54 protein-coding genes and 2 pseudogenes (1 of these 56 only partly in view) are annotated in these 56499 nt (G+C 67.4%); 26 read left to right on the top strand and 30 right to left on the bottom strand.

The window, feature by feature from the left end; genetic code table 11:
• The 6 genes in view from E6J58_14205 to E6J58_14180 are tightly spaced (at most 60 nt apart) and all read right to left on the bottom strand, a layout consistent with a single transcriptional unit that may run on beyond the window.
• Positions 1 to 280, bottom strand: partial view of a branched-chain amino acid ABC transporter permease gene (locus tag E6J58_14205; GenBank protein ID TMB36357.1) — the 5' portion only. It extends 608 nt beyond the left edge of the window; only the first 280 of its 888 coding nucleotides appear in the window; its start codon is at positions 278 to 280; the stop codon falls past the left edge of the window.
• Positions 280 to 2178 (bottom strand): long-chain fatty acid--CoA ligase, encoded by a 1899-nt coding sequence (locus tag E6J58_14200; protein TMB36356.1) that lies wholly within the window; start codon positions 2176 to 2178, stop codon positions 280 to 282. The genes E6J58_14205 and E6J58_14200 overlap by 1 nt, the downstream gene beginning before the upstream one ends.
• On the bottom strand, positions 2175 to 2948 hold the full coding sequence (locus tag E6J58_14195; protein TMB36355.1) for an ABC transporter ATP-binding protein: 774 nt from the start codon (positions 2946 to 2948) through the stop codon (positions 2175 to 2177). Before E6J58_14195 ends, E6J58_14200 begins: the two co-directional genes overlap by 4 nt.
• Before the next feature lie 60 nt (positions 2949 to 3008).
• Complete coding sequence (locus E6J58_14190) at positions 3009 to 3554, bottom strand: biopolymer transporter ExbD (GenBank protein ID TMB36354.1); 546 nt, start codon at positions 3552 to 3554, stop codon at positions 3009 to 3011.
• Positions 3555 to 3556: 2 nt separating this feature from the next.
• On the bottom strand, positions 3557 to 3970 hold the full coding sequence (locus E6J58_14185) for a biopolymer transporter ExbD (protein TMB36353.1): 414 nt from the start codon (positions 3968 to 3970) through the stop codon (positions 3557 to 3559).
• A 3-nt stretch (positions 3971 to 3973) separates the two neighbouring features.
• Entirely contained in the window at positions 3974 to 4726 is a 753-nt protein-coding gene (locus tag E6J58_14180; protein ID TMB36352.1) for a flagellar motor protein MotA, read from the bottom strand.
• Between the two features lie 215 nt (positions 4727 to 4941).
• Here E6J58_14180 and E6J58_14175 point away from each other — a divergent pair, with 215 nt between their 5' ends.
• Positions 4942 to 6798, top strand: coding sequence for a TonB-dependent receptor (locus tag E6J58_14175; protein TMB36351.1), 1857 nt, complete (start codon positions 4942 to 4944; stop codon positions 6796 to 6798).
• Here the strand turns inward: E6J58_14175 and E6J58_14170 are convergent.
• Genes E6J58_14170 through E6J58_14160 form a run of 3 tightly spaced genes read right to left on the bottom strand, consistent with a single transcriptional unit; the run spans position 6787 to position 9790 of the window.
• Positions 6787 to 7716, bottom strand: a complete 930-nt coding sequence (locus E6J58_14170) for an RluA family pseudouridine synthase (protein TMB36350.1) — start codon at positions 7714 to 7716, stop codon at positions 6787 to 6789. The genes E6J58_14175 and E6J58_14170 overlap by 12 nt on opposite strands.
• Positions 7713 to 9233, bottom strand: a complete 1521-nt coding sequence (locus E6J58_14165) for a GMC family oxidoreductase (protein TMB36349.1) — start codon at positions 9231 to 9233, stop codon at positions 7713 to 7715. Before E6J58_14165 ends, E6J58_14170 begins: the two co-directional genes overlap by 4 nt.
• Complete coding sequence (locus E6J58_14160) at positions 9230 to 9790, bottom strand: gluconate 2-dehydrogenase subunit 3 family protein (protein ID TMB36348.1); 561 nt, start codon at positions 9788 to 9790, stop codon at positions 9230 to 9232. Before E6J58_14160 ends, E6J58_14165 begins: the two co-directional genes overlap by 4 nt.
• 343 nt (positions 9791 to 10133) lie before the next feature.
• Between E6J58_14160 and E6J58_14155 the strand changes: the two genes are divergently transcribed.
• The 3 genes from E6J58_14155 to E6J58_14145 are packed head-to-tail and all read left to right on the top strand — an operon-like array spanning position 10134 to position 12289.
• Positions 10134 to 10430 carry a hypothetical protein gene (locus tag E6J58_14155; protein ID TMB36347.1) on the top strand — a complete coding sequence of 99 codons (297 nt, stop codon included), beginning with the start codon at positions 10134 to 10136 and terminating at the stop codon, positions 10428 to 10430.
• Between the two features lie 33 nt (positions 10431 to 10463).
• A complete protein-coding gene (locus E6J58_14150) occupies positions 10464 to 11285 on the top strand; it encodes a MerR family transcriptional regulator (GenBank protein ID TMB36346.1) in 822 nt (273 codons plus the stop codon).
• Positions 11282 to 12289 (top strand): alpha/beta hydrolase, encoded by a 1008-nt coding sequence (locus E6J58_14145; protein ID TMB36345.1) that lies wholly within the window; start codon positions 11282 to 11284, stop codon positions 12287 to 12289. Before E6J58_14150 ends, E6J58_14145 begins: the two co-directional genes overlap by 4 nt.
• Before the next feature lie 6 nt (positions 12290 to 12295).
• On the opposite strand, the gene E6J58_14140 is transcribed toward E6J58_14145, so the two are convergent.
• Positions 12296 to 13324 (bottom strand): ATP-dependent 6-phosphofructokinase, encoded by a 1029-nt coding sequence (locus E6J58_14140; protein ID TMB36344.1) that lies wholly within the window; start codon positions 13322 to 13324, stop codon positions 12296 to 12298.
• Between the two features lie 41 nt (positions 13325 to 13365).
• The gene (locus E6J58_14135; GenBank protein ID TMB36343.1) at positions 13366 to 13929 is read right to left on the bottom strand and encodes a hypothetical protein; all 564 of its coding nucleotides are present in this window, start codon (positions 13927 to 13929) and stop codon (positions 13366 to 13368) included.
• Positions 13930 to 13983: 54 nt separating this feature from the next.
• Between E6J58_14135 and E6J58_14130 the strand changes: the two genes are divergently transcribed.
• On the top strand, positions 13984 to 16020 hold the full coding sequence (locus E6J58_14130; protein TMB36342.1) for a hypothetical protein: 2037 nt from the start codon (positions 13984 to 13986) through the stop codon (positions 16018 to 16020).
• 7 nt (positions 16021 to 16027) lie between these two features.
• Here E6J58_14130 and yhbY read toward each other — a convergent pair whose 3' ends face one another.
• From yhbY to E6J58_14115, 3 genes are read right to left on the bottom strand one after another with little or no spacing between them, the layout of a single operon-like run.
• Positions 16028 to 16330: a ribosome assembly RNA-binding protein YhbY gene (yhbY, locus tag E6J58_14125; protein ID TMB36341.1), complete on the bottom strand. Its 303-nt coding sequence runs from the start codon at positions 16328 to 16330 to the stop codon at positions 16028 to 16030.
• The gene (locus E6J58_14120) at positions 16323 to 17120 is read right to left on the bottom strand and encodes a hypothetical protein (GenBank protein TMB36340.1); all 798 of its coding nucleotides are present in this window, start codon (positions 17118 to 17120) and stop codon (positions 16323 to 16325) included. Before E6J58_14120 ends, yhbY begins: the two co-directional genes overlap by 8 nt.
• Before the next feature lie 12 nt (positions 17121 to 17132).
• Complete coding sequence (locus E6J58_14115) at positions 17133 to 17978, bottom strand: ribonuclease HII (GenBank protein TMB36339.1); 846 nt, start codon at positions 17976 to 17978, stop codon at positions 17133 to 17135.
• A 59-nt stretch (positions 17979 to 18037) separates the two neighbouring features.
• Between E6J58_14115 and E6J58_14110 the strand changes: the two genes are divergently transcribed.
• A complete protein-coding gene (locus tag E6J58_14110) occupies positions 18038 to 18628 on the top strand; it encodes a glutathione S-transferase family protein (GenBank protein ID TMB36338.1) in 591 nt (196 codons plus the stop codon).
• A 140-nt stretch (positions 18629 to 18768) separates the two neighbouring features.
• Here E6J58_14110 and E6J58_14105 read toward each other — a convergent pair whose 3' ends face one another.
• Genes E6J58_14105 through E6J58_14090 form a run of 4 tightly spaced genes read right to left on the bottom strand, consistent with a single transcriptional unit; the run spans position 18769 to position 24820 of the window.
• A complete protein-coding gene (locus E6J58_14105; protein TMB36337.1) occupies positions 18769 to 19215 on the bottom strand; it encodes an SRPBCC family protein in 447 nt (148 codons plus the stop codon).
• A 30-nt stretch (positions 19216 to 19245) separates the two neighbouring features.
• Complete coding sequence (locus tag E6J58_14100; GenBank protein ID TMB36336.1) at positions 19246 to 22395, bottom strand: efflux RND transporter permease subunit; 3150 nt, start codon at positions 22393 to 22395, stop codon at positions 19246 to 19248.
• Positions 22395 to 23507 (bottom strand): efflux RND transporter periplasmic adaptor subunit, encoded by a 1113-nt coding sequence (locus E6J58_14095; GenBank protein ID TMB36335.1) that lies wholly within the window; start codon positions 23505 to 23507, stop codon positions 22395 to 22397. The genes E6J58_14100 and E6J58_14095 overlap by 1 nt, the downstream gene beginning before the upstream one ends.
• Entirely contained in the window at positions 23504 to 24820 is a 1317-nt protein-coding gene (locus tag E6J58_14090; GenBank protein ID TMB36334.1) for a TolC family protein, read from the bottom strand. The genes E6J58_14095 and E6J58_14090 overlap by 4 nt, the downstream gene beginning before the upstream one ends.
• A 64-nt stretch (positions 24821 to 24884) precedes the next feature.
• On the opposite strand from E6J58_14090, the gene E6J58_14085 reads away from it, so the two are divergent.
• Positions 24885 to 25880 carry a hypothetical protein gene (locus E6J58_14085; GenBank protein TMB36392.1) on the top strand — a complete coding sequence of 332 codons (996 nt, stop codon included), beginning with the start codon at positions 24885 to 24887 and terminating at the stop codon, positions 25878 to 25880.
• Positions 25881 to 25883: 3 nt separating this feature from the next.
• Here the strand turns inward: E6J58_14085 and E6J58_14080 are convergent, their stop codons facing one another.
• Positions 25884 to 26837 carry a DMT family transporter gene (locus tag E6J58_14080; protein ID TMB36333.1) on the bottom strand — a complete coding sequence of 318 codons (954 nt, stop codon included), beginning with the start codon at positions 26835 to 26837 and terminating at the stop codon, positions 25884 to 25886.
• A 32-nt stretch (positions 26838 to 26869) separates the two neighbouring features.
• On the opposite strand from E6J58_14080, the gene E6J58_14075 reads away from it, so the two are divergent.
• Positions 26870 to 27493, top strand: coding sequence for an SDR family oxidoreductase (locus E6J58_14075; GenBank protein ID TMB36332.1), 624 nt, complete (start codon positions 26870 to 26872; stop codon positions 27491 to 27493).
• On the opposite strand, the gene queG is transcribed toward E6J58_14075, so the two are convergent.
• Entirely contained in the window at positions 27430 to 28467 is a 1038-nt protein-coding gene (gene queG / locus E6J58_14070) for a tRNA epoxyqueuosine(34) reductase QueG (protein ID TMB36331.1), read from the bottom strand. The two genes, E6J58_14075 and queG, sit on opposite strands and share 64 nt — an antisense overlap.
• 3 nt (positions 28468 to 28470) lie before the next feature.
• Positions 28471 to 29265, bottom strand: a complete 795-nt coding sequence (locus E6J58_14065; protein ID TMB36330.1) for an O-methyltransferase — start codon at positions 29263 to 29265, stop codon at positions 28471 to 28473.
• On the opposite strand from E6J58_14065, the gene E6J58_14060 reads away from it, so the two are divergent.
• The gene (locus E6J58_14060; GenBank protein TMB36329.1) at positions 29224 to 29580 is read left to right on the top strand and encodes a hypothetical protein; all 357 of its coding nucleotides are present in this window, start codon (positions 29224 to 29226) and stop codon (positions 29578 to 29580) included. The genes E6J58_14065 and E6J58_14060 overlap by 42 nt on opposite strands.
• Positions 29581 to 29622: 42 nt before the next feature.
• Positions 29623 to 30630, top strand: coding sequence for an NAD-dependent isocitrate dehydrogenase (locus tag E6J58_14055; protein ID TMB36328.1), 1008 nt, complete (start codon positions 29623 to 29625; stop codon positions 30628 to 30630).
• 9 nt (positions 30631 to 30639) lie between these two features.
• Here the strand turns inward: E6J58_14055 and E6J58_14050 are convergent, their stop codons facing one another.
• Genes E6J58_14050 through E6J58_14040 form a run of 3 tightly spaced genes read right to left on the bottom strand, consistent with a single transcriptional unit; the run spans position 30640 to position 32290 of the window.
• A complete protein-coding gene (locus E6J58_14050; GenBank protein TMB36327.1) occupies positions 30640 to 31437 on the bottom strand; it encodes a hypothetical protein in 798 nt (265 codons plus the stop codon).
• Positions 31410 to 31739: a Rieske 2Fe-2S domain-containing protein gene (locus E6J58_14045; GenBank protein ID TMB36326.1), complete on the bottom strand. Its 330-nt coding sequence runs from the start codon at positions 31737 to 31739 to the stop codon at positions 31410 to 31412. The genes E6J58_14050 and E6J58_14045 overlap by 28 nt, the downstream gene beginning before the upstream one ends.
• Positions 31736 to 32290, bottom strand: a complete 555-nt coding sequence (locus E6J58_14040) for a cob(I)yrinic acid a,c-diamide adenosyltransferase (protein TMB36325.1) — start codon at positions 32288 to 32290, stop codon at positions 31736 to 31738. The genes E6J58_14045 and E6J58_14040 overlap by 4 nt, the downstream gene beginning before the upstream one ends.
• 36 nt (positions 32291 to 32326) lie before the next feature.
• Here E6J58_14040 and E6J58_14035 point away from each other — a divergent pair, with 36 nt between their 5' ends.
• The 7 genes and pseudogenes from E6J58_14035 to E6J58_14005 all read left to right on the top strand — a co-directional run bounded on the left by E6J58_14035 (position 32327) and on the right by E6J58_14005 (position 41039).
• A complete protein-coding gene (locus tag E6J58_14035) occupies positions 32327 to 32746 on the top strand; it encodes a hypothetical protein (protein ID TMB36324.1) in 420 nt (139 codons plus the stop codon).
• A complete protein-coding gene (locus tag E6J58_14030; GenBank protein TMB36323.1) occupies positions 32743 to 33753 on the top strand; it encodes an RluA family pseudouridine synthase in 1011 nt (336 codons plus the stop codon). The genes E6J58_14035 and E6J58_14030 overlap by 4 nt, the downstream gene beginning before the upstream one ends.
• Before the next feature lie 38 nt (positions 33754 to 33791).
• A complete protein-coding gene (locus tag E6J58_14025; protein TMB36322.1) occupies positions 33792 to 36326 on the top strand; it encodes a PBP1A family penicillin-binding protein in 2535 nt (844 codons plus the stop codon).
• 85 nt (positions 36327 to 36411) lie between these two features.
• Positions 36412 to 36558: pseudogene (locus E6J58_14020) on the top strand (Sec-independent protein translocase TatA).
• 335 nt (positions 36559 to 36893) lie between these two features.
• A complete protein-coding gene (gene tatC, locus E6J58_14015) occupies positions 36894 to 37604 on the top strand; it encodes a twin-arginine translocase subunit TatC (protein TMB36391.1) in 711 nt (236 codons plus the stop codon).
• A gap of 35 nt (positions 37605 to 37639) precedes the next feature.
• A complete protein-coding gene (locus E6J58_14010; protein ID TMB36321.1) occupies positions 37640 to 40012 on the top strand; it encodes an ABC transporter permease in 2373 nt (790 codons plus the stop codon).
• 292 nt (positions 40013 to 40304) lie between these two features.
• A complete protein-coding gene (locus tag E6J58_14005; GenBank protein ID TMB36320.1) occupies positions 40305 to 41039 on the top strand; it encodes a hypothetical protein in 735 nt (244 codons plus the stop codon).
• 51 nt (positions 41040 to 41090) lie between these two features.
• Here E6J58_14005 and E6J58_14000 read toward each other — a convergent pair whose 3' ends face one another.
• Positions 41091 to 41765, bottom strand: coding sequence for a site-specific integrase (locus E6J58_14000; protein ID TMB36319.1), 675 nt, complete (start codon positions 41763 to 41765; stop codon positions 41091 to 41093).
• Between the two features lie 296 nt (positions 41766 to 42061).
• On the opposite strand from E6J58_14000, the gene E6J58_13995 reads away from it, so the two are divergent.
• Positions 42062 to 45637: a DUF4091 domain-containing protein gene (locus E6J58_13995; protein TMB36318.1), complete on the top strand. Its 3576-nt coding sequence runs from the start codon at positions 42062 to 42064 to the stop codon at positions 45635 to 45637.
• A 130-nt stretch (positions 45638 to 45767) separates the two neighbouring features.
• On the opposite strand, the gene E6J58_13990 is transcribed toward E6J58_13995, so the two are convergent.
• The 4 genes and pseudogenes from E6J58_13990 to E6J58_13975 all read right to left on the bottom strand — a co-directional run bounded on the left by E6J58_13990 (position 45768) and on the right by E6J58_13975 (position 48399).
• Entirely contained in the window at positions 45768 to 46130 is a 363-nt protein-coding gene (locus tag E6J58_13990) for a cytochrome c (GenBank protein TMB36390.1), read from the bottom strand.
• Positions 46024 to 46410 (bottom strand): annotated as a pseudogene (locus E6J58_13985) (thiamine pyrophosphate-binding protein). Before E6J58_13985 ends, E6J58_13990 begins: the two are co-directional and overlap by 107 nt.
• A gap of 496 nt (positions 46411 to 46906) precedes the next feature.
• Entirely contained in the window at positions 46907 to 47200 is a 294-nt protein-coding gene (locus E6J58_13980) for a S1 family peptidase (GenBank protein ID TMB36317.1), read from the bottom strand.
• A gap of 23 nt (positions 47201 to 47223) precedes the next feature.
• Positions 47224 to 48399, bottom strand: coding sequence for a hypothetical protein (locus tag E6J58_13975; protein TMB36316.1), 1176 nt, complete (start codon positions 48397 to 48399; stop codon positions 47224 to 47226).
• A gap of 192 nt (positions 48400 to 48591) precedes the next feature.
• Between E6J58_13975 and E6J58_13970 the strand changes: the two genes are divergently transcribed.
• On the top strand, positions 48592 to 48741 hold the full coding sequence (locus E6J58_13970; GenBank protein ID TMB36315.1) for a response regulator transcription factor: 150 nt from the start codon (positions 48592 to 48594) through the stop codon (positions 48739 to 48741).
• Positions 48742 to 48753: 12 nt separating this feature from the next.
• Here the strand turns inward: E6J58_13970 and E6J58_13965 are convergent, their stop codons facing one another.
• Positions 48754 to 49200: a nuclear transport factor 2 family protein gene (locus E6J58_13965; protein ID TMB36314.1), complete on the bottom strand. Its 447-nt coding sequence runs from the start codon at positions 49198 to 49200 to the stop codon at positions 48754 to 48756.
• Between the two features lie 171 nt (positions 49201 to 49371).
• On the opposite strand from E6J58_13965, the gene E6J58_13960 reads away from it, so the two are divergent.
• From E6J58_13960 to E6J58_13930, 7 genes are all read left to right on the top strand, one after another.
• Positions 49372 to 50292, top strand: coding sequence for a hypothetical protein (locus E6J58_13960; GenBank protein ID TMB36313.1), 921 nt, complete (start codon positions 49372 to 49374; stop codon positions 50290 to 50292).
• 291 nt (positions 50293 to 50583) lie between these two features.
• Entirely contained in the window at positions 50584 to 52590 is a 2007-nt protein-coding gene (locus E6J58_13955) for a S9 family peptidase (GenBank protein ID TMB36312.1), read from the top strand.
• A gap of 574 nt (positions 52591 to 53164) precedes the next feature.
• Positions 53165 to 53932 (top strand): hypothetical protein, encoded by a 768-nt coding sequence (locus E6J58_13950; protein TMB36311.1) that lies wholly within the window; start codon positions 53165 to 53167, stop codon positions 53930 to 53932.
• A 109-nt stretch (positions 53933 to 54041) separates the two neighbouring features.
• The gene (locus E6J58_13945; protein ID TMB36310.1) at positions 54042 to 55103 is read left to right on the top strand and encodes a transglutaminase domain-containing protein; all 1062 of its coding nucleotides are present in this window, start codon (positions 54042 to 54044) and stop codon (positions 55101 to 55103) included.
• A complete protein-coding gene (locus E6J58_13940; protein TMB36309.1) occupies positions 55103 to 55546 on the top strand; it encodes a TlpA family protein disulfide reductase in 444 nt (147 codons plus the stop codon). Before E6J58_13945 ends, E6J58_13940 begins: the two co-directional genes overlap by 1 nt.
• 20 nt (positions 55547 to 55566) lie before the next feature.
• Positions 55567 to 56172 carry a c-type cytochrome gene (locus tag E6J58_13935; protein ID TMB36308.1) on the top strand — a complete coding sequence of 202 codons (606 nt, stop codon included), beginning with the start codon at positions 55567 to 55569 and terminating at the stop codon, positions 56170 to 56172.
• A gap of 96 nt (positions 56173 to 56268) precedes the next feature.
• Positions 56269 to 56499 (top strand): hypothetical protein (locus E6J58_13930; protein ID TMB36307.1); only part of this gene is annotated, 231 nt, incomplete at its 3' end.

The following is a 56499-nucleotide window of genomic DNA, read 5'->3' as shown; positions in this document are numbered from 1 at the left end:
AGATGATCGGCTCGCCGATGAGCGGGCGCAGCACTACCCTCTCCAGGGCTAGCCCGAGCAGGGTGGCGAAGGCGAAGGTCAAGAGCAGCGCGGGGATCACGGGGACGTTCGCCTGTGCGACGATGGCCAGGAAGACGTAGGCGCCGAGCAGGAGAAACTCGCCCTGGGCGAAGTTCAGGATGCCGCTCGACTTGTAGATGATGACGAATCCGAGGGCGACCAGCGAATAGATGCAGCCCACCACCAGGCCGTTGATCACCAGCTGGAGGAGAAATTCCATCAGGCGGCTCCCATCTCGCGGACGGCGAGGTTCGCCTGGATGCGCGCGGTGCGCCCGTCCTGGTAGCGGATGGTGGTGTCGACGGCGATCTTGCGCTCGTCGCCGTAGAGCGCGGAGATGATCGACTTGTACCGCTCCTCGACGAAGGAGCGGCGCACCTTGCGGGTGCGGGTCAGCTCCTCGTCGTCCGCATCCAGCTCCTTGTAGAGCAGGACGAACTTGCGGATCTTCGCGGCGGCGGGAAGCGTCTGGTTGACCTTGTCGATCTCCTTCTGCAGCAGATCGTAGACGCGCGGCTTCGCGGAGAGATCGGTGTACGTCGTGTAGGAGATCTTTTCCTTCTCGGCCCACTTGCCGACGATCGCCTGATCGATGCAGACCAGCGCCGCGAGGTACGGGCGGTCCTGCCCGATCACCACGGCTTCCTTGACGTAGGGCGAGAACTTGAGCCGGTTCTCGATGAATTGCGGCGAGAACTGCGTTCCGTCGGCGAGTCGCAGCACGTCCTTGAGGCGGTCGATGACCACGAGCTGGCCGTCCTCGAGGTAGCCGGCGTCGCCGGAGTGGAGCCAGCCGTCCGTCAGCGCCGCGCGGGTGGCGTCGTCGTTCTTGTAGTAGCCGAGGAACACGGCCGGGCTCCGCGAGAGGATCTCTCCGCGCTCGCTGATCCGCACCTGCGTTCCGGGAATGGGTTCGCCCACGGTGTGGAAGCGGATGCGGTCGTCGCGGTGGATGCAGGAGATGCCGCTGATCTCCGTCTGCCCGTAGATTTGCTTCAGGCGCACGCCCATGGCGTGGAAGAAGCGGAACACGTCGGGACCGAGAGCGGCGCCGCCGGTAGTGCCGCTGCGCAGATTGGAGAGGCCGAGCCGATCCTTGAGCGGGCGGAAAAGCAGCCAGTCGGCGAAGAAATAGAGAATGCGCCACAAGGGCGGTACCCCGCCCTTCTCCAGGCGCAGGTCGGCGATCTTGTAACCGACGGGCATCAGCCGCTCGTAGAGGAAACGCTTGAGCGGCGTGGTGTCCATGATCTTCACCTGGACGGTGGAGTTGAGGCCTTCCCAGATGCGCGGCGGCGCGAACATGACGTTCGGACCGATCTCGCGGATGTCGTGCAGCGCCGTCTCCGGCTCCTCGGGAAAGTTGATGGTGAACCCGATGGCGAGCGCGGTGGCGACGGACATCATCTGCTCGCCGATCCAGGCCAGCGGCAGGAAGGAGACGAACTCGTCGCTCTGCCGGCGGGGATCCACCTCGTGCAGGCTCATCGCCATGTTGAGCAGGTTCGCGAAGGTGAGCATTGCGCCCTTCGGAGACCCTGTCGTGCCGGAGGTGTAGCAGATCATCGCCAGGTCGCCGCCCTGGCCTTTCCCGACGTTGCGGGTGAACAGCTCCGGATCTTTCGCGTGCAGCTCGCGGCCGCGGCGCTCCACGTCCTCGAACGAAAGCAGCTTCTCGTGCTTGTACCGGCGCAGCCCGCGCGGGTCGGCGTAGATCACTTGCGTGACCTTGGGGAGCTGGTCGATCATCCCCAGGATCTTGTCGACCTGCTCCTGGTCCTCGGCGACGACGAATTTCGCGTCGCAGTGATCGATGACGAACGCGACTTCCGTCAGCGTCGAGTCCTGGTAGATCCCGACGGAGGCGCCGCCCACCGCCTGCGCAGCGAGCTCGGCGATCACCCATTCCGGGCGGTTGTCCCCGACGATCGCCACTTTGCCGCCGCGCTCGAGCCCCAGCAAAAGCAGGCCCAGCGAAAAATCGCGCACGCGCTCGCCATAGCGGCGCCAGCTCGTCTCCCGCCAGATGCCGAGGTCCTTCTCCCGCAGTGCGGCGCGTTCGCCGAGCCGCTCCGCATTCTGCAAGAGAAGCTTGGGGAACGTATCGCCGGCGGTCATGCGGCCTGTCCGCCCAGGTAAGCAGCCTGTACTTCGGAGTTGTGCTGCACCTCGTCCGGCACGCCGTCGGCGATCTTCTGCCCGAAGTTGAGGACGACCACGCGGTGCGACAGATCCATGACCACGCCCATGTCGTGCTCGATCATCACGACCGTGGTGCCGCGCTCCTCGTTGATGTCGAGGATGTAGCGGGCCATGTCCTCTTTTTCCTCGGCATTCATCCCCGCCATGGGCTCGTCGAGCAGCAGCAGGCGGGGATCGAGGGCGAGGGCGCGGCCGAGCTCGACGCGCTTCTGGAGCCCATAGGCGAGCGTATGAACCACCTGCTTGCGGTACGGCTGGATCTCGAGGAAGTCGATGATCTCCTCGACCCGCTCGCGCTCGCGGATCTCCTCCTTCTGCCCCCGTCCCCAGTACACCCCGCCCGTCACCGTGCCGGTCTTCTGGTGCACGTGGCGGCCGATGAGGAGGTTGTCGAGCACGGTCATTCCGCGGAACAAGGCGATGTTCTGGAAGGTGCGCGCGATTCCCAGCCGCGTCCGCGTCGCCGGACCCATTCGGGTGACGTCGTTGCCGTCGAAGACGACGCGGCCCTGCTGCGGCCGGTACACGCCGCTGATGCAGTTGAGCAAGCTGGTCTTGCCGGCTCCGTTCGGTCCGATGATCGCGCTCAGCGCGCCGTCGGCGACCGAAAAGCTGACGTCGGAAAGAGCGGTGACGCCGCCGAAGCGCAGCACGAGACGAGAGATGTCCAGGAGGGGGGAAGACATCCGACCTAAGACTACCTTGTTGCCGTGCAGAGCGAAACCTACAGCCAAGCACCTCGGGCCCTACTTCGGCGGCTCCGGAGTCGGAGCGGGCGGAGTCGCCCCAGGCTGCTGCTCCGCGCCAGGCGTACCCGGCGTGCCCGGCGCCGCAGGCTGGGCCTCCTGCTTGATGCTCTCCGTCATCATTCCGATGGTCCAGCCGCTCGACGAATCGCGAATCGCGTCCAGCGCCTTCACCGCCCGGACGTACTTCGCCTTGTCGTCCGCGTCGAAGAAGATCACCGGCGGCCCCTGCGTGGCTTCCTTGCTCTTCGCGACGCGGAAGTAAGCCCTGAGCCGTTCCTGGGCGTTCGAGTCGGTGAGCGTCTCGGTGTTCAGGTGCCAGATCCCGGCCTCGTCCACCTTGAAGACCACCTGCGTCAAGTCGGGCGGCGGCGGCTCGTTGAGCATTTCCGGCGGGGTCTCCTCCGGGACGCGCACGCCGATCTCCTTCTCCATCAGAGGCGTGAGCACCATGAAGATGATCAGCAGCACCAGCACCACGTCGACCAGCGGCGTGATGTTGATGTCCGAGCGCGGGCCCTTGCTGGCGCCGACTGCCATCCCCATGGCTACTTCGCTCCCTTCAGCTCTTCGGCTGCAAGCGAGACGCCCTTGAGCTTCGCCTTGGACGCCCAGTCCAGCACCGGCCGCACCTTGCCGTAATCGGCGTCGGTGTCGGCCTTGATCATCACCCGCTTGCCCGCCTCGGCTGCCTCGCGCATGGCGGCGACGACCTGCTCCTGCGTAGCGGGCGTCTTGTCCTGCTCGACGAAGACCTCACCCGTCTTGGTGACGCTGATGAACGCCGGCTCCGCGCCCTGTCCCGTCACCGCGTGCTTTGCCTTGGGCAGCTCCACGCTCTTCCCGCGCTGGAGCATGGGCGTGATCACCATGAAGATGATCAGGAGCACCAGCACCACGTCGACCAGCGGCGTGATGTTGATGTCCGAGCGGACGCCGCTCTTGGTGGCGTCGAATCCCATGGCTTACGCCTTGGCCGCCGCGCCCGTCGCCGCTCCCGGCTTGGTGCCCGGGCTCGTCAGAGGCTCGTCGAAACGCCCTTCCTTGAGGAAGAAGTCCACCAGCTCGTTGCTGGCGTCGGCGATGTCGACGCTCATCTCCTCGACGCGGTTGGTGAGGTAGTTGTACATCATGAGGGCGGGAATCGCGACGAGGAGGCCGAACGCGGTGGTGATCAGCGCCTCGGAAATACCCGCCGATACCGACGCGAGACCGCCCGAGCCGGAGGTCGCCATCAGCTGGAAGGCGGTGATGATGCCGAGGACCGTTCCGAGCAGCCCGACGAACGGCGCGGACGAGGCGACCGTCGCGAGTCCGGAGAGACCGCGGCGCAGATCGGCGGTCACGCGCAGGGTGGCGCGATCGATGGACCGGTTGATCGCCTCGACGAGGTCGAAGTTGCCGACGTCGTGTGGGCCTGCGCTCCGCAGCGCGTCGCGCCCGCGGTTGTACTCGGAGATTCCCGCCCCGAGCACGCGCGGAATATGGCCGTACCTCATCGTGGTGGCCATCTGCGCGGCCTCGATCATCTGATGACCCGGCAGCAGGTCGCGCAGCTTCTCCGCATATTTGCGGCTCTGATCCTTCGCGCGCGAGAAGCTGAAGAGGCGCTCAGCCATCACGCTCAACGAATAGACCGACATGATCGCGAGGGTGATGACCACCAGACGGGCGGGGAGACCCATCGACTTCCACATCCCAACGAGACTGAAATCCATGGCGGGTGACGTCCTCCGGAATCGCTTCCCGAAATCTTTGTCTTCCCGAAAATGCCGAGGCGGGCGGAAAAGGCGGCAGAACCTACACAGGCGGACCCTCGCTGTCAACGCGAGCGGGCGGCGCGCGCCTGTACCTGTCGTCCAGCGGGCGCTCGCAGGCGCATACCGGCCGCTTGACTGGCCGCACCACATCGGGTGATCTGCCGGCGTCCCGCATGCTTCGCGCCCGCATCGCCATCTCGCTACTGGTGGCGGCGTCCGCGGCGGCGGCGCAGACCACCGGTTCGATCTCCGGTCGCATCGTCGATTCGCAGACTTCGCGCCGGGTGATGGGCGCGGTGATCGTCGCGACTTCCCCATCGCTGCCAGGTGAGGAAATCGCACAGACCGACAACGAGGGTGAGTTCGAGATCGGACTCCTTCCGCCCGGGCAATACACGCTGAACGTCCGTGCCGAAGCGCACCAGTCGTTCACCCAGGAGCGGCTCGCCGTGCATGCGGGGCGGTCGGTTCGCATCGACCTCTCCATCGACCCGGAAACCGCCGTCACCGCGCCGGTGCGACTGGGAATGCAGGTGCCCGTCGTTCAAGCCAGCAGCGCACAGGCGGGAGCGGTCGTTTCGCGCGATCGCATGGACCTGGTTCCCTATGGCCGGGACGAGCGCAGCTTCGAGAGCGCGGCCGCGAGCGCTCCCGGCATCGTCCCGCAGCTGGCCGGGCTGCAGATCTTCGGGTCGCCGGCGACCGGAACGCGATACCGGATCGACGGCGTGGACGTGACCGACCCGGCCACGAATGCCCAGGGGCGACGCCTGCTGCAGCATTTCATCGACGAGGTCACTGTCGAAAGCTCGGGCCTTGGAGCCGCCTACGGACGCGTGGCGGGCGGCGTCATCCAGGCGGTCACGCGATCCGGCGGCAACGATCTGCATGGGTCCGCCTTTCTCGACTGGATGCCGATCGAGCTGCCGCGGAAGAGCCTTCGCTACGATCTCGCCGGCGGAGCCGAGCTGGGCGGCCCTATCGAGCGCGACGTGCTCTGGTTCTACGGCGGATTCGCTCCGGTGCTGATGGCGAGCCGTTCCGAGGTGCAGACCGACTACCAGTACATCGGCAAGCTCACCTGGCGGCCCGCACCGGACCAACTGTTGGCGATGGCCGCGGTCTCCGACGACTTCTCCGTTCGGTATCTCGGCGACGTTCTCGACCGCACCGCGGAAGTCGAAGCGGTGGCGGGCTGGCACCGCCAGGGCTCCGACGCGGATTCGGTCCAGGCGCGGGTGCAGGTGGCCCATCTCGGCGAGCTGCTCGGACGACACCGCATCGCCTGGGGCGCGGAAGGCGTGCGCGATTCGACCGCCACCGCGAGCCGCTGGTACGGCGGGGCCTTCGCCCAGGACACCTGGAGCCCCGTGCACGACATCTTCGTCGAGGCCGGCGTGCGCCTCGAGCGGGACGGGCTCGCGGAAAGCACCGACGTCCTGCCCCGCGCCGGGATCGCCTGGGACTTCAGCGGACGGGGCGTCTCGCGCGCCTACGCCTTCGTCGGCCGCTTCTTCGAGTCGCCAGCGTTGATCTCGCAGCGGCGAACGCGCGAGCACCAGCTCGCCGCCGGCGTCCAGTCGCAGATCTGGCGCGACGTGGTGGCAAGCCTCGATTACATCCACAAGGATTTTCGCGATGCGCTCGATGGGCGCGATTCGTACGACGCAGCCACGCTCTCTCTGGCCAAGCCGTTCTCGGCAAACTCGCTGCTGCAGGCGAGCTACACGCTGTCCTCGCTGCGCGGTCCCGGGAGGAACATCGCCGCGGATACGCCGAACGTGCTCAAGTTGGACGCGGCCTACGCGTACGAGTGGGATCCGAAGACCACGGCGACGTTCGGCTCGAGCTTCCGCGCCATCGAAGGGTCTCCCTGGCAGACGACGGTCGACGTCCGCGTGGGTATCGTCCGCGCGCTGACCAGCCCTTATCTGCTCACGGTGACGCTCGACGCGCTGAACCTTCTCGACCGGCAGGCCGGCGGCACGCCGCCGCTCGCGATCCGCTTCGGCGCGCGCCTATCTTTCTAGGTCTCGCAGCGGCGAGACCAGATCGGGCGGCAACTCGGTCTCGTACCGCACCCGCGATCCGTCGGGATGCGCGAACGCCAGGCGCGAGGCGTGCAGGAAGTGCCGCGAGAGGCCGGGCAGGTCCGGGCCGCCGTACAGCGCATCGCCCGCCAGCGGGTGGCCGATGAACGCCAGATGCGCGCGGATCTGGTGCATCACGCCGGTGGGAATCTCCACTTCCAGGAGGGTGAACCCGCCCCTGCGCTCGACGGGCGCGAAGCGGGTCACGGCCGCGCGCGCTCCGTGCTCTTCGGCGAATTGCGCATCGCTCGCGGCCTGCATCTTCCTCGGATCGCGCGGGTCGTGCAGCAGCGGGAGCGCGATCTCGCCGCCCGCGTGGATCTCGCCTGTCACCAGCGCCAGATAGCCCTTCTCGACGCTGCGGGCGGTGAACTGGGCGCGCAGCATCGCGTGCGCCGCCTCGGTACGGGCAGCGAGGAGGAGGCCGGAAGTGTCGGCGTCGAGCCGGTGGACGAGGCCGCCTTCGCGCGCGGCGGGTCCCACCTGCGCCAGCTCCGGGAACCGGCCGACCAGCGCGTTCGCCGCCGTGCCGCGCTCTCCCGGCTTCAGCGGATGCGACGGCATTCCCGCGGGCTTGTCGGCGACGATCAGATGCGCATCGGCGTGCACGATGCGGATCGGGAGCAGCGGTTCCGGCGCCGGCTGGTCCGGGGGCGGCCGCTCGACGCAGATGCGAGCGCCGGGCTGCACCGGAGCGCCCTTGGGCGCGCGCCGGCCGTCGATGCGCACGCGGCCTTCGGCGATCCACTCCATCGCGCGGCCTCTGGAGACGCCGAAGAGCTTCGCGACGGCCTTGTCCAGCCGCTCCACCAGTGCATCGGCGGGAACGGAGCGCTCGTCGAGCTCGGCCCCGCTCATCCAGCGGCCGCGCGCACGTGGTCGGACGCCCAGGAGGCGACGGCGTAGATCGATTCCATCGGGTTGACGCCCAGCGAGGTGGGAAAGACGCTGCCGTCGATCACGAAGAGGTTTTCGACGACGTGATGGCGGAGCTGGGGGTTGACGACCGACCGCGACGCGTCCGCGCCCATCCGGCATCCACCCATCTGGTGCGCGGTGAAGACAGCCAGCCGGTTGGGTCCGAGCGGCGCAGCGTCGAGGCGGGCGAGGTCCTTCTCGTTCACGATGCGGACGGGCTCGGAATGGAAGCTGACGATCTCCCGGGCGCCGTTGGCCATGTGGATGCGGGCGACGGCCTTCATCGCGGCGCGGAAGCACTCGTACATCCGTTCCGTGAACGGATAGTCGAGCTTCGGTCCCCCGCCGTCGCGCACGGTGACGGTGCCGCCGTTCTCCTCGGGGTGGAAGCCGTCGATCATCAAAGCGATCGTCGCGCAGACGTGGGGCAGCATTGCCATGTTCGAGCGAAGCAGGGCGCCGAAGCCCGGCATCGCGATGGACGACAGCATCGGGTGCACGGGGGCCGCCTCGATGAAGAACCCGGCGCCTTCGTTGCGATGGGCGAAGTGATGCGAAGCCACACTCTGCGGCGCACCGTAGAAGCCCTCGATCCGCTGGTCATAGAAGGCGCCCATGGCGACCACCGGATGCAGCCACGTCTTCCTGCCCACCGGACCTTGCTCGAGCCCGGAGCGAAGCAGGATGACCGGCGAGTTGATTGCCCCGCCGGAGACCACCACTACGCGCGCCTCGACGCGGGCGGTGCGTCCCGTCGCCTGCTGCGTGCCTGGAGCGAGGAATGCGCCCACGACGCCAGTCGCGCGCCTTCCCTGCCACTCGATCTTTTCCACCCGGCAGTTCGCGTAGACGTCGGTGCCGGCCGCCACGGCATCGGCCAGATACGTCAGCGTTGCCGTCTGCTTCGCGTCCACGGGACAGCCCATGCCGCAATATCCCGTGCGCAGGCATTGCCGCACATTGCGACTCGTGGTGTCGACCTGCCATCCCAGCTTGTGGCAGCCGTCGTAGATGGCGCGGTTGTTCGGATTGGTGTCCTCCGGATCGACCTTCTCGATCCCGAGCCGGCGCTCCACCTCCTCGAAGTGCGGGCGAAGCATCTGCGAAGTGAGCGCGAGCCCCTCGCTGCGGCGCCAGTGCTCGAGAACGTGATCGGGCGTGCGGTAGCTCGTCGTCCAGTTCACGACGGTACCGCCGCCAACGGCGCGCCCCTGCAGCACCTGGATGGCGAGGTCGGCCGTCGCCCGGTTGCCGCGGTCCTGGTAGAGGCGCGGGTATGCCGTCGCCTCCTGCATGTCGAAGTCCGCCTTGGTGTGGTAGCCGCCTTCCTCGAGGACCACCACCTTCGCGCCGGCGCGCGAGAGACGGGACGCGACCATCGCGCCGCCCGGACCGCTCCCGACGACGCAGACGTCGGGCTTCAACACCACGTCCTTGTCGCTGTTCGTCCGGATCACTGGCGCGCCCCGGACACGGACTTCACCAGCTCGTACGGCGGGCCCGGGTATCCCACGCTGGCGTAGGTCTCGGGCGCCGAGAAGAACAGCGCGCAGCAGAGCCGCTTCATCGCCTGGTACCCGGTCCGTTGCAGCGCGAGCCGCGACGTCTGCCAGCGGCGCAGATGGGCGTCCTGCTGCTCGGGTGACATGGTCGTGAAGGGCCGGGGGGGTCCGCCCTGGAGCGCGCTGAAGAGCGCATTGTCGAAGAGCGCGAGCAGCTGCTTCAGGTCCTTGCGGTCGTTCTCGGGAAGCGGCGCGAGGAACGCGTCGGCGCGCGCGGCGACGTCGATCTGCGCGGGGGTCGGCCCTCCCGACGGTTTCTCCTCCGCCAGCACGCGGTCCGCGACAGCCGCCCAGATCGAGTATTCCGCCGGCGTGAAGAACCGAAGAGGCCGCTGCGCCGGCAGTTCCCGGAGCCTCGTCCTGCGCAGCGCGAGCGGGACGGAGCCGGCGATGGCCAGCAGAGTCGCCCCGACAACACTCCTTTTCAACAGACGTCGGCGCGACTCGGGCACGTGCGCAGTCTAGCAGCGGCGAGTGATTGTGCGAGGAGACATGATGCGGAGATCGCTGATCATTGTCGTGGCCTGCTGTCTCGCTTGTGGCGGACGTGCGCTCGGCGGCGGGGGCTCCGATGGCGCGGTGGCGCTGTGGTGGCGCACGTGCGGTGCTCCAGCATGCCCCGGCGCGGATGCCAGCGTGCCCGATTCGGGCCTCCAGGCGTGTTCGTCACAACTGGTCGGGTCGGCCTGCTCTTCCGTCGGCGACCAATGCGATCCGCACGAGGGCTGCAGCGTATATCTGCGCTGCAGCACCAGCGATCCAAGGGAGCAGTACGGCGGTTGCCCGGTATCGCGGATGCGATTCAAGAAGGACGTCCATTATCTCGCGCCCGAGGAGCTGCGCGGCTTCGCCAGGGACTTGCTCAATCTCCCACTGGCCGATTTCCGATACCGCTCGGGCGACCAGCGCAAGCGCCTCGGATTCATGATCGACGGCCACGAGTCCCTGGCCTGCGTCGACGGCGATCACGTGGACCTGTACGCCTATACCACCATGGCGGTGGCCGCCCTCCAGGTGCAGGCTGTGGAAATCACCGAGCTCCGCGAAGAGCTGGCTGCCATACGCACGGAGCTTGCGAAGCGTCGCCCTTGACTCTCCCGCTGCGGAAGACCCTACACCCCTCCCATGCTGCGGATCGGCGACTTCGCGCGGCTGGGCGGCGTGACGGTGCGAGCGCTGCGCCATTACGAAGCAAAAGGCCTGCTCGCGCCGGCTCAGGTGGATCCGGCCACGGGCTACCGCTCGTACAGGTTCGATCAGCTCGCCGCGCTGGATCGCGTTCTGGCGCTCCGCGATCTCGGCTTCCCGCTCGCGGACGTCCGCGCGCTGCTCGCCAGCGCCACCGATACGGCCGCGCTCGTCCGCCGTCTGGGCGAGCAGCGAGCGCGGCTGGCGGCGGAGCTGGAAACGCAGACTGCCCGGTTGCGCCGTCTGGAAGCGCTTCGAGCCGCCATCGCCGGCGATCCCGGCGCGGCCGGGCTGAGCGTGCGCGTGCGCCGCATTCCCGACGTGCGCGTGCTCGCCTTGCGGTCCCGCGTCCGCTCCGAGGGCGAGCCCATGGCTGCCCTCTTCGAGGAGGCGGAAGCGCGCGCGTCCCGGCATCGCGTCGATTCGAGCCCGTTTCTCATCTTCCATGCGCCTCTCGACGTGGAGGCGTGCGTCCCGGTGCGCTCGGCTTGCGCGTTGCCAGGGGTCCGGACCGTCGCGGGCGCGCCGCTGGCAGGCTCGGTCACGTACTCGGGCAGTTACGCGCAGACGAAGTCGCTGCGCCCGCGGATGATTCGCTGGCTGGAGCGGAGCGGGCTGCGGGTCAGCGGCCCCTGGCGCGAGGTCTACCACCGCTTCGGCGCCGACCAGCGCGGATACCGGCTGCCGGCGCGAAGGGTCGCGACCGTCTCCGCACAGTTCGTCACGGAGCTGCAGGTGCCCGCGGAGGAAGCGCGATGACGGCGTTTCTCATCCTGGCCGTCGCTGCCGCCGGGGAGCTGCCGCGAACGAAACCGCTGGAGCAGCATCCCGGAATCGAAACCGTCGCCGGCACGGTGGAAGGTCCGGGCGGGCGACGGCTGCGGACCTTCACGACCGCTCCGCCTGGAGCAGGACGGCTGCTGTCGGTGTTCGTGGTCGGCTGGTTGAGCTGCGATTCGGTGGAGCTGACCGGGACGCCGCGCGGCGTGAACCGGCTGATCCAGGACGTGGTGCGCAAGTCGGGCGGCCTGGTCTTCCGCGTCGACAAGCCCGGAGCCGGCGACAGCGAAGGCGACTGCGCGAAGACCGACTTCGCGACCGAGCTGGAGGGCTACCGCCGCGCGTTCGCCGCCTTCCAAAAGCACCCGCGCGTCGATCCCGCGCGCGTCGTGCTCCTCGGGATCAGCAACGGCGGCGGATTCGCGCCGCTGGTGGCCGGCGACGCGCCCGTCGCAGCGTACGTGTCCGTGGGCGGATGGTCGAAGACCTGGTTCGAGCACATGATCGATCTGGAGCGGCGCCGAATCGTGCTTTCCGGAACCGACCCGGCGAAGGTGGCGGCCCTGCTCAAGCCCTTGGCCGAGCTCCACGCCGCGTATCTTTTCGACCGCCTCACGCCGGCGCAGGTCGCCGAGCGGCGGCCTCACCTCAAGGGGATCTGGTACGACGAACCGGACTCGCAGTATGGACGGCCCGCGCGCTTCTATCACCAGCTCCAGGAGCTGGATCTGGCGGCCGCGTGGGGCAAGGTCCGCGCGCCCACGCTGGTGGTCTGGGGCGATTACGACTGGATCATGGACCGGGAGGACCAGGAGCAGATTGTGCGTCTGGTCGGACCGGCGGCGCGCCTGCTGGTGGTGCCGCGCGCCGACCACGGGTTGACGCAGCATCCGGACGAGAAGACCGCGTTCCGGAACATGGGTCGAGGAGAGTACGCCGCGGCTGCCGCGGAGGAGATCCTCGCGTTCATTCGCGCGCGCTGATCGTGCTCACCCGAAGAAGACTTCGGCGACCGCGAAGAATGCGTCGTCGACGGTCTTCAGCTTCGCGGTCGCTTCGGCGAGAGGCACGCTCGCGATGAGGTTCCCGCGCAGCGCCGCCATCTTCCCCCATTCCTTCCTCGCGACCATGTCGGCGGCGTGGACGCCAAAGCGGGTGCCCAGCACGCGATCGAACGCCGTCGGCGTCCCCCCGCGCTGGATGTGGCCGAGGACAGTGGCGCGCGTCTCGTAGCCGGTCTTCTTCTCGATCAGCTCGGCGATGTGCTGCCCGATGCCTCCGAGGCGGACGTGGCCGAACTCATCGAGCTTCTCGGTGACCTTGCTCTCGCCGCCACCCAGCTTCGCGCCCTCCGCCACCACTACGATGGAGAAGTTCACCCCGCGCGAGCGATGGCGCCGCATGATGTGCTCGCAGACGCGATCGATCTCGATCGGCTTCTCGGGGATCAGGATCACGTCCGCGCCGCCGGCGATGCCGGAGTGGGTCGCGATCCAGCCTGCATGCCGGCCCATGACCTCGCAGACGATCACCCGGTTGTGCGACTCGGCGGTGGAGTGCAGCCGGTCGATAGCCTCGGTGGCGATCTGCACCGCCGTGTCGAAGCCGAAGGTGAGATCGGTGCCGGAGAGATCGTTGTCGATGGTCTTCGGCACACCCACCAGGTTGACTCCCATCTGGTGCAGCTTGGTGGCCACGCCGAGGGTGTCCTCGCCGCCGATGGCCACCACCGCGCCCACGTTCAGCGAGCCGAGGTTGCGGATCACCATGTCCGCGCCGCCCGGCTTCTTGAACGGGTTGGTCCGGCTGGTGCCGAGGATGGTGCCGCCGAGATGGAGGATGCCGCTGGTCGCTTCGCGGGTGAGACGGAAGTGCAGGGGCGGGTCCATCAGACCGCGCCAGCCCTCCCGGACGCCCATCACCTCGAGGCCGTGCTGCTCTCCGCGCCGGACCACCGCACGAATCACCGCATTGAGACCCGGGCAGTCTCCACCGCCGGTCAGGACCGCGATCTTCATGGCCGCGGAAAGTCGCAGGACGCCGCAGCAATTTCAAGTTCTCAGGAGTGCAGGTGGCGGCGGGTGATCATCTGCACCGGCCCGAAGAAGAGGTCTTTCTCGGTATAGGGCTGGCGGCGGCTCGACTTGCCGGTCGGCCGCTCGAGCCATTGGCGCGCCACGACGTCGCCGTGATGACCGAGGCCGGAAAGCAGGTCCGCGTCCGCATCGGCAAGATACCTGCGCAGCAGCGGCCGGAGCAGGGACCGGAACCTGGTGCCCGGCAGCACCGCATGCCGGCGACCCGCATGCAGCCGGCCGTCGAACTCGGCGGAGACATGGAGCAGCTCGTGGAGCAGCGTTTCCACCCGCTGCTCGGGAGTACTGGCGCGGAAGAACTTCGGTCGCAGGGTGATGCAGTAGAGCGCGCGCTTCCCCTTGAGCGACACCCGGGCGCCGAGCAGCGGCTTGATGGTCGCCCGCGACGTGCGCCGCGCCTCGCCGGCGACGAACAGGATGCGCGCGACCTGGATGTGCGACAGCTCCGGCAGCTTCCTCGCCATGTCCGCCACGATGCGCCGGCAGAGGAGCGTCGCGTTGGGCCGTGCCGCTCTTCGTGTGCGCATGGGTGGGGACCGCTGCGGGCGCGGACGCTATCACGCCGATGGTAAAATCGGCCGGTGGATCGCAACTACTGGGTGCGCACGGAGCACGGCCGGATCTGGGGACCATTCACCATCTCGGCTCTCGAGCGGCTGCGCGGCCAGCTCACCGAGAATTGCGAGGCGTCGATCGACGGCAAGGAATGGCTGCCGGGAGCGGACTTTCCCGAGCTCCGCAACCTTCTCACCCCGGCGCGCAAGCTCGAGCGCACCGCGGCGCTGCCTCCCGCGGGTCCGCGGATCAGCAGGGCGATGGCCGAGGCGTTCGGCATCGGCGAGGCGGCGGAGGCGCGCGAGGTCGCGCCCGCCGCGTCGGCGTTGGCGCCGAAGGCACCCGCCGAACCTCCGGCCCCGCCGCCGAGAAAGACGCCGGTGATGTTCAAGGCGCCGGAGACGCTGGAGGTTCCGGACTCCGGCGATCTCGCGCGCGTCTCGCCCGTCCGCCTGTATGCGCTGACGGCGCTCAGCGCCGCGTCCGGCGGTTTTCGCTTCGACCTGGAGGACGGCAAGAAGCTCCAGATCGTGTTCCGCCGCGGGACACCGGAGCACGTCGCCTCCGACGATCCGGAACTCGGCCTTCTTCGCTTCCTGCAGATGAAGGGCGTGCTTGGGGCGGAAAAGGTTCGCGCGGCGGAAGAGCAGGCAGCCAAAAGCGGCCAGGACGTCGTGGCGGTGCTCTTCCAGCTGCAGCTCATCCCGGCGGCGGACGCGCACCGGCTGCTCGGCGAGCATGGCGCATTCCTGCTCGATCGGGCATTCTCCTGCTGGCGTGGGGCGTTCACGTTCCACAAGGAAGCAGCTCCGCCTGCGGGATCGTTCCCGCTCGGCTCGCGCTGGGGGCTGCTGATGGATTCCGTCCGCCGGCTCGAGGTACCCCTCCTGCGCGCGCGACTCGGCAAGCGCCTCACGCGGCCGGTCGTCCGCTCCGGAGGCCTCGGCGTCGGCAAGGTCGAGGAGCTGGGACTCAATGCGCAGGAAACGCGCATCTACGCAGCCATCGACGGGACGAAGACCGGGGAAGAGGTGCTGCAGGCCCACGACGCTGGCATGAGCCTGCGGCTGCTCTATCTGTTGACGGAGCTCGGCCACCTCGCGTTCGCGGAGGTTGCCGATGAGGCTGAAGCACCTCCGCCGGCTGCGAAGGCTGTTCCGCCCGCCGAGCCCGTCATTCCCCCGCCGCCCCAACCCGCGAAGGCTGCCGCAGCGCCCCCGCCGCCAGCGCCGAAGATCAATCGGCAGCCGCCGCGGGCGGCGCCGAGACCCGCAGCGCCGCCAGTGATGAAAGCCGTGTCGCCGCCAACCCCGGCGAAGCCCGCCGCTCCCGCCGTCTCGCGTCCGCCACCCACGTTTGCTCAGGGCCCGGCGAACGAGCCGCCGGAAGCGATGCTGCAGCGGCTCTCCGCACTCTGGGAACGCCTCTCGCAGCTGAACCACTTCGAAGCGCTGGGCCTGGAGCGCAAGTCCACGACGCCGGCGGAAACGAAGCGGAACTTCTTCGTGCTCGCCAAGGAGCTCCACCCCGACACGGTGACGAACCCGGACCAAGCGGAGCTGAAGGAAATGAAAGAGCGTCTCTTCGCGCGCGTCAATGAAGCGGCCCAGGTGATCGGGGACGAGAAGCGGCGCAAGGAATACGAGGGAGAGCTGGACGGAAAGGCGGAGAACGTCGACGTCAGCCGCATCTTCGCCGCCGAGGAAAACTTCCAGCGCGCGGAGATCCTGATCAAGGCGCGCAAGTATCAGGAGGGACTCGAGCTGCTGGAGCAGGCCATCGAGATGAACCCCGAGGAAGCGGAATTCTTCGCCTTGCGCGGGTACGCGAAGTTCCTTTTCTCCAAGGACCGCAAGCAGTCGTACGAGGAGTGCGCGGCGGACTGCCGCAAGGCGACGAAGATGGTGGAACGCTGCCTGCCGGCACACCTCTATCTGGGCCACATGGCGAAGGTCGTCGGCGACGCCAGGCTGGCGAAGAAGTGCTACTCGCGCGTGGTCGAGATCGACGAGAAGCACGTGGAGGCGCAGCGCGAGCTGCGCCTGATGGGCACAAAGGGCTGAGCCTCGGTTACTTCGGCAACACGATCTCCGGCTCTTCCTTGCGTGCCCGGTAGAGCAGCGCCGTGCGCCCGAGGACCTGCGCCACCTGCGCGCCGGTCTTCTCCGCCAGCCGCTCCGCCCCCTCGTGCCGATCCTGTGGGGAGCTCTCGCCGATGCGCACCTTGATCAGCTCGTGCGTCTCGAGCTGCTGATGCGTCTCTCGCACCACTGCTTCGGTGATTCCTTCGTGCCCGACCTGCACCACCGGCTGGAGGTGGTGCCCCAGCGCGCGCAGATGGCGCCGCTGCCTGCCGGTGAGCGCGTCAGCCAACGCTGGCCAGGGCCGAGAACTCGCGATCCTGGGGGATCGCCGTCGGCCGCGCCACGAGGGCGTCGAGCAGCCGCAGGAAGAGGAACACGTTGGGAATCGCGCCCACGCTGCCTCCGCCGAACGCGAGGAACTTCCCGCGCTGCCGGATGCGCAGGACGCCGGCCTCGACCACGACCTTCTCGATTTCCGGCAGCGCGCACGACTTGTACCCGCCGAACAGCTTGCGGACCGAGACCTTCTCCCGGTCGAGGACGAGCGCCTTGCCGAAGCGCACTTCCTCGCCCCGGTCGATGGCGGCGCGCGCCTCGGCGAACCGCGCCGCCGTCTGCTGGTCCGCGACGCGCTCGGCGAGCACGTCCATTCCCTTCATGTTGCTCGGGAGCCGGCGCTTGCGTCCCTGCGGGTCGGTGAGCGTCAGGTAGATGTTCGTGCCCACCGGAATGACGTGGTACAGGCGCATCTTCACCGCCCGGTACCGCAGCTCCGCCATCTCGGGCCAGCGCAGCGCCCAGAGCTTTCCCCGCAATCCCCAGCGCTCGATCCCGTCGGTGCGCACCACCACCTTGCTGCGGTTCTGCTGGACGATGGCGAGGATCCCGAGCGCGAGCAGCGCGCCGCCGCCAGCAAAGAGCGGCATCTGCTTGGTGGCGTCGGCGGGGGAGAGCTGCGCTCCCACCGCGATCAGCGCGGCGCCCGGAACCATCATCATCAGGACGGCAAGAATCCGGGCGAAGAGCGTGGCTGGGTGGGTCGCGACGACATCGCCTTCGGGCGCCTGGAGCAGCTCCATTGTCCGTTCCCCTCAGCGCGCTTCGCCGGCGCGCTTCTTCGGCGGTGCGAAGAGATCCTGCTGCTCGGGGATCAGGCCGAGCTTCTTCGCGACCGGAGCGAAGCTTCGCCGATGCAGCGCGCACGCACCAAGGCGCTCCAATGCGTCGAGGTGCTCCGGGGTCGGATATCCTTTGTGGTCGGCGAACCCATATCCCGGGTACTCGCCGTCGAGCTGCGCCATCAGGCGGTCGCGGTGGACCTTGGCGACGATGCTGGCGGCGCCGATGGTGATGCTCTTCGCGTCGCCCTTGATGATCGGTTGCTGCGGCATCGTCAGGCCGTCGAGCTTGCGGGCGTCGATGAGCAGGTGCTGCGGCTGCGGATCGAGCGCGAGCACGGCGCGCTTCAGCGCCAGGAGGCCGGCCCGGTAGATGTTGATGGTATCGATCTCATGCACCTCGGCGCGGCCGATCCCCACCGCGACGGCCTGCGCGCGGATCTCCGGCTCGAGCTCGACGCGCTCTTCCGGCGTGAGCTGCTTGGAATCGTTGACGCCCTTGATCCGCGCGCCGGGGCGGAGGATGACGGCCGCGGCGATGACCGGTCCTGCCAGCGGCGCCATTCCCACCTCGTCGCAGCCGCCGACCAGCGTGATGCCCTGGTCCCAGAGGGGAAGCTCGAACGCGCAGAGGCGCCAGAGTCTCCGGCCCTCGGCCTGCGCCTGGTGGTTGCGGCGCTCAATCTTCTCGGCGACTGCCCTCGCTCCCGCACGCGGGTCCGCCTTCAGGGCCGTGAGCCCGCCGCAGGGAAGATCGCGGCGTTCGTCGACGTAGAGGCGCTGCAGCTCTGGAACCGGTGTCCTGCGGAGATCCTCCATTCGCACGCCGGCAGGGTAGAGCCGCGCAGCCGGCCCGCGCAAGGTGTAGGTTTCGCCGCATGCTCATCTTTTATGACGCGCCCGTCTCGGGAAACACCTACAAGGTCCGACTGCTGCTGAAGCAGCTCTCGATCCCGCACGAGGTGGTCCGCCTGGACCTCGTCGGCGGCGCGGTGCGGACGCCCGAGTACCGCAAGGTGAACCCGTTCGGGCGTGTGCCGTTCATCGTCGATGACGGATTCGCCCTCGGGGAATCGAACGCCATCCTCCTCTATCTGGCGCGCGGCTCGAAGCTGCTTCCCACCGACGCGAAGTCGCAGGCCTTGGTCCAGCAATGGATGTTCTTCGAGCAGAACCAGGTGGAGCTGGCCATCGGACTGCCGCGAGTCTGGAAGAAGTTTGGCATCGAGCAGCACGCCTCGCTGTTCGAGCACTACAAGCCCCGGGCAGTGTCGGCGCTGAAGGTGCTCGAGCGGCATCTTGCCCAGCGACCCTGGTTCGTGGGCGACGAATACTCGGTCGCCGACGTCGCGCTCTTCGCGTACACGCACCTGGCTCCCGACGCCGGCCATGAGCTGGCGCAATTCCCGTCGGTCAGCGCCTGGCTGCAGCGGGTGCGCCAGCAGCCGGCCTGGTTCGCAATGGAATAGGTGAACTAGCCCGGTGGGGGTCGCGCCGGCTGTCCCGCAGCGCCGCGGCGGTCCGCGCGCTGCCTTGGAACTAGCCCGGCGCGGGGTCGCGCCGGCTGTCCCGCAGCGCCGCGGCGGTCCGCGCGCTGCCTTGGGAGTAGCTATGCCTTGCCGGAGTGCAGCTTTTCGGCGCGCGCCTTGAAGTTGGCCAGGAGACCCGGCAGCGACTGCTCGGCCAGAGCCTTCTCGATGAAGCCCGGGACCAGCGAGGAGAGCTTGAGGTCGATGCTATAGGTCGCATCCGTCGTTCCCGGCCGCGCTCCCGGCCTCAGCGTCCAGGCCCCGTCATTCCCCTTCATCATCTCGCCCTTGACCATCGTCCACGAAAGCTTGTTCGGGCGCTCGGCGATGTGCTTGAGCGTGTAGCTGATCACCTTCGCCTTGATGTCGACCCGGTAGGAGACTTCCTTGATGGCCCCCTGTCCCCCTTCCACTTTCGCACTCTTCACCTCCGGCAAGAATTCCGGGTACCTCTCGTAATCGACGATCACGTCGAACAGCTTCTCCGGCGGCACGTCGATGGTGACGGATCTGCTGGCCTGGGCCATTGCGCGGCGCTCCTGTCGAAGGGCGCGAGCTTACCACTGCGGTGCGGCGGCGCGGGCAGGAATGGCGCGCCGCGCGTGCGCCAGGGTGAGCAGCGAGGGGAGCAGCAGGCGAGGCAGGATGGCGAGGACCAGCATCCCTCCGATCACGGCGATGGCGAGCGGCTTCTGCGTCTCGCTCCCAATGCCGCGGGACAGCGCGGCGGGCAAGAGACCGGTCAGCGCCACCGACGCCGTCATCAGCGCCGGGCGGAGGCCGCGCTCCGCGGCGAGCCGCGCGCCCTCCTCGAGCGGATGTCCTTCGTTCCACATCTTCTTCGCGTAGGTCACGACGATGATCGCGTCCTGCACCGCGATGCCGAAGATGGAGATGAATCCCATTGCGGCCGAGACCGAAAGGTGCGTGCCGGTGAGGAACAGCGCGATCACTCCGCCGCTGCAGGCGACCGGGATCGAAAGCAGCACGATCAGCATGTCGAGCACTCCGCCCACCGCCGAGTAGACGAGGAAGGCGATGAGGAGAAGCGTCAGGGGAATGATGATCTTCAGGCGCGCTGCGGCCTCGCGCATCTGGTCCGCCTCGCCCGCCCACTCCAGATACGTGTCGTACGGCAGCTTGACCCCGGACTCCACGCGCTCCCGCGCTTCGGCGATGGTCGATCCCAGATCGCGCCCGCGGACGGAGAACTTCACCGGCGCGTAGCGACGGTTGTCCTCGCGGTAGATCACCGAGGGGCCGTCTTCTTCGCTGATCTTCGCGAGCTGGCCGAGCGGGATCTGCGCTCCGTCAGGTGCGGAGACCAGGATTTGCCGGATGGCCCGGAGATCCTTGCGATATGGCTCTGCCCAGCGGACCACCAGGTCGAACTTCTTTTCGCCTTCGTAGACCTGGGTCACGGCCTGGCCTCCGATGGCGGCCTGGACCACCGCGGCGACGTCGCCAACGTTCAGGCCATATCGCCCGCACCGCTCCCGATCGGGAGCGATCTTGACGTCGGGCTGTCCGAGCGAGCGGAACATGCCGAGGTCCTCCACGCCGCGCACTTGCTGGAGGATGGAGACGATCTCCGCCGCCCTCTGCTCGTTCACCTTCAGATCCGGGCCGATCACCTTGACGGTGTTTTCACCCTTCACGCCGCTCATCGCCTCCTCCACGTTGTCGGCGATGGCCTGCGAGAAGTTGAAGTCGACGCCGGGGAAGGCCTCGCGCAGCTCGCGCGAGAGTTGCTGCGTCAGCTTCCCCTTGGTGATGCCGCGTCGCCATTCCTGCTGGGGGATCAGCGGCGCGAACATCTCGATGTTGTAGAAGCCGGACGGGTCGGTACCGTCGTCGGGGCGGCCGAGCTGAGACACGACGGTTCGAATCTCCGGGTTCCGGCGGCGGCTGCAGCCTTCGTCCTCGCAGCCGAGCAGGATGCGGCGCATGCGGCCGACGTGCTTCTCGCTGGTGTCCAGCGAGATGCTGGTGGGAAGGGTCGCGCGGATCCAGAAGTTGCCCTCTTCGAGCTTGGGCATGAACTCGGTACCGGTGGCGGCGAGCAGGGCCGCTGCGGCGAGGACCGGCGCGAGCGCGAGAGCGATCGCCAGCCGGCGCCGTTTCAGTGCGAGCTCGAAGAGCGGCCGGTAGACGCGGTCCACCCAGCGAAGGAAGCGGTTGTCGTGACCGTGCGGCTCCTCGTGGCCTTCGCGATGCTCGCTCCTCGTGTCTACGCGCAGCGCCCAGGCGGCGAGGACCGGCGTCAGCGCGACCGAGAGCACGACCGCGCCGCCGATGGCGAACGCGTACGTGTGTGCCATCGGCGAGAAGATCACGCCGGCGACACCGGTGAGGGTGAAGAGCGGGACGAAGGCGAGCGTGATGATCAGCGTGGAGAAGATCATCGGGCCGCCGATCTCGCCCGCCGCCTCGGCGATCCGCTGCCGCACGGTTCCCCGTCCCCGCGCCCCGAGGTGGCGATAGACGTTCTCCACCATCACCACGGTAGGCTCGATGATGATGCCGAAGTCGACCGCGCCGAGCGAGATGAGGTTCGCTGGCGTGCCGGTGAATACCATCCCGCAGAAGGCCGCCATCAGCGCGAGGGGGATGTTGACGGCGGCGACGGCGGCCGCGCGCGCCTGTCCGAGGAACACCCAGAGGACCACGGTGACGAGGACCATGCCGACGAGGAGATTCTCGAGCACGGTGCCGGTGGTCAGCTTCACCAGCTTCGCGCGGTCGTAGTACGGCTCGATTTCCATCCCGACGGGAAGCACGTGGTTCTTGCGAACGAGATCCACGCGTTCGTGCACGCCCTTCAGGGTCTCCAGGGACGATCCGCCGTAGCGCATCAGGACGATCCCCTGCACCACGTCGGACTCGAGATCCTTGCCGACGATGCCGAGCCGCGGCGCGGCGCCTACGCGGACTTGCGCGATGTCGCGGACGCGCACCGGGGTGCCGGCTTTCGGCTGCGCGAGCACGATTTGCCCGATGTCGTCGAGCGAGCGGATGAGGCCAAGGCCGCGCACGTTGAAGGACTGCTCTCCCAGGGAGAGCCGCTGCCCGCCCACGTTCTGGTTGGCGTTGGCAAGCGCCTGCGTGAGCTGGCCGAGGGTGAGCGCGTGACCCCTGAGCCGGTACGGATCGACGTCGACGTGGAATTCCTTTGTCTCGCCACCGAACCCGACCACGTCGACCACGCCGGGCACCTGGCGGAACTGCCGTTCGAGGATGAAGTCCTGCGCGGTCTTCAGCTCCGCCAGCGAGTAACCTCGTCCCTTCAGCGTGTACCGGTAGATTTCGCCGATCGCGCTCCAGGGGGAGAGCTGCGGCTGGATGCCGGGCGGTAGCTGGATGAATTGGAGGCGGTTGATGACCCGCTGCTGGGCCACCTGGTAGTCCGGCGTCCAATCGAAGTAGCACTTCACGTCCGAGAGCCCGAAAAGCGACTGGGATCGGATGTGCTCGAGGTCGATCATCCCGGCGAGGCCGTTCTCCAGCGGGATGGTCACGTAGCGCTCCACCTCCTCCGCACTCCATCCGGCCGGTTGCGTGATCACCTCGATCATCGGGGCCACCGGGTTCGGATAGGCTTCAATGTCCATCCGCGTGTAAGACCAGATCCCGACGCCTAGCAGGCCGGCGGCGCAGGCGACGACCATGAACGGCGCCGCCAGCGCCTTCTCCACCAGCCAGCGCATCAGAGCATCCCGCTCAGGAGCAGCGCGCCCGAGACGACCACCGCGTCGCCCACCTGCAGCCCCGAGCTGACCGGGACCGGATCGCCTTCGCTCTCTTCGAGGACCACCCGGCGGCGCTGGAACCGGAGCAGCCCATTCTCGGTGGTGCCGCTCTGGACGAAAACGATCCTCTCGTCGCCGACGTGCAGGACGGCGCTGCGCGGCACCACCAGAGCCTTGCGAGGCGGCGTGGCGATGGAGACGGTCGCGTACATTTCGGGGAGGAGCGCGCGATCGGGATTTGCCAGCGGGCAGCGCAGGCGCGCCGTCCGGGTGACGGGATCGAGCACCGACGACATCCATTCGATGCGTCCGGGAAAGCTGCGGTCGGGATACGCGATCACTTTCACCTGCACGACAGCGCCGGGCTTCACGCGCGCAAGGTCAGCCTCGTAGACGTCGGCGTAGACCCAGATAGTCTCGAGCGAACCGACCGTGAACAGCTCGGGCGCGGTCCCTCCGGAGAGCTGGCCCTGGACATCGGTGCCGGGGTTGGCCGTGCGCGCGATCACCTCGCCGTCGATGGGCGAGCGGAGCGAGAAGCGTTGCGTGACGCGATCGATGCCGCGCACCCGGAACAGCTCCGCCCGCCGCCGTGCCCGGGCCAGCTCGGCCCGTGCCCGCTCGTAGGCGTTCCGGGCCTGATCCAGCTCGCGCTGCGCGGCGGCGTGGGCTTCGACGAGCTCCTGCTGCCGCTTCAGCTCGCGCTCGCTCGCGGCGAGATCTGCTTCGGCCTTGCCCACGTCGGCGAATGCAGCGCCGACGTCCGGCGATTCGATCTCCAGCAGCGCGTCGCCCTTGCGCACGTGCTGTCCCGCCGCGGCATCGATCTTCACGATCCGTCCGGACACCGGCGCGAACACGTGCGCGACGCGCAGGTCGTCGAAGGCGATGCGGCCGGGAGCCTCCAGCGTCGTCGCCACCGGCTGCTCGCCCACCACGCCAATCCGCATCTGCTCCGAGTCGAGCTGCTCGCGCGAGAGCCACACTTCTCCGGCGGCGGGCCGCGGGGTCTCGTGCTCCTCGCGCCGGGCGCAGCAGAGCAGGAGCAGGAGGGGGAGCGCGCGCTTCATCGGCGTCCCACCACGGCGTCCAGCCGGAACAGCGACAGCCAGAAGTCGTGGACGTCCTTGAGGTATTCGGCATACGTCAGTGCCCAGGTCCGCTGGGCGTCGAGCAGCTCGAGGAGCGACGCCGCGCCCTTCTCGTACTGGACCTGCACGAGGTCACGGACCCGCCTGGCCCGGCCGAGCATTCGCGTCCGTAACCGCTGCACGAGCCGGCGATTCGCGTCGACGGCGGCGGTCGCCTGCCGCACGTCGGAGAGCACCTGCGCCCGCAGCTTCTCCCGGGCGACGCGCTGGGCACGCAGGTCCGCCTCGGCGCGCGCGATTTCGCCGCGCTGCCGGTAGAAGATCGGCAGCGGAAGCTGCACGCCGAACGTCAGCGTCGGTGGCTGCAGCGCGTTCTGGCCCGAGCCCTCCTGGGCGTACTGGGCGGAGAGCGCCACGTCAGGGATGCGCTGCCGGCGCGCGAGCGCGAGGGCCGCCTCGGCCCGGGCTTCCTGCGCGGAATCGCCGAGCAGGTCGGGCCGCTCCTCGAGCGCCTCAGCCGAGAGCGCCTCCACGGACAGGTCGGTCTCCGGCAAGGCGCGTTCGAAAAGCGTCGAATCGACGGCGAAGTCGGGCGCGGCCTCGCGCACGCCGAGAAGGAACGCGAGCTGGAGCCGCGCTGCGATCAGGGCCTGTTCGCCCAGGTCCACGCCTTGCTGGGCCTGCAGCGCCGCCACCTCCGCCCGCGCCAGCTCCGCCTCGGAGACGGCGCCGGATTCCAGGCGGCGCTGGTCGAGAGCACGGGTGCGCTCGGTCGACTCCGCAAGCTCGCGGGCGAGGCCGAGCTGCGCCTGCTGCAGCACCGCATCGAGGAAGGCCTGGCGCACCTGCAGCGACAGGGTGCGGAGCGCGTCGTCGCGTGAACGCCGTGCCGCAGTCACAGCGGACCGGGCAACGTCGGTGCGCAACCCGCGCTTGCCCGTGATCAGATCGGAAAGCGCCGACGGATCGGTGAGCGCCACCGACCACGCCGTCGCCGAACAACCGGGACAGGCGCGGGCGTCGTAGTCGAACGACCTTCCCACCGTGGCGCCGAGTTGTGGATTGGCGATCGCGGCGGCGACGGTCGCGTCGCCTTCGGCGGCGGCGATCTGCGCGTCGGCGATGAGCAGGTCGAAGCCGCGCTCGCGAAAGATCCGCACCGCGTCGTCGATGGTGAGCACCGTGGGTAGCGCGGCCACGGCGAGAGCTGCGAGGAGGTGCACGCAGTCATTTAGTAACGGCGACGCTCCCGGCACGATTCCGTCGGAGGTCGCTCCGACCAGGGGCGGAATTCACGGTTGACACCATGTGCGTCAGCGTCCGAGAAGCGGCGCCGTGAGAACGCAGCTGGTCCGCATGGCCGTACTGGAGATCTACGAGCAAGTCCGCCGGGAGGGAGCGCGCGCGGACCAGGCGCTGCAGCGCGTGCTCCGGCGCGAGAAGCAGCTTCGCAGCGTGGAGCGGCGCGCCGTCTCCGATGCGGTGTACGGGCTGCTGCGACTGCAGGGGCGCGTCGACCACCTTCTGCAGCGCGCGCTCGGCACCCGCAAGCTGGCGCTGGAAAAGCTGGCGACTCCGACGCAGCACCTGCTCCGCTACGCGGCATACCTGATCGCGGGCGAGCGGCAATCGGCCGCCAGCGCCGCAGGTCTCGCGGGCCCGGAGGTCGGGCCGTGGCAGTGGGCGCTCGAGCTCGTGGCTGGACCGGAGCCGCTCGGCGTTCCCGAAGATCCTCTCGACGCGCTTGCGGCCGAGACTTCGCTCCCGCGGTGGCTGGCGAAATTGTGGAGCGAGCAGCTCGGCGCCGCGGAGACTCGCGCGCTCGCCGCAGCGCTGAACCAGCGCGCTCCGCTGACGGTGCGCGCGAATCTCCTGAAGAGCTCACGCGATGAGCTGCTCGCGATCCTCCGCACCGAAGGATCGCGGGTCGAGCCGACCCGGTTCTCGCCTTGGGGCGTCACGTTCACGGGACGCACCAACGTCTTCGCGCTGCGCGCGTTCAAGGCGGGCCTCTTCGAGGTGCAGGACGAAGGGAGCCAGTTGGTCGCGCTTGCCTGCGAGGCCCGGCCCGGCCAGGTGGTGGTCGACGCCTGCGCAGGCGCCGGCGGGAAGGCGCTCGCCCTCGCTTCCGAGATGCACAACAAGGGCCGGCTGGTGTACGCCACCTGCTCGATCAACCGGGGCGAGAACGAGGAGGTGCGCGCGTCATTCCTCTCTGCACATCCGGAATTCGAGCCGACCCAGGTCTTGCCAGAGGCGACAGGTCTCGGCGCCGGCGCGGAAGTGCAGCTGCTGCCGCACCGTCACGGCAGCGACGGGTTCTACATCGCGGCGATGCGCCGCTCGCGGTAAGCGTCAGCTCTTCGCCGGCGATTCCAGCAGTGCCTCTTCCGCCGCGTCCGTCGCACGCCATTGCGCCAGCAGCACGCCGCCCATCACCACCGCCGCCGCGACGTAGAATCCCGCGGTCACGCGCTCGCCGAAAAGGACCTGTGCCAGCAACGCCGTAGCCAGCGGCTGCAGGTTGGTGAAGATGGCGACACGGGCCGCGGCGAGATGGGCGAGCGCCCAGTACCAGAGCAGGTACGCGACGACGCTCGTCATCACGATCAGATAGGCGATGCCCCACCACGCCTCCCGCGAGGCGTGCGCGATGTCCGCCCGGTAGGACGGGCTCAAGAGCGCGCCCAATCCGAGCGGGAGATAGAGAACCGTTCCGGCGATGACCGTCCAGGCGATGGTGGGAAATGCGCCCAGCCTTCCCACCACCTCGCGTCCTTCGGCCGTGTAGACCGCCCAGGCGACGACGGCGATGAGCAGGAGCAGATCCCCGCCCAGCGGTTCGCGGGATGTGCCCGCTCCTCGCTGGAGCAGGACGTAGATCGTTCCACCCAGCGCCAGCGCGGTTCCCAGTGCGGCCCGCCAGCCGGGAAATTCGCCGAGCAGTGCCTGCGCGAGCAGCAGGACGAAGAGCGGTGTCAGCGTATACAGGAGCGCGGCGTGCGCCGCGCTGGAGAGCTGCAGCCCATAGAGGAAGAGGATCTGGTTGACGGGCACCGCGACAGCGGCAAGGAAGAGCAGTTTCTTCCACTCGCGTCGCGGGGGAAACCGCTCGCCCGCCGGCCGCGCCCGGCGGAGCAGGATCAGGAGCAGCAACGCGGCCCCTGCGAAGCGGAGCAGCCCGAGCGGGAGCGCTGGGATCTCCATCAGCGCGCGCTTGGCGAACAGATAGGTCCCCGCCGAAACCAGCGTGTGCGCCACCAACGCGCCGTAGAGCAGCACGGCGGACGGGCGGGCGCGGGCGTGCATCGGCGGAACCGTTCTGCGTAGATTGCGCTGCCATGTCAACCATCGAGAGACGGTGTGTGGTCGTCACCGGAGCATCGGGAAATCTCGGCGCCGCGGTCGTCGCCCGGCTGCAGCGCGCGCGAGCCGCCGTCGTCGCGCTCACGCGGAAGGAGGCGGACCTCGCCGACGAGGCGCAGGTCGAGAGCGCCTACGACAACGCGGTCGAGGGCCATGGCCCGCTCTGGGCGTCGGTCCATTGCGCGGGCGGCTGGGCCGGCGCCACGGTGGCGCAGACCTCGGTGGACGTTCTCGAGAGGATGCTGGAGATCAATCTGCGCTCGGCGTTCCTCTGCTGCCGCGCGGCGCTGCGCCGGATGCGCGGCGAGGGCCGCATCGTCAACGTCGCGGCGCTCACCGCGGCAACCTTCCAGGGCATGGCCGGCGCGGCCGCGTACAACGCGTCGAAGGCGGCGGTCATCGCGCTCACCAGGAGCATCGCGGACGAGGGTTCTGGCGTGCGCGCGAACTGCGTCGCCCCCGGCACCTTGCGCACAGCGGCGAATGGCAACCTCGCCGGGCAGGTGCCGCTGGAGGACGTCGCCGAAGCGATCTTCTATCTCGTCTCTCCGGAAGCGGGCGCCGTGAACGGCGCCGTGCTCACCCTGGCGGGACGCTGAAGCTGAGCTGCCTGCGCGCGCACGCCCGGCGCGGCATCCGTGGCAAATGCCTGCGCGCGCGCCGCTGATACCTCCGCGACGGCCAATGCCGTCCGGACCAGGCCATCGCGGCCCGCGCGCAAGAGAGGAGTTCCTTCGAACCTCTGCCGGGCTTGTGCGTGCGTCAGCGAGAGCACGTCGTCGACGCGGAGCGACGCGATGTGCGGACGAAGCTGCACCAGGGTCGCCGGCGCGGCGCGGCGGTTCCACGGGCAGACGTCCTGGCAGGCGTCGCACCCGAACAGACGCCTTCCCGCACGGCGCGCAACGTCCTCCGGAATCGCGCCGCGGTGCTCGATGGTGTGGTACGCGATGCAGCGCACGGAATCGACGTAGCGAGGCTCGCGGATGGCCTCGGTCGGACACGCAGGCAGGCACAGCGCGCAGTCGCCGCAGCGATCGGGATGCGGAACGTCGGCTTCCAGCTCCGCATCGATGATCAGGGCGCCGAGCAGCAGCCAGGATCCGAATCGCTCGTGGATGAGGCAGCCGTTCTTGCCGATCCATCCGATTCCGGCTTCCTGCGCCCAGGCCTTCTCCATCACGGCGCCGGCGTCGACTTCCGCGTAGACGGACGCGCCATGATCGCGCAGCCATGAGGCCAGCTTGCGCACCGGCTTGAGGACGACGTTGTGGTAGTCGCGGCCGCGGGCGTAGCGCGCGATGGTCAGCTCTCCGGCACCCGGCTCCGGGTCCTGCGGCGCAGGCCCGTACGAGGAGGCAACCACCACCACGCTGCGGGCGCCGGCGACGAGCCGCGACGGATCGAGGCGCTCCAGGCGCCGGGCGCGCACGTATTCGAGCCCCGCGTCCCAGCCGCGCTCGAGCCAGTGGTCGAGCCGCTCTGGCGGCAGCGGATGGGCACGCGCGATCCCGCAGAGGTCGAACCCCAGCTCGCTGGCGCGCGTTTTCACCTGCGCGGCGGTGACGTCCACCGGCTACCTCTTCCACGTGATGGCGAGGCCGTCCCGGATCGGTACGATGGTCGAGACGATGCCTTCGCTCCCGAAGATCAGCCGAGTGTATTCGCGCAGCCCGGCGGTCGCCGCATCGCTTTCGCCGCGGGCCACGGCGCCGCCCCAGAGCACGCTGTTGGCGAGGACGAGGCCACCGGCGCGCAGCTTCGGAAGCGCGATGGCAAGCGCTTTCGGATACTCCGCCTTCTCTCCGTCGAGGAAGACCGCGTCGAGCCCGGCCTCGCAGCGGGCCAGCGCCTCCAGGCCGTCGCCCGCGGGCTCGAAACGGCAGCGGTCGAGCAGGCCGGCCTTGGCGAGCCATGCGCGGGCACGGTCCAGGTTCTCGCGGTCGAAGTCGGTGAGCGTCACCGTGCTTCCAGGCTCGAGCACGCGCGCGAACCAGAACGCCGAGTATCCGAATCCGCTGCCTACCTCGAAGATCCGCCGCGCTTTGGCCACCAACGCGTATTGCGCGAGCAAGGTTCCCACCGTCTGGCCGACGATGGGAAACCCGTCGCGCTCGTCGGCGTACCGGCGCATCTCGGCCTCCACCGGATCGGGCGATCCGGCGAGACGCGTCAGGTAGTCGTCGATCAGCGGATCGACGATGTCCATGTCGCCTTGCATCCGGGCAGTAACGTAGCGCAAATGGGCGAGATGGCGCGTTTCCTCTACCGATTTTGCTGCGGCGGCCTCGTCGGCGCGCAGCTCTTCTTCGCCGCGGTGGCAGCCCAGGTGGTCTTCCCGCGAGACGTCGCCGCGCTGCCCCGCGACCATCCGCGCCGGCAGCTCGCCGCCGATCTGGTGGGAAGCATGCTGGCGCGTCTCGACGCTGCGACCCTCGCGCTCACCGCCGTGGCGGTGGTCTGCGCGCTCGTCCTCTCGCGCCCGCGGAGCGCCATCGCGCCGCTGCTCGCGGGGGTCTGCGCGGCCGCATCTTCGCTGCTCGTGACCCCGTCGATCCAGGCAATGCGCGAGGCGGGTACGACCGCTTCCGGACGTTTCGCCGCGCTGCACGGCGTCAGCTCGGCGCTGCTCGTTCTGGAAATGATTCTTCTCGCAGTGGCCGTCTGCCGCGCGCCGGGACCGTGAGGTTGCCGCGGACAAGGCAACAGGCTACTAAGCTCGCCGCCCATGTCGATTCGAGTCACGCTCATCCCCGGCGACGGCATCGGTCCGGAGGTCGTCAACGCCGCCGTCGAGGTGATCGAGGCCGCCGGATGCAAGGTCGAGTGGGAGCGGGCGGCGGCGGGCGCCAGCGCGGTGCCCACCCATGGGACTCCGATTCCTGCGGAGACGCTCCAGTCCATCCGGCGCAACAAGCTCGCGCTCAAGGGGCCGCTGGCCACGCCCATCGGCGAGGGCTATCGCAGCGCGAACGTCGCGCTGCGCAAGGAGTTCGATCTCTACGCGAACGTGCGACCGGCACGGAGCTTCGCCGGCGTCGAGACGCGATACAGCGGCGTCGATCTGGTGGTGATCCGCGAGAACACGCAGGGCCTCTATTCCGGCGTCGAGCACTACATCGACGACGAGCGCACGGCCGCCGAGAGCATCTCGATCATCACCCGCAAGGGGAGCGAGCGGATCATCGAGTACGCCTTCAACTACGTGAAGCAGAACAAGCGCCGGCGGCTGACGCTGGTGCACAAGGCGAACATCCTCAAGTGCACGAGCGGCCTGTTCCTCGAGACGGGCCGGGGGCTGGCGGCGAAGCACCCGGACGTCGAGTTCAAGGAAATGATCGTCGACAACTGCGCCATGCAGCTGGTCAAGAATCCGAACCAGTTCGACGTGCTCGTCACCACCAACCTGTTCGGCGACATCCTGAGCGACCTGACCAGCGGCCTGATCGGGGGTCTGGGCCTCACCGCGGGCGCGAACATCGGCAAGGACGCGGCCATCTTCGAGGCGGTGCACGGGACCGCGCCGGACATCGCCGGCAAGGGCATCTCCAATCCGACGGCGGTGATGCTGGCAGGCGTGATGCTCCTCGAGCACATCGGCGAGCGCACCGCGGCGGATCGGCTGGTGACGGCGGTCCGGGAAGCGATCTCCTCGAAGGAGGCGGCCACCCCAGACCTGGGCGGCTCGGCAACGACGCGGATGTTCACCTCGGCGGTGCTGAAGCGTCTCAAGTAGCGAAGGCGCTCAAGAATCCGGTGGCAGGTTGAGAGGCGGGGGTGCAGGCAGCAACTCCGGCCTGAGCAGATAGATCATCGCTCCGAGCGGAAGAGAAACCGCGAGTATCCAGTCGCCGGTCAGCATCTGGAACACGGATCCGCTGAACAATTGGATCGCGAGGAGCTGGACCGCGATCTGTCCCGTGTTCCAGTTGACCATCAGCTTCCCGATCCCCAGCAGGATGAACAATGCCCAAGGCCATTTACGGCTCCGTGGCGCCCGCCACAGCCGCACCAGCGCGATGAGCGTAACCATCGGCGCGAGGATAAGGCTGGTCAAGACCAGGACGGCTCCAACTCCGCGACGTGTCATCGGTGGAGCTCTGCCGCCGGTGGTCAGGCCGCGGACATGAAGGCCGACCAGAATCGGTGTTGCGCCTCTCAAGAGCGTCACTCGTACCAATGCGGGCCCATCTCTTCCCGTCACGGCAAAGTCGAAGAAAACCAGCGTGCGATCGTCGGGCCCGTGCATTGAACCCACCCCGACGCGTTCTGCCGATGCTGCGTCTACTCCATGCAGTTGATCTTGCAGAACGGCCAGCCGGGCCGAGGCTTCCGGGGTTCGCAACGAGGCGTCTGTTCTCGCCGGTGGAATCGGCTCACCCCGCGCGACGTGTGCGAGGAACTCGCGTCCCGTCCGCTCTTCCTCCTTGGACGCCAGTCGAGAGCAACCCAACCAGACCGCGGCGGCAACGATGACGAGAACAGTTCGGTCGGGGCGGACGACACCTGCGAACACTAAGTGGCGACCGTAGCGCACGTCCAAGCGGCTCCCTCTCGTTGCTCTATCGTCAGTGCCGTGAGTCCTTGGCCCGCGCAGGGTCCACCGAGACACGCGCCGGTCGACGGATCGAAACGCGCGCCGTGCGCCTGGCATTCGATCTCTCCCGAATCAAGCCAGAGACGGCCATCGCCGACGTCGACCGGCTGGGCGCGATGGGGACAGATGTTGAGGTAGGCGCGGACCGTTCCCGTCGCGTCCAGCACCGCGAATCCTTCGCGCCCCAGGCCGAGAGAGAAACGAACCGATCCGCGCCTGCGCAGCTCGGCGAGCTCGAACAGCTTCATCTCGTGGGGACCCAGGGGATCTCGCGCCCCCCCGCGCGCAGGTTGGCGGCGCGGGCCATCACGAACAGCAGGTCGGAGAGCCGGTTCAGATAGGCGAGTGCCTCCGGCGGGACGGGACCGGACTCGGCGAGCTCGACCACCTTTCGTTCCCCGCGGCGGCAGATCGTTCGACACAGGTGGAGCACAGCGCCGGGGCGCGAGCCACCGGGGAGGATGAAGGTCTTCATCGGAGGAAGCTCTTCGGTCAGCCGATCGATCTCGGACTCGAGCCGCGCGACGTTCTGCGCGGTGATCCGCGGGATTTCCTTCGGCGCGGCCTCGGTGTCGGGCGTGGCGAGCTGGGCCCCCAGCGTAAACAGCTCGCTCTGGAAGGAGTCGATCAGCGCGCGCAGGTCGCCTTCCGGCACTTCCTCTCGCGCGACGCCGAGCGCGGAGTTGAGCTCGTCGACGTCGCCGTACGCGGCAACGCGCAGGTCGTCCTTGCGGACCCGAGGTCCTCCGAAGAGGCCCGTCGATCCGTCATCGCCGCGCCGGGTGTAGATCTTTGCCAAGCTGCCTCCTGCGCTCGCTGATAAGATCGAATGCCGATGCGCCGCAAGTGCTTGCACGGCGGACCCTTCGTTCTTTCGCTGGTGCTCCTCGGCTGCGGCGGAATGAAGGACCCGGCCTCCGTCGCGGACAAGTTCGTCGACCGCTACTACGTCGAATCTGATCAGGACGGAGCCCTCCCGCTCACCACCGGCGTCGCGTCACTCCGACTGAAAGACGAGCTGAAGCTCACGCGCGAAGCGCGTCTGGGCAACCCCGGGATGCAGCTGCGGCCGGTGCGCGTCTATTACTCGCGCAAGGCCCTGACCGGCGACGACGCCGAGCGCGTCGCCAATTACGAGCTGGACATCCGGCCGCAGGGCGGCGGCACCCTGCAGCGCGGCGCCACGGTGACGCTGTCGCGCCAGCAGGATGGCACCTGGAGGGTGTCCCGCTTCTCCGAGAGCCAGCCGAAATGAAGGTGGACTTCAAGGTCAGCGCGGACGCCGCCGGCCAGAGGCTGGACAAGTTCCTCCGCAAGCGTCTCGAGAACCTGCCGCTCAGCCATCTGTACAAGCTGGTGCGGACGAAGAAGGTGCGCGTGAACGGCGCTCGGGCGGCCATCGCGCAGCTGCTCAAGCCGGGCGACGAGATCACCGTCCACGTGCTCAAGCCGACGGAGCCACCTCCGGCGCGACCCATCGAGGCGGTCGGGCAGGACTTCAAGGTGCTCTACGAGGACGAGCACATCCTGGCTGTCGACAAGCCCGCGGGCCTCGCCATCCATGCGGGATCCGGCATCACGGGCGAGACGCTCGTCGACCAGGTCCGGGCCTATCTCGCGCGGCAGGGGCGGGTCACGCCGGAGGGCGAGTTCAAGCCGAGCCCCGCGCATCGCCTCGACCGCGAGACGAGCGGCGTGGTGGTGGTGGCGAAGACGCGGCAAGCGATGGTGCGGATGACGGAGATGTTCACGGCGGGTGAGGCGGACAAGACCTATCTGGCGCTCGCGAAAGGGCGCTTCCAGCGGCAGGAAGGGAGCATCGATCTGCGTCTTGCCGAGCACCAGCAGACGTACGCCTCGAAGCAGCAGCGCGGCGTCAATCTCCAGTCGGCGCTGACGCGCTGGAAGAAGCTCGCCGGCGGCGCGGAAGCGACCTTGCTCGAGCTCACCATCGAGACGGGACGCACCCACCAGATCCGGCGTCATCTGGAGGCCATCGGCCACCCGGTGGTGGGCGACACGAAATACGGCGATTTCCCCTTCAACCGGATCGCGCAGCGGCAGTGGGGACTGCGGCGCATGTTTCTCCACAGTACCCGACTGGCGCTGGCGCACCCGGTGACGAAAAAGCGGCTGGTGTTCGAGTCGCCGCTGCCCCAGGATCTGGCCGAAAGTCTGCCCCGCGCCCAAATCCAATGGAAAACACACGCTTCCGTCGTCGGATTCAGCAAGCGAACGCCCGACAGCAACTTGCCAGGATGAACCGCCCCGGTTCTGATGTTCCGCCGTAGGACCGACCGATGCTCAACGAACCGTCCCCTCTTCGCCGCCGCATCTACGACCGCCTGGTCGCCGATCGCGGTCCCGGTCGCAAGAAGCTGTGGGTCCTGATCGCCATTCCGCTGGGGATCCTCGCCGGCCTGGCCGGCATGGCCCTTCTCGGGCTCTACATCTGGCTGGCGCGGGGGCTGCCTTCCATCGAGTGGGCACGCCATTACCGCCCGCCAATCGTCACCACCATCTGGAGCGGCGACGAGCAGATGATCGGCGAGTTCTACAACGAGCGCCGGGTAGTGGTTCCCTACGACCGGATTCCCAAGCGCCTCAAGCAGGCGGTCATCGCCAGCGAGGACAAGGACTTCTTCGAGCACGGCGGTGTCAGCTTCACCGGGCTGATGCGAGGCATCTACCAGACGTACGTGCGCCACGCCCGGACCGTCGGCGGCTCGACGCTCTCGCAGCAGACGGCCAAGGCGATCATGGCCTCCGTCGAGGGCGAGGAGAGCGTCCGCATCCGTTCCGGCTGGCCAGGCGTCCGGCGCAAGGCGCGCGAGTTCATCCTCACCCGGCGGCTGGAGAACAACTTCGACAAGGAGCACATCCTCTGGCTGTACCTGAACGAGGTGTACTTCGGTCACCACAGCTACGGAGTGCAGGCCGCGGCGGAGAACTACTTCCGCAAGAACGTCTGGGAGCTGTCGCTGCCGGAGATTTCGCTGATCGCCGGGCTGCCGCAGGCGCCGAGCAAGTACTCGCCGTTCGCGCATCCGGAGCGCTCGAAGGCGCGCAGGATGTACGTGCTGCGGCGGATGTTCGAAGAGGGGATGATCACCGCGCAGGAGCGGAAGGAAGCGGAGGACGCTCCCATCCAGGTGTACCCGGTGCAGGACATCTTCCGCGAGACCGCGCCGTACGTCACCGAGCACATCCGCCGCGATCTGGTGGCCCGGTACGGCAACGACCGCCTGCTCGACGAAGGTCTCAAGGTCTATGCGACCGTCGACCTCGAGCGCGAGCACGACGCGGTGGCGGCGACGATCAAGGGAGTGATCGAGGCGGACAAGCGGCAGGGTTTCCGCGGGCCGCTGATGCAGCTGAAGAAGAAGGACTGGGACGACTTCAGCAAGAAGGAGCAGGCGTTCCTCGAAGGCGACGGAAAGCGCGACGAAGTCATCGCGGCGCTCGTCACCTCGGTGGAGAAAGAGTCCGTCAAGGTCCGCATCGGCGCCGAGGAGGGCGTGATTCCGCTGGAGCAGGCGGCCTGGGCGCGCAAGCCGAATCCGGAGTTGAATTCCGAGTACACGAAGATCACTACGCTGCGCCCGGTGCTCTCCTCCGGCGACGTGGTGTTGGTGCGCGCCACGGAGACGAAAGGCGTGTGGGCGCTGGAGCAGGACCCCAAGCTCCAGGGCGCCTTGATCAGCACCGACCCGAACAGCGGGTACGTGGTGGCGATGATCGGGGGCTACGACTTCGAGAAGAGCGAGTTCAACCGTGCCTTCCAGGCCTGCCGCCAGCCAGGGTCTGCCTTCAAGCCGGTGATCTACAGCGCGGCCATCGAGCAGCAGGGGTTCACCGCTTCGACCATCCTCCTCGATGCACCCATCGTCACCGACGACGACTCCACCGGGCGCCGCTGGAAGCCGCAGAACTACGAGGAGGAATTCAAGGGCGAGGTGCCGGTGAGGCAGGCACTGATCCATTCGATGAACACACCGGCCATCCGCACGCTGCAGGCGGTAGGCGTCAAGGCCGCAGCGGCCTGGGGGCACAAGCTGGGCCTCAGCACCAAGATCAACGAGGACCTCTCGATGGCGCTGGGGTCCTCGTGCGTGTATCCGTCCGAGCTCACCGGAGTCTTTGCCACGCTGAACCGGATGGGGAAGAAGGCGAAGATGATCTACCTGCGCCGCGTGCTCGATCGCGACGGCCGCATCCTCGAGGACCACAGCTCGTTCTACGATCCGTGGACGGAGCTCGACGACCGCGTCGCCGCCGGCTACGCGAAGCTGTTCGAGGTGCCGGACCAGGTGATGGCGCCGGAGACGGCCTTCCTCATGCAGCAGTTGATGACCGAAGTATGCAAGCCGCCCGGTACCGGCGGCCGCGCGGCGGCGCTCGCAAAGCCCGTGGCCGGCAAGACGGGTACGACCAACGACCTGTTCGATGCCTGGTTCCTCGGATACACGCGGGACCTCGTGACCGGCGTCTGGGTGGGCTACGACACCTACGAAACGCCGATGGACAAGTACGCCACCGGCGGTCACTACGCGTTGCCGATCTGGCTCGACTACATGACGAAGGCGCTCAAGGGCGTCCCCCAGGGCGATTTCGAGACGCCGAACGAGAAGATCGTCTGGGTGAACATCGACGGCGACACGGGAAAGCGCGCGACCGCGGACACACGGCAACCGGTGCTGGAGGCGTATCTGAAAGGGAGCGAGCCACCGGATGAGAGCGGAGCAATCGCGACTGCGCCCGGCCAGCCGCAGCAGCCGCAGCAGGCGCCCAACGCGGCGCAGGCGGCGGACCAGATGCTGAAAGGCGGCCTCTAGGGTTTTAAGCCCCCGGCTTACGTCTCGAACGCGCGCAGTGGCGCGCGCGAGGTGTTAGAAAGGGCCCATGCTCGGCGGCCTCTCGATGACCGAGGTCATCATCATCCTCGCCCTTGCGCTTCTGCTGCTGGGGCCGGATCAACTGCCGTCGCTCGCGCGGTCGCTGGGCAAAGGCCTCCGCGAGCTGCGCAAGGCGACGGACGACATCAAGGGACAGTTCGAGTCCGAGATCGCGCGGATCGATCTCGACCAGCAGCCGCAGAAGATGATCGCGCCGGTGCCCGATGCGCCGAAAGCGGAAGAAGGCGCGAAGCCGGCGGAGCTGCCTGCCGCTCCGACGAATCCCGCGGATGACCCGGGCGCCGCTCGCGCCGCCGCGCGTCGTGCCGCAGCGGAATCGCAGCTCAAGCTCGTCGCTCCCGAGGGCGCCGTGCCGCGGCAACCGGAATCGCCGCCGCCGGCTCCCGCACCGGAGCCCAAGGCGTGAGCCCGGCACTGCTGCCCAAGCCCGCAGCCGCCAGCGCAGGACCGGAAGACGACGTTCAGCTCTCGCTGCGCGATCACCTCATGGAGCTGCGCAAGCGGCTCAAGTGGGCGCTGATCTGGCTGCTGCTCGGCTTCGCCGCTTCGTACTACTGGTCGCAGCAGATCTTCCACTTCCTCATGCTGCCGGTCTTCGCGGCGCTCCCCGAGGGAGAGAAGGCGCTGCACTTCGCGTCCTCCATAGAGCCTTTTCTCATCTACCTGAAGGTCGGCCTGTATGCCGGACTGTTCGTCGCCTCGCCCTTCATCTTCTGGCAGATCTGGTTGTTCGTCGCCCCGGGCCTATACCGCCGCGAGCGGCGCAAGATCGTCCCGTTCGTGGTCGCAGCGACCCTCTTCTTCCTGGGTGGCGCCGTCTTCTGCTACGTGGTCATTCTGCCGCCGACGTTCGATTTCCTGATCAAGAACACGGGTCCGAACATCACGCCGGTGCTGATGATGGACCAGCAGCTCGGTCTGGTGATGCTCCTGGTGCTCGCCTTCGGCATCATCTTCGAGCTCCCGATGATCCTCACGCTCCTCGCGATGATGGGCGTGGTGGACTACAAGTTCCTCAGCAAGTACCGGCGGCACGCGATCATCCTGAACGTGATCATCGCCGCCTTCGTCACGCCCACGGGCGATCCGTTCAACCTGGCGCTGATGGCCCTCCCGATGATGATCTGCTACGAGCTCGGGGTGCTCGGGGCGCGGATCTTCGGGAAGAAGGACGAGACGGCGCGTCTCACCGCGTGATGATTCTACTGTATCACCCATGATACAGTAGCTTCATGCTGCGGCAGGCGGTACGCCGGCTCCGTGCCGCGCCGGCGTTCAGCGCAACGGCGATGGCGCTCCTGGCGATGTCGATCGGCGCCGCTGCCTCGATTGGCGGACTGCTCGAGGCTGTCGTGCTGCGGCCGCTGCCCTTTCGCGATGCAGACCAGCTGGTCTGGATCTGGGCGAGCCGCGTCGACCGCGACAAGGCGTTCTTCTCCGTCCCGGAGTTCCTGGACCACGTCGCCGCCACCCGGGGAGCGGATCTCGTCGCGTGCGCCCAATGGGACACGACGCTCTCAGGAAGGGGAGAGCCGGAGCGCGTGCAGGGAGCGAGAATGTCCGCGAACGGGATGACCGTCCTCGGCTTCACCCCCGTGGCTGGGCGCGCCTTCGATTCCGCCGACGAGCAGCGCAGGGTGGTGGTCCTCTCCCACGATCTCTGGAGGCGCCGGTTTGGCGCGGACCCGCGCGCAGTCGGACAAACGCTGACGCTCAACGGCGATCCCTACGAGATCGTCGGCGTGCTGCCGCCTCAGTGGGTCTTGCCGAACTTCGACGCCCAGGTGTGGGTCCCCTTCGATCTGCGCAGTGACCCGCGCCGCGCGCAGCGCGGAAACAACTTCATTCGCGCGTTCGGACGCCTTCGGCCCGCCGCCACCCGGGTGTCCCTCCAGGCGGAGCTGAAGGCTACGCAACAGCGCCTCAAGGCGGAGTACGCCGAGGCGGTGAAGACGGCGCCACCTCGCGCGTACGCCTTCGTCGACGAGCTCGTGGGCGCCGTGCGGCGTCCACTGTGGTTGCTCGCGGGCGGCGTGGGGCTCCTGGTGTTGGCCGGCTGCGCGAATCTCGCCGGACTGTTGCTGGCGCGGGGCGCTTCCCGCCGCGAGGAGTTTGCCGTGCGTGCGGCGCTGGGGGCACGGCCGCTGCAGCTCGCCAGCGAGGTGTTGGTCGAGACTGCATTGGTCGCCGCGGCCGGTGGCATTCTCGGCATCGGCCTCGCGCGGTGGCTCATCGCCGTGCTCGTCCAGCTAGGGCCGCGCGACCTGCCGCGCGCTTCGCATGCTGGAGTCGATCCCTGGGTGGCTGCCGGCGCGCTCCTGGTCTCCGTGCTGGTGGCGCTGGCCGCAGCGCTTGCGCCCGCGCTTCAGGCAGGTCGGGGCGACGCCCGCGAGGCTCTCGCCGAAGGGATCGGGTCGCACACCGCCGCGCGTGCACGGCGAGCAGCGGTGCTCGTCGAGGTCGCCCTCACCGGACTGCTGCTGACCGTGGCAGCACTTCTCGGTCGCGGCTTCGTCCGCTTGCAGGGTGCCGAGCCTGGCTTCCGTCCCGAGGGCGTCCTCACGGCGCGCATCTCGCTGCCTCGGGAGGGATACGCGAGCGCGGCCGACGTACAGCGCTTCGCGGAGCGCCTCCTGTCCCGCCTCGAAACGCTTCCAGGTGCCCGAGGCGCCGGAATCGGCCAGGTGCTGCCGCTGACGGGCCTCAATGTGCGAGCCGACTTCGCCGTCGTCGGCCGGCCGCCCCTGACCGCCGCCGAGGCTCCCGCGGCGCAGACGCGCTGGTCTTCGCCGGGCTGGATCGCAGCGCTCGGGATTCCCCTGCTCTCGGGGCGCCACTTCGATTCCGGAGACGACGCGCGGGGACGGAAGGTGGCCATCGCCGACGCGGCGCTGGTCCGCAAGTACCTCGGCGGCTTGGACCCGCTCGGTACGCACCTCGTATTCGACGACGGCCGCGACGTGGAGATCGTCGGTGTGGTGGGCGAAGTCCGCCATTTCGCCCTCGACGAGGAGCCGCTGCCGACGTTGTACATGCCTGTGGCGCAGCTTGCGCCGGACGCCGTCCCCTACTTCACGTCGCGATCGTTCGTCGCCCTGCGTGCGCCGGGGCTTGCGGCTTCCGCCTTGCGCGAAGCCATCCGGGAGGTGGACGCGAACGTCGCCGCTGACGTGCGTCCCTTCGACGAAGTCGTGGGCGCAGCCCTGGCGCCACGGCGGTTCCAGACGCTGGTGATGGCGTTGTTTGCCGGAGCGGCACTGTTGCTGGCGGCGACCGGTCTGTACGGACTGCTGGCATGGTCGGTGATGCAGCGGCGCCGCGAAATCGGAGTCCGGCTCGCGCTCGGAGCGACCGCGGGTCGCGTGGTGCGCATGGTGATCGGTGAGGGGCTGCGACTCTCGCTGGGAGGCCTCGCCGTTGGAGCGGTGCTCTCCGTGGGAGCTGCGCGGGCGTTGCCGGCGATCGTGCCTGGTCTCGTTGCGACGGACGCCACGAGCTTCATCGCCGCTCCGTCGCTGCTCATCGCCGTGGCGTTCGTGGCGAGCTGGATCGCGGCCAGGCGAGCAGGCGCCGTCGATCCCATGCACGCCCTGCGAACGGGTTGAAATCGACGTCGGCCGATATTTGAATTTGTAGATGCGCATTGGTTGGGCTCTGCTCGCCCTCTCCGCGTGCGGGGGGCCTATGGCTCGCTCGCCCGGTGACGCCGGTTCCGTCGCGTCTCCCGACGCTTCCGTGGTCCCGCCAGAGGACGGCGGCGTCCCGCAGGCGGACGCTGGCGTGGTGTCTCGCGGTCCGACGCTCGCGGGTTGCCCGGTGTTTCCTCCCGACAACGCGTGGAACCGCGACGTGTCATCAGAGCCGGTCGATTCGCACTCCGCCGACTACCTTGCGTTCATGGGCGCCTCTTCGCTGTATCTGCAGCCCGACTTCGGCGGGCAGTATGGCCAGCCGTTCGTCGTCGTCCCCGCGGATCAGGCGCGTGTGCCGATGTCGTTCCTCTATGCGTCGCAGAGCGAGCCTGGTCCTTATCCGTTTCCGCGAGACCTTCCCATCCAGGCGAACGAGGATCGACACGCGACCGTCCTCGTCCGCGACGAGTGCAGGATCTACGAGACGTACAACACCTACGCTTCCGGTTCCGGATTCCACGCCGACTCTGGCGCGATCTTCGATCTGGCTTCGGGCGCACCGCGACCCGACGGATGGACGTCGGCGACCGCTGCCGGCCTGCCCATTCTTCCCGGGCTGGCGCGCTACGACGAGGCGGTCGATCAAGGCGAGATCCGGCACGCGCTCGCGTTCATCGCGGGCGGAACCGCGCACGCGTACGTCGCGCCGGCAACGCACTCGTCGGGCAGCACCAACGCGACTTACGCGCCGCCGATGGGCCTGCGCGCCCGGCTGCGGGCGGATTTCGATCTTTCCCGATTCAACGGAGCCTCGCTGGTGATCCTTCGCGCCCTGCAGAGGTACGGCATGTTCGTCACGGACAGCGCAGGTGGCCAGTTCTGGTCGGTGGCTGGCGCTCAGGATTCACGCTGGTCGATCACCGATCTCGATCAGCTGAAGACGGTCCCCGCGAGCGCGTTCGAAGTGGTGCAGCTCGGAGCTGTGCACAGCGGTCAGTAGTTGTGCTAAACGGGCGCGCTCGACGTCCCCATCGTCTAGAGGCCCAGGCCTTCAGTTCTGTTTCTCTTCAGCCTTGGTTGTCCCGCTGTTGCCCCCGATCGGACCGCGCTGCTCGAGCAACCGGATCGCCTGGTTGAGCGACGCTGGCGACAAGTGCATGTAGCGCATCGTGGTCGAGAGGTCCGCATGGCCGGCCAACTCTTGAGTCGCTTTCGCCGGGGCTCCACGCATCGCGAGATGCGAGCAGAAGGTGTGTCGCAGCTGGTGGATGTGGCCGGTCACGGCAAGGCCACCGGCTCGCTCCGCGCGTTCCATCCAGTTCCGCAGGGCGTTCTCGCTCACCGGCCCCGCGTTGCGGTGGTAGAGCATCCTCGGCCCTCGAAGGTGCCTGATCGCCTGCAGGGCCGCAGTGAGACGCGTGGTCATCGGGACCCGTCGCGTCTTGCCTCCCTTGGTCGTACCAATCTGGCCGCACCAGTCGGATCGGGCGATAGTGAGTTGGCCGCGCCTGAAGTCGGCATCGGTCAGATCGAATGCGATGATCTCGTCTCGCCGAAGCCCCGCCTCGCCAGCGAGCAACACGAACGCGAGCACGGCGGGAACCGCTTCTGAGATGAACACGGAGCTGGTCTTCGCTGGCCTCGTGACGGTGGTGCTGATCGACCTCGTGGTCGAGAACCTTCTGTTCCGCTGGATCGAGCGGCACACCGTGGTGCGGTGGGGCATGTCGACGCCGCAGCGGTAGGCACGTCTCGCGTCACACGTGCGTGCACGAAGTCCCGACGCGCCGTTCCGGTAACGAACACCGCGGCGATGGCACGCCGCGCGCACAATCTGACGATGGCGTAGATCGCGCACTTTTGCAGGCGCCGACTGCGAATTGATTCAATCGCGTCTCGCCGTTCACGTCCGCACACGCGCAGTGTTTGAACGTCGAGTACCGGTCAGCATGACGACTCCTCCTGCGCGAGGGCTCGCTTGCTCGCGGTACTGCACCCCTCGCCTTCACCGGGAGGGGATCAATGACGAACAAGTGCGTGTTGGCAATTGCTCTGGCGGCTTTCGCAGCCGGTGCGGCTCGCGGCGCGTCCGTGACCGTTGTGTGCTCTTCACTCAAGGTGTTGCCCAGGGCTGCGCCGCCGGCGGTGACGAGCTGCGCGCAGCTCAAGGCCGCGCAGAACGAGTTCGAGGCGCTCCAGGTCGTCGTTTCCGGTGGTGCGACCGGGCTCGTGGGATTGAGGGTCGATAAACCCGTGCTGACCCGCGACGGAACGACATCCACAATCCCCGCCGATTCGATTCGGCTATATCGCGAGGAGCTCGTCAACCTCACTGCCCCGACGAACAACGAGGGCGCCGTCGGAGCGAGCGCGACGAATCCAATTCCCTACCCCGACCCGCTCATCCCTGCTCAGGAAACCACAACGACGGCCTCGCCCTGCTCGGCCGGAACCGCCGGATGCCAACCGAACGGATGGCGGGAAGCAGTCACGACGGAGACCAGGAGCGCCTTCCCGTTCGCGGTACCCGCGAACGAGAACCGTGTCGTTCTCGTAGACGTGCACGTTCCGGACGGGACCGCCGCCGCGCACTACAGCGGGTCGGTGAACGTGTCGGGATCCTTCCCGGATGGAACGCCGTTCAGCGGCTCGGTCGCAATCGGCCTCACGGTGCGTCCGTTCCGGCTTTCTTCGACGAGCTCCTTGCCGTCGTTCTTCGGCTTTTCGGTGGACGCGACCTGCGCCGCTCATGCCGGAGGCACCTCGTGCGCAACGGTGGATTCATTCCACTTCTGGAGCCGTTTCTATGGTCGGTTCCTGCTCGACCATCGCATAACGATCCGCCTGCCGGACGACAGCAACACCGTCGGATCGCTCGACTACGCCAACGTCGAAGCGCGCTTCACGCGCGACTATGCAGGTCTCATCAACGGCACGGACGGCAACGCGCGCCAGCTCGCCGGCGCCAGGGCCACAAGCTTGATCTACCCGTGGTTCAACGCCCGTGACACGGATTCCGTCAAGCGCGACAAGGCACGTAACTGGGGGCAGTACGCGATGGGACAAGCGTGGTTTCCGATCATGTTCGACTACACCGGGGACGAGCCGCAGGTCGGCAGGCTCACGACTTGGGACATGACCGCCGCGCGAGCGAACATCATCCAGGCCGCCTTCCCGAACTTTCGCACGAGCGCGAACGCGCAGCTCTCGGACTACACGAACTTCGTTCAAGTGCATGGCGGCGGCAACTTCCTCGACATCCTGATTCCACTCTGGGACCAGCTCGACAAGCCGCAAACCGGGAACCTCGCGCCGACCTATGGATCGTTCCTAGGACGACCTAACAGGTATCGCTGGGGCTATCAGAGCTGCTCAACTTCGAACGGGTGCGGCGATCCCACCCATGTCAACTGGATCAGCTTCGTCGTCGACGCAATCGGCGTGCAGAACCGGGCGGAACCATGGATGCACTTCATCTACAATCCGGACAACGCTCCTTCAGGAATGATGTACTTCGATGTCGCGCAACTAATCGGCACGGCGTGGAACACCGGCGGCCTCTCGGGGTCGACGGGGAACGGCGACGGGACGTTCGTATACGCTGGCACGCCCGCAACGATCGGCGGCAGCTCGCATGAGCCCGTCGCCAGCTATCGCCTTAAGATGCTTCGCGAGGGACTCGAGGACTACGAATACCTCCGGATGTGCGCGCAGAAGGATCCTGCACGCGCGCGGCGGAACGCGCTAAGCGTCTTCCCGATGAACGCCAGCAATTCCGGAAGCACCTACCACGCCAGCAACTATCCCGATCCCGCCGCGCCCACGGCGTACACCACGAACCTGGAGACAGCGCGCGACGATCTAGCGGCTTGCATCGGCGCGCCGTCCCTGGTGCGAAATCCCGCTGCGTCGATCGTCAAATCGGGCGATTACAACGCGGACGGGCGAAGCGACTTCGCCATCTGGCGACCGACGGACGGGACCTGGTGGATCATGGACAACGCGACCGGCGCCTCGTTCACGCAGCAGTGGGGTCTACCCGGCGACATACCGGTCCCCGGAGATTACGACAATGACGGGATCACGGATTTCGCGGTGTGGCGGCCTGCCGAGGGGAACTGGTACTTCGTCCCCAGCAGCATCGGGTATCCCTTTTCGGACGTGGTGCAGTGGGGCGTCCCGGGCGACATACCGGTCCCGGGCGATTACGACGGCGACGGGAGGACCGATTTCGCCATCTGGCGTCCCGCGACCGGCGAATGGTGGGTGATGAGCAACGCTACGCGTATCGCCACCGTCCGGCAGTGGGGGCTTCCCGGAGACATCCCGGTGCCCGGGGACTATGACGGCGACGGCAAGACGGACTTCGCGATCTGGCGCCCGAGTGCCGGGGATTTCTGGATCGTGAATAGCTCGACCGGGGCGACAGACGTACGGCGCCTCGGCATACCGGGTGACGTGCCGGTTCCCGGCGACTACGACGGCGACGGGAGGACGGACCTCGCGGTCTGGCGTCCGGCGGACGGCAATTGGATCGTCCTGAGCAGTTCCACCGGAGCGCAAACGATCCAGCAGTGGGGAGTGGAAGGCGACATTCCGGTGCCTGGTGACTACGACGGCGACGGCAGGACCGACGTCGCGATCTGGAGGCCGACCGACGGCAATTGGTGGATCATCGGCAGCGGCACGGGCATGCGCATCCAGCAATGGGGGATCCCCGACGACATTCCCGTGACAAACACGCGCGCGGCCGCCTTCATCCACCGGAACGCGCTCAAGGTCAGCTCGAATGATTTCGAGGGTCACCGGGAGAGCGACTTCGCGATCTGGCGACCGAACGACGGCACCTGGTGGATCCTCGACAGTGCCAGGTTGACTCCACGCGTCCAGCAATGGGGCCTCTCGGGGGACGTCCCCGCTTCCGGCGACTACGACGGCGACGGCCGGACGGACTTCGCCATCTGGCGTCCTTCGGACGGAACGTGGTGGGTCATCGACAGCTCCAGCGGCAGGAGTCGCGTCCAGCAGTGGGGCCTGTCGGGCGATGTCGCGGTCCCGGGTGATTACGACGGGGATGGCAAGACCGATTTCGCCATCTGGCGTCCATCCGATGGGAACTGGTGGGTGATCGATAGCTCGAGCGGCCGCGGTCGCGTGCAGCAGTGGGGAGTGCCAGGAGACGTTCCGGTGCCGGGCGACTACGACGGCGACGGCAAGACCGATTTTGCGATCTGGCGACCGTCGGACGGGACCTGGTGGGTCATCGACAGCTCGACCGGGCGCGGTCGCGTGCAGCAGTGGGGTGTGCGTGGCGACATCCCCGTACCTGGGGACTACGACGGCGACGGCAAAACTGATTTTGCGATCTGGAGACCGTCGGATGGCACCTGGTGGATCATCAATAGCTCCAACGGAGCGACTCCCGTCCAGCAATGGGGACTCTCAGGCGATGTGCCAGTACCGGGCGATCATGACGGTGACGGCCGGACAGACTTGGTCGTGTGGAGACCGCAGGAGGGGAACTGGTACATCTTGCAAAGCTCGAACGGAGTCGTCCGGCTGCAGCAGTGGGGGGTTCCCGGCGACAAACCCATGTGAGCGATGGACGCGAGCGCTTCTCAATTCGAACTTCACGAGTCCATCTCGGGTGCCGGGCATGCCTCGACGCTCGCGCCGGCAAGGTGCGCCGCGTCCACGTCTACCGCCTGCTATCGAAAGCGCTTTGCGCCTACGGATTGAGCAGTGGGATCGTCTTCGGGTCCCGCGCCTTCGGCACCGACTGCAGATAGGCGTAGATGTCGGCGAGGTCTTCGTCCGACAGGATCGCCTTTTGATAGGGCGGCATCGCGCCGCCGGTGGTGCGCACGAAGTCGGAGAACGCCTCGAAGGGCAGCGGATTCGGCGCAATCTTCGAACCTGCGATGCTGCCCTGGCCGTCGAAGCCATGGCACTGCCAGCAGCCGTGCCTCACGTACGTGGGCCATCGCGACCGCTTCCTTGAGCGCGGGACCGAGCTCGGACGGGTTCTTGATCGGGCCTTTCGCCCACCAGCCCATCGACTCGGCGAGCTTGCGATAGTCGATGTCCGGATTGTGGATGCCGGTGCCGACCGGGCCCATGTCCTTGCCGGTGTTGACGACGCGATTGCGGAAGTTCGACATGCGCTGCACGTGCATGACTTCCTGGTGGTAGCCGCGGTTGTTGTGCATCACCGCGAGCAACGGAATCTTGTGCCGCGCCGCCGTCCACCGCACGCCGGGCGCGTACATGAGATCGCCATCCGGCTGGAAGCAGGGAGACGTGGAGACCGCCGAGCTGCGGTTCCGAGAGGTCACGGGGAAGAGGCCCTGAGGGGCCAACGGAGGCGACATGGCAAAGAAGAAGAATCCTCACACCAGGCGCAGCCTCGACGAGTTCATCGGAGATCAGCGCGCGAAGGATCCCGAGTTCCGGCTGAGTTCGATCGGCTGCAGCTCGCACGAAAGGTGAAGGGACTTCGTGAGAAAAGCAACCGAACATCGCGCGGCTCGAGAGCGGCAAGGTGGTCCCGAGGCTGGACTTTCTCGAGAAGGTCGCGCGCGCTTGGTGGACACCTGGACGTCCGCATCGTTGAGCGGAAGTCGAACGCGTGATGGACAGCCGGCTGCCCTCGGGAGGATGCAAGGAACCTTGTTCCCCCGCCTTTGCCCCCGACGGGGTCAAATCGCGTGTGTCATCGCTGAGTTCCGTGGAAGTGCCTGGTGAATTTCGAATCTCCGTGGGGACGCCACTTATCTAGGTGTGGTTCGGCAGATCGGCCTGCTACCGAAGCTCGAGGCATGGCGCGGCACCGCTTGACGCCGCGCCCATCGCGCTGGACGGTTCCGTTTATTTCAGATACTGCGACACGAAATCGAGGACGTTCTGCCGGTCGAGGCGGAACACTCCCCCGGTGCCGCCGCGCGACCCGTTGAGCCCGAACGAGGTGACAGCGATGACGTTGCTGCTCCCGAGGTAATTCGGACCGCCGGAGTCAACGAAGCAGGTACCGCCGGTCGACGCGTTGTTCGAGAGCAGCAGCGGGAAGTCTCCGGTGAATCCGGTGTCAATCTGGATCAGATGCGGCGTGGCCAGCATCCGGATCTTTTCCGCCTCGATCGACGACGACGCGCCCCGGCTCACAGACGACGAGGACGAGTAGCCGGTCAGAGCGGCGTCAGCGAGTTCCCGTCCAGGCTCCCGATCCACAGGCGCGTGCCGTCGAAAGCGAACGCCGACGGCCCTTTGATCGTGAAGGAGGCCTGCTGTGACAGGTTCGCCGGATTCACCTTGACGACCGAGCCAGGCACCAAGCCGAACCAGAGGGACCCGCGGGCGACCGTCATGCCCTGGACGTTGGCGCCGTTGCCGATCCTTCCGGTCTGCAAGAGCCCGCCCGAGGTGGTGTCGAGCTGCGTGACCAGGCCGGCGTAAAGGCTCGTCACCCAGAGCTCGGAGCCGTCGGCGATCACGAACCACGGCGCAGGCCCCACGTAGACGTTCCCCAGGTTGGCTCCGTCGCTGGGCCGCACGCAAGTGACAGTCTCGCCGGCGCCCCCGGGTGGTGGCCGGTCGTGATTGGCGACCCAGAGGTTCTTTCCATCGAACGCGATCCCCGCCGGTCCCCCGGGGACGGGGAAGGTGCCTAGGATGGCTCCGTCCGAGGCTCGCAGCTTCGTGACCGTCCGGTCTCCGCGATTCGTGACCCAGAGATTCGTTCCGTCGAAGGCGCCGGCGATTGGCTGGTTCCCGACAGGGAACGTTCCCAGATTCGCGCCGTCTGCGGCGCGGAGCTTCGTGACGGAATCGGCTCCGGGGTTGATGGTCCACATGTTCGTCCCGTCGAATACGAGCGCGCCGACACCGTGATTGACCACGACTCGACCCAGCGGCGCCGCATCCGACGGGCGGAGGATCAGGACGTCCAAGTCCCAGGCGCCCGCGACCCAGAGCCGGGCGCCGTCGAAACCGATCGCCACCGGACGGCGTCCAACGGGATAAGAGAGGCGAGGGTGTACCTTCAGGACGGCGCGCGCCTTGTCGCTCCCGCGCGACGCAGTCACGGTCACGCTCTCGGTCAGGTCGAGGCTGTCGGGCGGCAGATACTGCGTCGTCTGTCCCGTCACCCCCGACAGCTTACCGGGCCCGAGCAGGCTCCAACTCGCCTCGCCCGGCGCCGCCGTCAGGGTCACCGGGGAGTCACCCACGGTGACTTCGTCGGCGCTCGCGGTGATCGTCAATAGACCGGAGGAACCGGAATCGTTGGATCCGGTCTCCGGATCCCGCATGCCGGCGCAGGCGGCCAAGAGGAGGAGCGCGATCCATCTGCAGTCGATGCGCATGATTCACCCCGGGCGCGTGGGTCGGGATCCCATGGCCATGCGCGAGCGGTTGCGGGAGGCACGTCCGGACGCAAAGGACCGCTAGTTCACTCTTGCCCCAGCGTCTGCCAGTCGACGGTGGAGGGCGTCGGGCTCGTCGACCTGCAGCAGCAGGGTGTCCGATGTCTTCCGGATTCCGAAATCGTGCGTCTGATGGCAGGCGGATACAGCAAGAAGGAGACCCACGCGCTCGAAACGGCCGAAGGCTCGATCAAGAATCACGTCTCCAGCATCCTGGCCAAGTTCGGCCTCCGCGAGCGCACCCGCGCGGTCCTCAAGGCACTCGAGTCGCGCCCGCTTTGAGCACTGCTGGCGTCAATGGCTCGAGGGCGGTTCTTCACGCGTCGCCTGCCAGCTCACGACCTGCCACCGGCCGTCGCGCTTCACGAACGCGCCGCTGTTACGAAAGTAGTTCGTCTTGTCGCCGACGTGCTGGACGAGGCGGATGTTGAGCATGGCAACGCCGGCACAGAGCGGACGGACCTTCACCTCTTGTGCGGAGTACGTCGTCTTCGGCTCTCCGGGCTTCCTGTCGCGAACGCCGGGCGTGTCGCCAGCGCGCATCGACTCGAGGATGTTGGCCTTGCTGCGTACCTCGCCCTTGGCGCTGACGTAGACGAGATCGTCGGCCCAGAAACGCTCGTGCATCGCAATGTCGTCGACTCTGGTGAGAAACTCGTTCAACAGCGACGCGATCTCGTCGTGCGGTGTGGCAGCCGTCGCCGCGAACGAGAGAGCGACGGCAGCCAGGACCCTCCGCATCCGGCGGACCCTATCACGACCCGCGCGTCATCGCCGTCCGACGGGGTTCTCCGGCGTCAGCCCGCGCCACTCGAGCAGCGGCTCGGTCGATGGACAACGGCTACATCGAGGGTTTCAATCGCGGGCTGAAAAGGGTGTAGCCTCGCCGCCAACCGGAACAGGACGGGAATCGTGGCTGGAAAGCGATTGGTACCGTGGATTGGCTGGGCATGGATTGTCTCGCTGGTTGCCTGTGCTCATCGGCCGCCACCGACGGCGCATTTCACGCCGTTGGTTGTCGAGAGCTCCAGCGCAGGCGGTGTCCGCCCGCTCGTCCGCGCGACGGTGGCGGGTCATCCCATCACTCTCCTGCTGGATACGGGATCATTTCGGAGCATGCTTCCATGGGGATTCGCCAAGACGCACGGCCTGATCGCGAAGTCGCGCGATACCGAGGAGCGGGTCGTGGATGCAACCGGAAACATGGTCGGATTGCTGCGCGTCTTCGACGTGTCGATCCAGTTCGCAGGTGAAACCAGCACTGACACGCTCGATTTCTTCATCAATCCCTCGTTGGGGACTGAGGGAATCCTGGCGCCACAAGATCTGGTTCGCTCCGGGTGGGCGCTGATCATCGATCTAGGACGCGAGGAGCTTCGCTACGAGCCGGAAGAGGCGGCCTTGAAGCGGATTGCTCGAGGTTCTTCTGCGCCAGTGCGCCAACTGGACTTCCATCGCTGCCTGAATGAGGGTCTTTTCCAAGAATACCACCGCATCGTCACCGCGGCCATCAATGGCGTGGCGGCTGACATGTTGATCGATACCGGCGCATCGCACACGGTGCTCACGCGCAACAATCCCGCCGTGTCCACCATGCTCGACAAGAGAGGCAAGCGCGACACAGTGACGGCGATGACCTCGCAGGGACCCATCCTTGTGGTCGACGATGTTCCCGTCGTGTTTTCAGGGACCTCGTTCGTGCTGCCAATCCTGGTATCACCGAACTCATCCCTCTGCTGGCGGGGAGCCGTCGGCGCTGACCTGCTTCGCCACTGCACCCTCGTTTGGGGTTCGGATTCTTTGTGGGCGGCTTGCGATGCGCCGCATCGATAATCCATCTCTCTTCAATCTATCAAACTGGACATCATCGAAGGACTTCACTGATCCGTCCCAGAACAGCACGAATCGCTGGCCATTGTGATTCACTCTCTTCTCGACGAGTACTTTCGGATCTTTGGTCATGAGGTAAACGCCATCGAGCCTGCCTGGTAGAACCACTCGGGTAGACGCCGAACAGCTCCACAGCACATGCCAATGGGCCATAGGAGCTCGAATCCTGGCTGTTGACGCGACCCCAGCCGAAGTGGCTGGCTCTTTTCCCCTCACGAAGGAGACTTCGACACCATGCATGTCCGCACCATCCTGATCGTGTTCGCCGCGCTGGCTGCATCGTGCAAGCACGTCGAATCGAGCGCGTCCCCCCTCGTTCCCCAGTCCGACCCCACCGGGCTCGCCGTGTTCACGCGGCCCGCGATGGTGACCGCGGCCAAGCTGTCTCCGAAGGGTACGTTCGTCGCTGCATTGTCGGAGGAAGGCGGCAAGCGCACCCTCTCATTCATCCGGTTGGCCACGCGTCAGATCACTTTCTTGTTCAGGCCCGAGGGCGAGTCCACCATCGGCGACTTCTATTGGGCGAACGACGAACGGGTCGTGATCGAGATGGTGGATTACGAAAGCTATCTCGCCGCCCCTGTGTCGCGCGGTGAGATCTACGCGGTGGACGCGACAGGGACGAGCGGGCGCGTGATCTTCGGCTATCGCGCAGGCGAGCAGCAGGTGGGTTCGCACATTCGCAAGGCAGCGACCGAGAGGGCCTGGGGATTCGTGATCGGCCCACTGCGGAAGGATCCCCGCAAGATCCTCATCCAGCAGACCTACATGGACGACGTCGGCGACCGCGTGCCCGAGGTCCACAAGCTCGACGTGTACACGGGCCTGAAGACGTTCGTCGCGCGCAGCCCGCTGCGCAACGCAGAATTCCTCACCGACGAGAACGGCGAACTGCGCATCGCCGCCGCAATCGACGAGAACGCGAACGCGAGGTATTTCTACTTCGAAGGCAGCGCGGGCTGGCGCGAGCTCCGGTCGATCAGCGGTCTCTCCAGCCAGAGCACTCCCATCGGATTCGTCGCGAGCGAGCGCGCGCTGTATGTGAGCGAGCCGGCCGCCGAAGGATTCGCTCTTTATCTGGTCTCGATCGACACCGGCGAACGCAAGCTCGTGAGCAAGAGCGAGACGTCCCCCATCTCCGATGCGGTCCAGGACAACTCGAACGGGCGCATCGTCGCCGTGGAATACGAGCCGGATCTACCGACGTACGAGTATCTCGACCCCCCTCATCCTCTCAGCCGCATCCTGCAAGGACTGCTGGTGACGAACCCGAACGAGCACGTCCGGATCGTCAGCACCACTGACGACGACCGCAAGGCATTGGTCCGCGTATACAGCGACCGGGACCCGGGACGCTATCTCCTGGCCGACGTGGCAACGATGACCGCGGAGACGATTGCGGACGTCCGGCCCTGGGTGAAGCCCGATTCGATGGCCGAGATGTCGGCGTTCCACATTCCCGCAAGCGACGGGTTTCGCATCCACGGATACATCACCATGCCCCCCAATGCGCAGCCCGGCACGCCGCCGCCGCTGGTAGTGCTGCCGCACGGGGGGCCGCACTCCGTCCGGAATCAGTGGCGATTCGATCCCGAGGCGCAGCTCCTGGCGCACGAGGGCTTTGCCGTCCTTCAGGTGAACTACCGCGGATCGGGAGGGTACGGCCTCGCCTACGAGGAGGCCGGGTATCGCAAATGGGGCGATCGCGTCGTCCAGGACATCATCGATGCGACTCGATTCGCCGTTCGCAAGGGGTTCGGAGACCCGAAGCGCATCTGCATCTACGGCGCGAGCTTCGGTGGCTACGCGGCGATCCAGAGCTCCGTCCTCGCTCCAGATCTCTTTCGCTGCGCCGCGGGCTATTCAGGGATCTATGACCTCAACCTGCTGACCAGGATCGGCGACATCAGCCTCCGACGGCTCGGTCGCGGCTACGTGCGCACCGTCGTCGGCGAAGACAGCGAGGCGCTGGCGAAGGCCTCGCCCGTGAAGCACGCGGACCTGATCGCCGCCCGCGTCTTCCTCATCCACGGGAGCAAGGACGAGCGTGCCCCCATCCGTCATGCCGAATCGTTGCGCGACGCACTGACGGCGCGCGGAAACGCGCCGGAGTGGCTGGTCGAGTCGAAGGAAGGCCACGGCTTCTTCGACGACGGCGCGCGAGAGCGGATGTACGGCCGCCTCCTCAAGTTCCTCCAGGAGAACACGCGCCCAGGCACGTCGGCGTCGTCGCCGCGCTGACCCGAGGGCCTCGTTCGCCGCTGTTGAACCCGTTCGGCCCCCTCGCGCTAGGCCGATTCGTCGCCGCGAGGGCGCAGTCGATGTCGCGGTGCCGCGCATTCTGAGCGCCGGGCGACGCTGCCGCCTTCCTAGTGCATCCCGCACGGAGGGACGATTTCGGGTTCTCCCTCGCAACCGGGCCACTGCCTCAATCCCTTCGAGCCTTAGGGCCGAAATTCGGCGGACACAATACGAATTTCCGCTTCGAATTCACTATCGTGTCCCCGAATTCCCGTCCCGTTGACCTCGGGCCAGCGATCGTCTGCAATGTCGGCGTCTGGTTGCGAAAGGCGCCGTGCAGAGACATGCGACCATCGCCCACGACCTCGTCGGCGGAGCCGCCCTCGCGAGCTGGAAGATTTCCCGCGGTAGCTCACCTGCCGGGCAGGCGTACGAGGGCCCCGTCCGATGAATGACGTCAAAATGGAGCTCCATTCGCTCATTCGTTACGAACTGATATTCGACGTCGCTTTGCCGCAGAGCGCCTTGACTGTTCTTTTTCAGCGTGCGTTTAAGCGCGCTCAAGGAGGTTCCAATGTCCAATCGACTCGCGCTCATTGCGTGCATTGCTGCAATCGGCGTCGGCGCTCGTGGCGACGACGAAGAGGGTCTCCGCGCAGTGCCGTTCGTCTTCGTCGGCGACGCTGGAGACTGCGGGCCCGGGTACCCGCCGGGCAGCAACATCGTCACCTCGGCTTGGCTGCGCGGAATGGGCCTGCCGGACAAGAACGACCAGCAGTTGAATACGACCGTTCTTGACACCGGCTCAAGCAAAGGCGCGGCCTCCAGAAGGGATCCGCACTCCGGGCTCATTCTCAACAAGAACGGTCCCACGGCTGATTGCTCCTCCGCCGGCGCCACGATTCGCGGCGCGAAGGGACTCAGGGTCGCCGTCGACGGCACGTTCGTGCTGGGATTCGACTACCGCAACGGCACGCATTGTGGCGCCGGCTCGCCGCGGTTCAATGTCGTGGCGCGCCAGGGCCACAACGACCCCACGTTTCATTTCATCGGCGGGTGCGCAAACGGCACCCCGACACCTGCGCCGCAGGATCCGACCGAATGGACGCGCGTCCGTTTTGCGAACGGCGCGGCTACGGCGTTCCCGCCCATCCCGCCCGGTAGCAACATCGAGAGCATCGATCTGATCGTCGACGAGGGCACCGACGCTCCCAGCGTCGAAGACCCGCGGGGTGTTGGCCTCTCCGTCGTCGACAACATCTTCGTGAACGGCCAGTTCATCCGAAGCGGCCACGGTATCGCGGAGCCGCATGGGGACGGCGATCACGACGATCGAGACTAATCGAGCCGCGCGAGACGACCGCGGTCCAGCGCGCGCCGTTGGCCGGGGCCTTCTTGCGAGCGCGCCCGGTCCTTGCGGCCTGACACGCCCTCCGTTAGCTTCCCGCGCCATGAAGCGACGTGAACTGCTCGGTGCCGCGGTCCTTGCGGCCCTTCCCTGGCGTCGCCTGCGTGCGGAGTCGGGCTGGCGCACCTTCGAAGTCACGACCCGCGCGGAGATCTCCAGACCACAGGGCGTCTCACGTGCCTGGCTGCCCATGCCGCTCACTGGCGATACCGACTGGCAGCGGGCCGCGGACAGCACCTGGACGGGCAACGCAAATCGGATGCAGCCGATGCGCGTCGGCAAGTACGGCGTGCCGTTGCTGTACACCGAGTGGTCCCCCGGACAGGAGGCGCCGTTCGTCGAGCTGACGAGCCGCTTCGCGACCCGCGATCGCGCGGTCGACGTGTCGAGATCACGCACGGCCAAGCTCAACAGCGCCGAGGTCGCCCTCTATACCGCTCCGACCGAGATGATCCCGTGTGATGGCCTGATGCGCGAGACGGCGCTCGTGAAAGTCGCAAAGGGCGCTCGCACCGACCTGGAGAAGGGACGCGCGATCTACGAATGGGTCGTGAAGAACACGCTGCGCGATCCGAAAACGCGCGGATGCGGTACGGGCAACATCAAGGCGATGCTCGAGAGTGGCAACCTGGGCGGGAAGTGCGCCGATCTCAACGGCCTGTTCGTCGGCTTCGCCAGATCGCTGGGCGTTCCGGCACGCGACGTCTACGGCATCCGCGTCGCGAGCTCTGCATTGGGCTACAAGAGCCTCGGCCCATCGACGCCGGTCATCAGCAAGGCCCAGCACTGCCGCGCCGAGTTCTTCGCCGAAGGCGTCGGCTGGGTCCCGGTCGATCCGGCGGACGTGCGCAAGGTGATCCTCGAGGAGCCGCCCGGACAGCTCACGCTCGAGGACCAAAAGGTTCAGGCTGCGCGCACACGCCTCTTCGGATCCTGGGAGATGAACTGGCTCGCCTACAACACCGGTCACGACATCGAGCTGCCCAACTCCAAAGGCCCGCGGCTGCCATTCCTCATGTATCCCAACGGGGAGACCGGCGGGGAGCGGCTCGATCAGCTCGAACCCGATCGATTCAAGTACACCATCACGGCCCGCGCGGTTTGATGGCGCTGCTCGTCGCCGCGCTGCTCGCGGCGTCGCCGCCGCTGGAGCTCACCGATGCGAACGGTACGACGCACCGGCTCTCCGATTATCGGGGGAAGGTGATCTTGCTCAATTTCTGGGCGACCTGGTGCGAGCCTTGCCGCGACGAGTTGCCCAGCATCGAGCGGCTCCGTGTCGCGCTCGCGCGCAGGCCATTCGTCGTCCTGGCGGTGCAGATGGGCGGCAGCGTACGCACCGCAAAGGATGCCGCGGAGGACCTCGGCCTGCGCTTTCCGTTGCTGCTCGACCGCGATTCCCGCGCGACCGCCGCGTGGGGAATCAAGACAGTGCCGACGAGCTTCCTCATCGGCCCGGACGGCGCCGTAGCCTTCAGTCACGTTGGCGAGCTCGACTGGTCGAGCATCGAGGAACGCCGCCGCGTCGAGCGGCTGCTGCCTCATTGACGAGTGAATGGACTGTGAAAATGCTTTTCATCGCGCTGGCTCTCTTGCTCGCAGTCGTTCTCGGCGTGCTGATTGCAGGCGCCGCGGTGCTCTTTCGCGGTGGCATCAGCGCAAAGGTCGAACCGACGCACCTGGAGTCGGTCATCGCTCGACGGCTGCTGCCCCTCGGCATCCCCGATGCGTCCCGGCGACTCCGCAATCCGGAGCCGTCGTCGAAGGAAGTGCTCGCAGCCGGCCGCGCCCACTTTGCCGATCATTGCGCGATCTGCCACGGCAACGACGGCGATGGTCAGACCGGGATGGGTCGCAACCTGTATCCGCGCGTACCCGACCTGCGGCTGCCGCCCACCCAGCAACTCACCGACGGCGAGCTCTTCTACATCATCGAGAACGGCATCCGCCTCACCGGCATGCCCGGCTGGGGCGATGGCAGCGAGGAGAGCGGTCGCGCGAGCTGGCACCTTGTCGCGTTCATCCGTCACCTCCCGCACCTCACACCGGCCGAGAAACTCGAAATGGACCGTCTAAGGCCGAGGAGTCCAGACGAGTGGCGCGAGATGCAGGAGGACGAGGCATTTCTCAAGGGCAGCGCACCTTCCCGGGACCAGCGACGTGAACATCGCTGAGCGGAGGACGGGGACATGAAATCGACCTTGTTGGTATTCGCTTTCGCGGCATGGGCAATTCCGCTTGCTTCCGGAGCTCACGAAGGTGGGCACGACGTGAGGGGCGTCGTCGTCTCCGTCAGCGGTGCGGATTTGACGGTGAAGACCAGTCACGGTTCGGAGAAATTCGTCCTCACGCCTGAGACGGAGTACGTGAAGGACGGTGCCCCGGCGACCTCAGACGACCTCAAGACGTCCGATCGCGTCGTGGTTCACGGGAAGAAGAAGGGAAGCCGCATGGAGGCGGTGAAGGTGCAGTTCACATCTACGGCGGGTCCGAAAAAGCAA

The organism is Deltaproteobacteria bacterium, assembly GCA_005879535.1.
GTDB lineage: Bacteria > Myxococcota > Myxococcia > Myxococcales > 40CM-4-68-19 > 40CM-4-68-19.
The sequence above is the reverse complement of the archived record's forward strand: the minus strand, read 5'-3'. Positions and strand labels throughout refer to the sequence as shown.

Bases quoted from the DNA above. Each gene is read 5' to 3' on its own strand.
- E6J58_14035 (TMB36324.1), top strand. From the start codon at position 32,327: ATGCGCCGCAAGTGCTTGCACGGCGGACCCTTCGTTCTTTCGCTGGTG.
- E6J58_14110 (TMB36338.1), top strand. From the start codon at position 18,038: ATGCTCATCTTTTATGACGCGCCCGTCTCGGGAAACACCTACAAGGTC.
- E6J58_14180 (TMB36352.1), bottom strand. From the start codon at position 4,726: ATGGATTTCAGTCTCGTTGGGATGTGGAAGTCGATGGGTCTCCCCGCC.
- E6J58_13965 (TMB36314.1), bottom strand. From the start codon at position 49,200: ATGCGGAGGGTCCTGGCTGCCGTCGCTCTCTCGTTCGCGGCGACGGCT.
- E6J58_14010 (TMB36321.1), top strand. From the start codon at position 37,640: ATGCTGCGGCAGGCGGTACGCCGGCTCCGTGCCGCGCCGGCGTTCAGC.
- E6J58_14005 (TMB36320.1), top strand. From the start codon at position 40,305: ATGGGCGCCTCTTCGCTGTATCTGCAGCCCGACTTCGGCGGGCAGTAT.
- E6J58_14045 (TMB36326.1), bottom strand. From the start codon at position 31,739: ATGAAGCTGTTCGAGCTCGCCGAGCTGCGCAGGCGCGGATCGGTTCGT.
- E6J58_14145 (TMB36345.1), top strand. From the start codon at position 11,282: ATGACGGCGTTTCTCATCCTGGCCGTCGCTGCCGCCGGGGAGCTGCCG.
- E6J58_14000 (TMB36319.1), bottom strand. From the start codon at position 41,765: ATGCCCCACCGCACCACGGTGTGCCGCTCGATCCAGCGGAACAGAAGG.
- E6J58_13935 (TMB36308.1), top strand. From the start codon at position 55,567: ATGCTTTTCATCGCGCTGGCTCTCTTGCTCGCAGTCGTTCTCGGCGTG.
- E6J58_14195 (TMB36355.1), bottom strand. From the start codon at position 2,948: ATGTCTTCCCCCCTCCTGGACATCTCTCGTCTCGTGCTGCGCTTCGGC.
- E6J58_14170 (TMB36350.1), bottom strand. From the start codon at position 7,716: ATGAGCGGGGCCGAGCTCGACGAGCGCTCCGTTCCCGCCGATGCACTG.
- E6J58_13950 (TMB36311.1), top strand. From the start codon at position 53,165: ATGTCCAATCGACTCGCGCTCATTGCGTGCATTGCTGCAATCGGCGTC.
- E6J58_14140 (TMB36344.1), bottom strand. From the start codon at position 13,324: ATGAAGATCGCGGTCCTGACCGGCGGTGGAGACTGCCCGGGTCTCAAT.
- E6J58_13975 (TMB36316.1), bottom strand. From the start codon at position 48,399: ATGCGCATCGACTGCAGATGGATCGCGCTCCTCCTCTTGGCCGCCTGC.
- E6J58_13940 (TMB36309.1), top strand. From the start codon at position 55,103: ATGGCGCTGCTCGTCGCCGCGCTGCTCGCGGCGTCGCCGCCGCTGGAG.
- E6J58_14095 (TMB36335.1), bottom strand. From the start codon at position 23,507: ATGAAGCGCGCGCTCCCCCTCCTGCTCCTGCTCTGCTGCGCCCGGCGC.
- E6J58_14150 (TMB36346.1), top strand. From the start codon at position 10,464: ATGCTGCGGATCGGCGACTTCGCGCGGCTGGGCGGCGTGACGGTGCGA.
- E6J58_14065 (TMB36330.1), bottom strand. From the start codon at position 29,265: ATGGTCGCGGGGCAGCGCGGCGACGTCTCGCGGGAAGACCACCTGGGC.
- E6J58_13945 (TMB36310.1), top strand. From the start codon at position 54,042: ATGAAGCGACGTGAACTGCTCGGTGCCGCGGTCCTTGCGGCCCTTCCC.
- E6J58_14030 (TMB36323.1), top strand. From the start codon at position 32,743: ATGAAGGTGGACTTCAAGGTCAGCGCGGACGCCGCCGGCCAGAGGCTG.
- E6J58_14155 (TMB36347.1), top strand. From the start codon at position 10,134: ATGCGATTCAAGAAGGACGTCCATTATCTCGCGCCCGAGGAGCTGCGC.
- E6J58_13970 (TMB36315.1), top strand. From the start codon at position 48,592: ATGGCAGGCGGATACAGCAAGAAGGAGACCCACGCGCTCGAAACGGCC.
- E6J58_14175 (TMB36351.1), top strand. From the start codon at position 4,942: ATGCTTCGCGCCCGCATCGCCATCTCGCTACTGGTGGCGGCGTCCGCG.
- E6J58_14135 (TMB36343.1), bottom strand. From the start codon at position 13,929: ATGCGCACACGAAGAGCGGCACGGCCCAACGCGACGCTCCTCTGCCGG.
- E6J58_14115 (TMB36339.1), bottom strand. From the start codon at position 17,978: ATGGAGGATCTCCGCAGGACACCGGTTCCAGAGCTGCAGCGCCTCTAC.
- E6J58_14025 (TMB36322.1), top strand. From the start codon at position 33,792: ATGCTCAACGAACCGTCCCCTCTTCGCCGCCGCATCTACGACCGCCTG.
- E6J58_14080 (TMB36333.1), bottom strand. From the start codon at position 26,837: ATGCACGCCCGCGCCCGCCCGTCCGCCGTGCTGCTCTACGGCGCGTTG.
- tatC (TMB36391.1), top strand. From the start codon at position 36,894: ATGGAGCTGCGCAAGCGGCTCAAGTGGGCGCTGATCTGGCTGCTGCTC.
- E6J58_14100 (TMB36336.1), bottom strand. From the start codon at position 22,395: ATGCGCTGGCTGGTGGAGAAGGCGCTGGCGGCGCCGTTCATGGTCGTC.
- E6J58_14105 (TMB36337.1), bottom strand. From the start codon at position 19,215: ATGGCCCAGGCCAGCAGATCCGTCACCATCGACGTGCCGCCGGAGAAG.
- E6J58_14200 (TMB36356.1), bottom strand. From the start codon at position 2,178: ATGACCGCCGGCGATACGTTCCCCAAGCTTCTCTTGCAGAATGCGGAG.
- E6J58_14185 (TMB36353.1), bottom strand. From the start codon at position 3,970: ATGGGATTCGACGCCACCAAGAGCGGCGTCCGCTCGGACATCAACATC.
- E6J58_14055 (TMB36328.1), top strand. From the start codon at position 29,623: ATGTCGATTCGAGTCACGCTCATCCCCGGCGACGGCATCGGTCCGGAG.
- E6J58_14120 (TMB36340.1), bottom strand. From the start codon at position 17,120: ATGGAGCTGCTCCAGGCGCCCGAAGGCGATGTCGTCGCGACCCACCCA.
- E6J58_13955 (TMB36312.1), top strand. From the start codon at position 50,584: ATGCATGTCCGCACCATCCTGATCGTGTTCGCCGCGCTGGCTGCATCG.
- E6J58_13995 (TMB36318.1), top strand. From the start codon at position 42,062: ATGACGAACAAGTGCGTGTTGGCAATTGCTCTGGCGGCTTTCGCAGCC.
- E6J58_14075 (TMB36332.1), top strand. From the start codon at position 26,870: ATGTCAACCATCGAGAGACGGTGTGTGGTCGTCACCGGAGCATCGGGA.
- E6J58_14085 (TMB36392.1), top strand. From the start codon at position 24,885: ATGGCCGTACTGGAGATCTACGAGCAAGTCCGCCGGGAGGGAGCGCGC.
- E6J58_14190 (TMB36354.1), bottom strand. From the start codon at position 3,554: ATGGGGATGGCAGTCGGCGCCAGCAAGGGCCCGCGCTCGGACATCAAC.